Origin of the sequence: Natrialba hulunbeirensis JCM 10989 (genome assembly GCF_000337575.1) — an archaeon.
In the GTDB taxonomy this organism is placed as follows: domain Archaea; phylum Halobacteriota; class Halobacteria; order Halobacteriales; family Natrialbaceae; genus Natrialba; species Natrialba hulunbeirensis.
The window spans coordinates 346,030-401,826 of record NZ_AOIM01000041.1 but is presented as its reverse complement, the minus strand read 5'-3'; the positions used below and the strand labels follow the sequence as shown (position 1 = coordinate 401,826).

Here is a 55,797-nt window from a genome sequence, read left to right as displayed (position 1 = left end):
GACCATCTCGAGGGTGTGCATGTTGCCCTCCTGTGGCGCGTTCGCGCGAATCGCGTGCGCGCCGATGAGTGACCGCCCGACCTGCTCGAAGGAGGGCAGCATATCGCTAAAGTCCAGGCCCTGGCCGCCGTACTTTTCCGGCACCTGCGGAGCGAAGAGATCCCGCTCTTTCGCTTCCTCCCAGAGCCCCTCGATTTCGTGCATTGGAATCTGCTCGCCCGTTGCAAGCGCCTCCCGCTCGCGTGGGATGACGACCTCGTCCATGAAGGACTCTACCCGGCCCGCAACCGCCTTCGCCGTCTCGGAATCGTGGTATTCCATACGAACGCATTCTCACACACCACTGTAAAACTATACCCGAACACCAGAAACCAATGTAAAGTTCCTACCCGACGTGTCGGATCGGGATACGTTTTAATAGTGGTGTATGATATACAGGTGCATGGACATAGACGACATCAGTGACGCGGCCAGAGAGGGCAACGCCGCGCGGTTGCACGACGAGACGGCACGCCATCACGGCGACGCGGTCGCGATCGAGTACCACGGAATAGAGCACACACACGAAGAACTCCGCGCGGAGAGCGCCCGGTTCGCCGGCGGTCTCGCCGACCTGGGAATCGAACCCGGTGACGCCATGTTGCTCTACCTGCCGAACTGTCCTGCCTACCTGATCGGCTCGCTCGGCGCGTTCAAGGCGGGTGTCGCCGTCTCACCGGTCAACCCGCAGTACCGCCGGCGCGAACTCGCCTACCAACTCGAGGACACCGGCGCGACGGCGGTCCTGACCCACGCCGCGCTCCTGCCGCATCTCCAGGAGGGACTCGAGGACGCCGAAACCGACCCAACCGTCATCAGTGTCGCGAGCACCGACGACGACGTCCACGCCTTCGAATCCGTTCGCGGCGAGGAGCGGTTCGTCGAGCGGGCGGACGACGACGTCGCGCTATTGCCGTACACCTCGGGAACGACGGGGAAGCCGAAGGGTGTCGAGACGACCCACCGGAACTTCCGGGCACAGATGTTCGCGACGCTTTCACAGGAAAGCGCCCTCGAACCCGAGGAAACCCGCAGTCTCGTCTGGCTGCCGCTGTATCACATCACTGGTTTTACGCACACCGCCTGGCAGCCGCTGATTCAGGGCGGGCGTGTCTTCCTCCGGAGCGCCGCCAACTGGGACGGCGAGACGGCAATGGGACTGATAGAGGACGAGGCGATCACCCACTTCGTCGGCGTCACCGCGATGTACGTCGACATCGTCAACAGCGACGAGTTCGGCGACTACGATCTGACCACACTCGAGATGGCCGGTGAGGGCGGGGCAAAGATGTCCGTCGCGGTCCAGAAGGAGTTCGAATCGGTTGCAGGTGTCGACATGCAGGAGGGGTACGGGCTCACCGAGACCCACGGTGCGACCCACACGCAGTCGAACTCGACGTTCGGCCTGCGCCACGGGACGATCGGCCAGCCACTCCGAATGACCGACTGCAAGGTCGTCGACAGCAGCGGCGAGGAAGTCCCGCCGGGCGAGGAGGGAGAACTCCTCGTTCGCGGCCCGCAGGTCATGAAAGGGTATCACAACCGTCCGGAGGCGACCGAGGCCGCCTTCACCGACGACGGCTACTTCCGGACCGGTGATATCGCCCGCCGCGACGCGGAGAACTACTATGAGATCGTCGACCGGAAGAAACACGTCATCGTCACCGCGGGCTACAACGTCTATCCGAGCGAACTCGAGGAACTCCTCTCCGAACACGAGGCCGTCGCGGAGGGAGCCGTCGTCGGCATCCCGGACGAACGCCGTAACGAGGTTCCGAAGGCGTTCGTCGTTCCGACACCCGATGCGGAACCCGGCGTCGACGTCACCGAGGAGGAAATCACCGAGTTCTTCCTCGACAACGTCGCGGCCTACAAACACCCCCGTGAGGTCGAGTTCATCGACGAACTGCCGCGGACGACCTCGGGGAAGATTCAGAAGTACAAGCTAGAGGAACGATCTGACGAGCCCGAGAAACTGGAATAGCGTCACTACCGTTCCCGTCCCCGTCTCCGTCCCATCAGTAGAACACCTCTATTACTGATCCAGCGCAGCGGACCCATCCACCGCCCGATAGTATCGCACGCCATCGCACCAGTCGAACGCCACTTCACCTCGTTCCGCGAGCGTCCCGAGCGCGCCAAGCGTGTCGAGCAACTGCGCCGGATACTGCAGGTCGCCGTAGAGATGCTCCGTAATCTCGAGCGGTGTCGCCGGCCCGACGGCCGCGACGGCGTCCCGTCTGGATGCGAGTAGCGACTCGAGATCCGCCCGCGTGTCCGCGAGCGCTGCCGCGGCGTCGGTGAAGACCGGCCCGTGGCCCGGAAAGACCCGCTCGAACGACCGCGCGGCAGCCTCATTTTCGAGTCGCCCTAGTCCCGCACCGAACGCCTCGACCGCCTCGTACGCACCGTCGTCGAGTCCGACGTGCAGTGCACCCGCCCGAAACGGCTCGATGAGCGCATCGCCGCTGAACAGCACCCGCTTGCCGCCGATACTCGCCGCGAGACTCGCGTGATGCACCTGGTGGCCCGGCGTGTGAATCGGCTCGAACTCGAGTCCCCCCACACGAAACGAGTCCTCGAACGAAAAGCCAATCGCGTCGTCAGGGTCGAGCAGTCGTCGGTTCCGCTCGAGCGAGTGCCGTGCGCGCTCGACCTCGCGCTCGAGTGCGTCGTTCTCGTAGCCCGCGGAACGAGTCGTCTCGCGGACCCGCGCCGCGAGGTCGTCTGCGTCGCGTCGGACCTGCTCGAGTGCGGGTGCTGGCGCGTAGACAGTCACATCAGCCGTGCGCAGCGCCGGTACCTGTCCGATGTGGTCGCTGTGGGGATGCGTAATAACGACTGCATCGATCGCTTCGAGGGCGACGCCGAGTCCCTTCAGCTGGGTTCGCATCGTCTCCGTTGCCTGCTCGCCGGGTGGTCCCGCATCGACGAGCACCCGTTCTCCTGTTGGCCCATCGATGAGATACGCGGCGGCATGATTCGGCGGCCACTCGACGGTGAACTCGAGTCGCTCGACGCGCTCACCACGCTGAGGTGGCGAACGCTCGTCCGTCGTCTCCATCGTCGCAGACGACGGTGTCTCATTATTTAAAAGTCGGTCTTACGGCGAGTGTGAACAGCCATCATTAAAACTGACAAACTGTCTAGTAAAACGTCGAAACACCACTCATAGAGAGTGTTCGAGAAGGCCTGTACTGGTCTCCAAAAAGAATCCTATGCAAGACAGTCATGTACAACAGCGGTCTTCTCCCATCCAGAAAAGAGCAACTCAGATAATTCACGGTTGCGACAGTACTTTTCTGTCTCAGTAGTAACGTCAATACTCTCAGCCACTATACTCCTTCAGTATACTTCGACTTTTGAGGTATCATACACAGAGAACGATTCCCTCCTTCGTTCCAAAGTATAATCGGAGAAATTACAATCACTCCCCGTTAGTGAGATCTATGGGCGAAGCAGACGCTGTCGATCGCGTGCAGGAGCCGTGTACGGTCTCGTCGCTGACTGAAGATTTACGCTATCTGGGCGTAGAGCCGGGACAGACCCTTCTCGTTCACTCCTCGCTCTCGTCGCTGGGCTGGGTCGCAGGCGACGCCCAGGCCGCCGTCGAGGCGCTCCAGAACGCCGTGACTCCCGACGGAACGCTCGTGATGCCAACGCACACGTCACAGTACTCCGATCCATCCGTCTGGTCGAATCCACCCGTTCCGTCGGACTGGATCGAGACGATCCGGACGGAGCGACCCGCATTTCGGCCAGCCGCAACACCGACGCGAGGCATGGGCGCGATCCCGGAGTGTTTCCGAACCTACACCGATGTCGTCCGGAGTTCACACCCGATCTACTCGGTGGCAGCGTGGGGTGCGGAGGCCGAGGAGATCGTCGCCGACCACCCGCTCGACTACGGACTCGGCGAGGAGTCCCCGCTCGCGTCCGTCTACGAGCAAGACGGTGCCGTACTCATGCTCGGGACCGACTACAGCACCAACACGTCGCTGCATCTGGCCGAGTACCGCGCCGATCTCGATCTCGGAACCACGACGACAACCGTGCCGATCCTCGAGGACGGCGACCGAGTCCTGCGTGACATCGAGGAACTCGAGACGTCCACTGACGACTTCCCGGAAGTCGGCGCCGCGTTCGAAGCCCAGCACGACTCTCGCGAGGGTGTCGTTGGCGCTGCGACGGCAACCCTACTCGAGCAACCGGCGCTCGTCGACTTCGCGACGGAGTGGTTCGAAGCGAACCGGTGAGTCCTGTGAATTGATTTCGATCACGACTCGCCGTCCGTCTCGAGTGTCGGTGGGGTACTCGAGTACGCCGATTCTGAGTTGTCTTCGTGAACGGAGTCCCAGCCAGCTGGTGTGTTACGCTCGGTCCTGCTCCTGGGTTCGATCGGAGGCTGCCGGTGCATCGAGCCGCCCCTCGACGAACGCAGCGAAGTCGGCGGTGAACGCCTCGACCTCGTGCCAGTCCGTGTACTCGTAATCCTGGGACGTGTCGCTATCGCCGGTCGCTCCCTTCGCGATTCGTTTCATCACGAGCCGTTTGAGGAAGCCGTACTTCGAGTACCGAAGTGCGCCGCCGAAGAGTCCGATTCGATCCGGCTGCCAGTCGGTCTTCTCGAGGAACTCATCGACGTATTCCGCTGCGTCCGCCCGTGCTGACTCGTCGTCGACGGCTGACGCAAGCGAGAGTTGGAAAAACGCCGTCGGTCGCGACGCCAGCGCCTCGCGTTCGGTACGGACGAACTCACTCACCGCCGACTGATGCGTTCCCATGTGTACCGATGCTCCAACGAGGACGGCGTCGAACGACTCGAGATCACGACTTCCCGAATCTTCCGCGGCGTTGATCGCGGTCGCGTCGTGACCACGGTCACGAAGTACGTCGGCGATTCGGTCGGCAACAGTGGCCGTCTGGCCCTCCCCAGTGCCGTAGTAAATGAGGAACGATAGCATGAGTGATGATCGATTCTCATACAACGTCCACGCCGATAAAGGGCCGACGTATCTACCCCACCTTGTTCAAGCAGACAACAGGAAGAGCCCCATTCAAAAATCGGCTGCTGAACGCTATCGAAAAATCTCTGGCGAGTGTTACCGATTCTCGCGTTGCTCGACCTTGTTCAGGTAGATGAAATCCATGGTACGACTCACGGAAAATATGAGGTGTGGGTAATAGTGGGCAACATTTATCCAGCAGCGGAATATAGTTGGGAACATGACGAAAGTAGACGCACGAGACCTCCAGACCAACGAGACTGACGACCGGGGTCGAATCTATCTCGGGACGGAGTACGCGAACAAGCGCGTAACCGTCGCTGTCGTTGAGGTAGACTCCAACCATCCCGATGAGGACGAACTGGCCGCCGCCTATCGCGAGGCGTCTGAGAGTGCAGAAGAACTTGCCGAAGAGTGGGACGACACGTCGGACGAAGCGTGGAGCGGGCTGGATAAATGAGCAAGGAGACAGAGGTTCGTCGCGGTGACGTTGTTATCGTTCGGCTCGATCCTGCGGAAGGGCACGAGATGAAGAAAACTCGTCCTGCAGTAGTCGTCCAAAACGACGTTGGGAACAAAAATGCCAGTACGACTATTGTTGCCCCTGCGACAGGGACGTATCGAGGCTATCCATTCGAGGTTCTCGTCGAAGCAGCAGAGTCGCCCTTCGAGAAGGATTCGTCTGTTCGTCTCGACCAGATTCGTGCCGTTTCTATCGAAAAGCGGATTCACTCGGTACTTGGAGGCCTCGACACAGAAACGATGGAGGCAGTGGACGAAGCGTTAACACTGAGCCTCGGACTGGACTGACGTGTCTGCTGTGATCAGTATCGTCAAACAAGACACCACAGGTCAGAATTTCCACCGGTATGAATAATCTATTTATGTCCTTATAAGAAAAGTCGGATATAATACTCATGCAATCAAATTCCCCACCATCGAAAAACGTGCTTATGTTTGGTTCTGGTGTTATATTAGCAATATTTGGATATATTTTGGGTGGTGCATTTGGGTCAGCTCTCGGGTTCGTATCTGGATTAACTATAGGTGAACGTTACTTTCTGTATAAGAAGTCACAATTGGACATGTTGAACCGAATTGAGGAGTTAGAAGATAGGATGGAAAAAGGTCCATGAAACTGATTAAATACATGGCCTGTATGCACGTGTAGTGTCCGCTGGTTCTGGTGATCGGTCTACTGCTCAAACCATTCAACACGAACCAACTGAACAGCAATCGGAAAAATTCTAATCGCTTATCGGGCGGTACACGCATTCAGAAACCCGCTTAGTGCTATCTACTATCCCTTTGCTCGACCTTGTTCAACTCAATCAATAGTCGGAAGATCGCCTTCACGAGATTCGCATCCACGTCGAACTGCTCTGCGTTTCGACCCGCCCGGTCCATCACCTGCTCTTCCTGTTTCTCGTCGGTCGTCGGCAGATCCTTCTCATCTTTGACCGCCGCGATTGTATCCGCGACGTAGGTGCGCTGGGCGATCAACTCGACAATCTCTCGATCAATCGTCTGAATTTCCTCCCGGAGCTCTTCGAGGTCCATCTCCTCCGGTGTCCGTTTCTCCGTCTCAGATCCGCCGTCTGTGGCTGTGTTTCGAGTCATGATATCTCGTCTTTCAGTCGGTAAGTCTCGTTGCTACTCCTTCTCGCCAGTTCATATCTCCTCACCGCTCTGGGACGTGTCCTGCACACGTGTTCCATCCGTCCGCAACTGCAAAATCCGTGTCGTCCCGTCACGCTCGTTCCACCGTTCGCGGACAGTCTCGAGTGACTCCTGCTCACCAATCGCAACGTAACTCGGCCCCGTCCCCGACAGCGAAACGCCCTCCACATCCGGGAGTGCCTCGACCATCGGTCCCGTCGGGAACTCGAGTACCCCGCAGAACGCAAATCCGTTGACGGTCATCGCCTCGCCGTAGCGGCCGTCGAGTGCGAGTTCTTCGACCAGGCGTGCCATCGGCGCGACGCGCTTGCAGGCGTCGATGTCGGCGTCGGCGCTGAAGGCCTGCTCTGGTGGGGTGTAGACGAGTGCCTGCTGGTCTGTGTCGAACTCTTCGTGGGCGAGTAGTTCGTCGCTCGTGTTGTCGGTGATCGTCACGCCGCCGAGCATGCTGGCGCTGGCGTCGTCGAACGCGCCGGTGGCAGTGACGCCGGCTTCGCGGGCGGCGCGGACGCCGAGTCGACAGGCGTCGATTCGGTCGACGGTGTCGCGGACGCCGAGTGCGTCCAGTGTCGCGAGCACCGTCGCGTTGGCGGCGGCGCTCGAACTTTTCAGGCCGGCAGCCAGTGGGACCTCACTTTCAGTTCGGACGCGACCGTCGGTCGTCTCTGGGTCGAGTCCGGTGTCGGCGGCGAACTCCGAAATTACGAGTTCGACACAGCGTTCGATGAGGTCAGTGTCGGCGTCGGGGTGGCCCACAATGTGGCCATCGACGGTGCCGTTTTCGCGTTCTGCGAGTTCCTCGCGTTGCTCGAGTTCGACCGTCGCAGTCGTCTCGAGGTCGATCGCGAACGCCGAACCGGTGCCCGTTGCGAGCGCGTTGAGAACGGTTCCGGCAGCGGGTGCGACGGCGCGACCATCCATACGAACACACTCACAGAGAGTGTATTTACGGCTGGCGGTTCTGACAACTCTTCTCGGAGCAGTCAACCGGTGTCTAACGAACGGCCGAACACGTTCCGGACAGAGTCGCCATCGTCGAGAAGAGGTAGGGCTTAGTGGACACTCCCGAACTGGTACGTCGATGGGTGTCGGCCAGCGATCGATCGTCCAGTCGCCCGCTAGCAGGTTCGTTCCGATTCTCCTGGCGAACCTGCTTCCAGTTGTCGGCATCGTCTGGTTCGACTGGCACGCCAGCGAGGTAGTGGTGATCTACTGGCTCGAGGTCATCGTCATGCTGCTGGTATACGGCGTCGCAGCACTGTTTGCTCGTCAACGAATAATCCTGGAACACCGGCGTCTCTTCCTCCCTGGCGTCAGTGAGGAAACGGAACTGTGTGAATCGAAGTGAGGCGACGAGCCAGCCACGATTCGGTTGAGCGATCGGCTCCCGCCTATATATCCACGAAATGCAACGATCGTCGCTCTATCGCTCATCTGGGGACTTAGCTTTCTCCTCCTTCCAGTTGTCGTATTTGGATTACATACCACCGTGATATCGACGGTGTCGTCCTCACTGCTCGCCGTTACTGCCACGATCATCGGCTCACATCTTCTCGAGCTTCGCCGCAACTACTTCGGAACGAACCAGTACGAGGAACTGTCTGCACATATGGTACTCGAGATCCCCTGTCGAATCATCATCTTCGCGATTGGCTTTTTCTCGCTCCTTACGCTGGTCGGGTGGATCCTCTTTTCCTGGCGCTGAACCTCCTTCGGGAGTTCGTCGGCGTTGTGCCGGCGACGGATGCGACCGACCTGTACATTGTGTTGCTCGTCGTGTTCGGAAAACTCGTCGTCGAGTGGTCGCAGTTTCGGGCTGCACTCACAGACGATCCGAGCGGCTTCTCGAGTTGGTTCGTGCCGTTCGATCCGCGGGAGGTGTGACGGTGACCGCCGTCGCGTCGATGTCGATCCCCGCCCTGGTGTTTGCAACACACCGATAGCGACCACCGAGAACGCACCGCTTTTCCCACCGCCGACCGAACGGCCGACTAATGAGCGCGCGCAGCAACGTCGCCCCGAGTACGATCACCGTCGACCTCGTCGATGGTGGCATCGTCGTCCAGTATCTCGACGGCCGGGAGGTCTTCTATCACGGGCCGCCGGAACCCGTCGCGGAGTCGATCAAGACGCCGCCAGGAAAGGACGTCCACGTCCTCGTCACCGACCCCGACGGCGTCGAGGGCGTCATGACCTACGTCAACGACCGGGACACGCACGACGACATCCTCGAGGGAACTGGCGTCGGTCGCGTCATGCTCAGCGACGACGACGAGGAAGTGCTGTTCCCGGGCGTGACGGTCACGACCGAGGCCTACTCGATCCGGGTCGATGCGGACCTCTCGCTCGTCGACGGGCGAGTGTTCGTCTTCGCCGAGGACGAGATGAGCGAGCACGCCTACGAACTCGTCGCCGACTCGGAGACCGACAGCTAAGATGCCACTCCAGAAACCCTGGCGGTCGCTCGACCGCGACGCCGTCGCCAGCGCGCCGAACCGCCCCGGCGTCTACGAACTCGGCGACGAGTCAGGAACCGTGCTGGCGGTCGACCACGGCGTCCTACGCGACGAACTGAAGACCGCGCTCGCCTACGGCGACGGCGAGCGCGTCCGCTGGACCGAAGCACACACGCTGGATCAGGCTCGCGAACTCGCCAGCGAGCATCGGGACCGACTCGAGTAGGCTGTCAGTTGTAGTTGTAGTTGTAGCTGTAGTTGTAGTTGTACTGATAGTCTCTCGTTATCCTCACTGGATGTAGGACGGATCCGCTCCGTCACACCGTTTTTCGTGCTCTGCGGCGTCTTCCTTCTCGTCGAAGAGCAGCCCGCAGGTCTCACACTCGTACCAGGTGGCGTCGTCCCGTTCGGTCTGGACCACCATATCGGAGTTCCAACACCGACGCCCAAATGCGTTTCTCCGGCATACTTGGCTGCGGGCCGCTCTGTGTCGGGCGCAGGTTCGATCCGCCTCTCCTCGACCCGACTAACTCCAGTTGACCCTATTCAGTCTCACTCGAGTACGCCGCCAGAAGTGGGCAATTCTCAAGACCTCCCAGCGAAAAGAACTGGGTATGAGTGGGTCGGATTCCGACGGCGTCACGCTGTCGGTACGAGCAGCCGAGAAGCGCGACGCTGGCCGCGGCGTCGCCCGCATCCCCGAGATGGCCCGACGACAGTTAGGCGTCTTGAGCGGTGATACGATCGTCATCGAGGGCGAGAACGGCAAGTCGACCGTCGCGAAGATGTGGCCCGCCGACCCGTCGATTCCCGAGCGCGCGATCCAGATCGATGGTGACACCCGCGCCAACGCGGGCGTCCACGTCGGCGATACGGTCACCGTCCGCACGACCGACAAGTCCGCGATTCGCGACGCCGAGCGCGTGACGCTGACTGCGCCACCGGGGCTCACCGCCAGTCAGCGCCAGGTCGCAGAGCACGAAGCCGCCAAGACGCTGCGAAATCGCCCGGTTCGAACGGGCGAACAGATCCGCGTCGAAGGCGTCGACCAGGAGCCGTTCACCGTCGTCGACACGACGCCGGGCGGCGACGTTCGGATCACGAGTTCCACGACAGTCCGAATCGCCGGACAGTCCGGTGCTGCCAGCACGAGTCAGGCGGCTACCTCGACAGAAACAGGTGCAAGCGAGCGCGAGGACTCGTCGACCGACTCGAGTGCGCCGGCACCAGGAGGGACAGACGGACCCGTCGAGACGAACGCCGACTCGAGTTCCCCCTCTGGCGTCACCTACGAGGACATCGGTGGCTTAGACGAGGAACTCGAGTTGGTTCGCGAGATGATCGAGTTGCCCCTTTCAGAGCCGGAGTTGTTCCAGCGTCTCGGCGTCGAACCGCCTTCCGGCGTGCTCCTCTACGGCCCGCCCGGCACCGGGAAGACGCTGATCGCTCGCGCGGTCGCGAACGAGGTTGACGCCCACTTCGTGACGATCTCTGGGCCGGAGATCATGTCGAAGTACAAGGGCGAGTCGGAGGAACAACTTCGACAGACGTTCGAAACGGCGAAGGAGGACGCGCCGACGATTATCTTCTTCGACGAAATCGACTCCATCGCGGGAACGCGAGACGACGAGGGCGACGCTGAGAACCGGATCGTCGGCCAGCTACTGACGCTGATGGACGGACTCGACGCTCGCGGCGAAGTGATCGTCATCGGCGCGACGAACCGCGTCGACAGTATCGACCCTGCACTCCGGCGTGGCGGTCGCTTCGACCGCGAGATTCAGATCGGCGTTCCCGACGAGACGGGCCGGAAGGAGATTCTCGAGGTCCACACCCGCGGAATGCCGCTCGCGGAGGACGTCAGCGTGGACGCGCTTGCGCGACGAACGCACGGCTTCGTCGGGGCGGACCTCGACGCCGTCGCGAGCGAAGCTGCGATGGCCGCGATTCGCAACCGACCGGCCGACGAAGACGAACTTGCGACGTGGAACCAGAATCCGACGGTGAAGAAGCGCCACTTCGACGAGGCGCTCGCATCGGTCGAGCCCTCGGCGATGCGCGAGTACGTCGCCGAGTCGCCCGACACAGACTTTGGTAACGTTGGCGGCCTCGAGACCGCAAAGCAGACGCTTCGGGAATCCGTCGAGTGGCCGCTGACCTACGACAAACTGTTCGAGGAGACCAACACGGAGCCGCCCTCGGGCGTTCTGCTGCACGGCCCGCCCGGCACCGGGAAGACGTTGCTCGCCCGCGCGCTGGCCGGCGAGACGGATGTTAACTTCGTCCGCGTCGATGGCCCCGAAATCGTCGACCGCTACGTCGGCGAAAGCGAGAAGGCCATCCGCAAGGTGTTCGAGCGCGCCCGTCAGGCCGCCCCCTCCATCGTCTTCTTCGACGAAATCGACGCCATCACCGCTGCCCGTGGGGAGGGACACGAGGTGACCGAACGGGTCGTGAGCCAGCTGCTCACCGAACTCGATGGCATGCGCGAGAACCCGAACCTCGTCGTGCTCGCGGCGACCAACCGCAAGGACCAGATCGATCCTGCCCTGCTGCGACCAGGCCGGCTCGACACCCACGTCTATGTCGGCGAACCCGACCGCCCGGCCCGCGAGAAGATCCTTGAGGTCCACAGCCGCGGCAAGCCGCTTGGCGACGATGTGGATCTCGCGGAACTTGCGGGTGAACTCGAGGGCTACACCGGTGCGGATCTGGAGGCACTCGTTCGAGACGCCTCGATGAAGGCGATCCGCGAGGTGGCAGACGAGTACAGTCCCGAGGAAGCGAACGAGCGGGCGGACCAGGTCGTCGTCGAGCGTCGGCATCTCGAGTCGGCCCGCGAGGACGTGGACGTCTAGTACTGCTAGGGAGTCGCCTCCGACCACCACCGAGACGGAAATCGTGGTGACGGACACCTGCTCGACGCCTGGGGCCGCTATGTCTAGGCCGGAACTCCCTCTGGATCCCGATCCCAGTGGCGGTGCTGTGCGATCGCGTCGACGAACTCGTCGGCGAACTGGTCCAAATCGTCGTTGCGACAGGTGACGACGCCGGTGTCCGAGACGAGGTCGCCATCGTCGGCGATGTCGGTGTCCGGCAGATCGACCGTCTCGAGCAGTTCTGTTCCCTCGCCGACTGCGGCGATCGGCTTGTAGTGTTTGAACGCCTCGGCGACGAAGTGTTTCGGATCGCCCTGCTGGCTCATTGCGTCAACGCTCTCGCTGCCGCCGGGAACGAGGACCGCGTCGAACGAAACCGAGGCCGCCGCGACGTGGTGTTTGTCCGGTTCGACCGTCTCACCGTTGGCCCCCGACTTCTCGCCGAGGACCGTCGAGATGATCTTCACTCGAGCACCCTCGTCTTCCAGAGCAGATCGAAGCTCCGAGACGTGGTCGTCGTCGAAACCGTCGTCGATCAGCATCGCGATCTTGCGGGTCTCGATCGTGTCCGGGGTCCGGTTTTCCATGCTCAGCGACGGGTCCTCTCTGTCGTGGTCCGGCAGCTCGTCGCCAGGTGATTCGGGTGGCTCGACCCCGATCCCTTCGGCGACGCGTTTCGCGAATTCGTGGTCGACGTTGTTGAACAGGTCGTAGACCATCCGCTCGCGGATCTCCATGCGGTCGACCTTGCCGAGTTCGAAGTGGGCGGCGTCGACGATGTTCTGCTTCTCCGGCTCGGACATGCTGTTCCAGAACAGCCGTGCCTGCGTGAAGTGGTCCTCGAAGCTGTCGCTGCGGTTTCTGATCTTCTTACCATCGATCTTCTCGGCGTAGTGTTCATAGCCGCCTTCCTCGGCGGGGACCTCCTGTGGATCGTCGTCACCGATCGAGTTCGGCTTGTAGGAGACCTTCCCCTCGTTTATTTCCTGACGCATGAAGCCAGCGCGCTGGTTGTTGTGCCGTTCGGCGATCGGCCGGTTGATCGGGATCTCGTCCCAGTTGGCGCTGCCGAAGCGGTTGAGCTGGGTGTCCTGGTAGGAGAACAGCCGGCCCTGCAGGAGCGGATCGTTCGAGAAGTCGATACCAGGGACGACGTTGCCTGGGTGGAACGCGACCTGCTCGACTTCGGCGAAGAAATTGTCTGGCGTCTCGTTCAGCACCATCTTGCCGATCGGCCGAACAGGGACTTCTGTTTCGGGGACGATCTTCGTCGGATCGAGGACGTCGAAGTCGAACGCCTCGGCCTGTTCCTCGTCGAAGATCTGGACGCCGAGTTCCCACTCGGGATCGTACCCCTCCTCGATGACGTCGTAGAGGCCTTTTCGGTTGAAATCCGAGCTCTTCCCCCAGAGCTTCGTCGTCTCGTCCCAGACGAGCTGATGGGTGCCGAGTTTCGGCGTCCAGTGGAACTTGACGAACACCGACTCGCCGTCGTCGTTGACCAGCCGGAAGGTGTGGACGCCGAAGCCCTGCATCATCCGGTAGGCCCGCGGGAGGGCACGACCTGAGAGCACCCACATGATCATGTGCGTAATCTCCGGCTTGAGGGAGGCGAAGTCCCAGAACGTGTCGTGGGCCGCAGAAGCCTGTGGAATCCCGTCGTCGGGCTCGGGTTTGATCGCATGGACGAGATCGGGGAACTCCATCGCGTCCTGAATGAAAAAGGGCGGCATGTTGTTCCCGACGAGGTCCCAATTGCCCTCCTCGGTGTAGAACTTCGTCGCGAATCCCCGAACGTCCCGGACAGTGTCCGAGGACCCCCGCGAGCCGACGACCGTCGAGAAGCGCACGAAGACCGGCGTCTTCTGGTCGGAATTCGTGAGGACTTTGGCTTTCGTTACCTCCTCTATATCGTCGTACTCGTCACCGAGGTCTGGATCCTCGTAGGGCTGGAAGTACCCATGAGCACCCGTTCCGCGGGCGTGGACCACGCGCTCCGGGATCGACTCGTGGTCGAACTGCGTCATCTTCTCCCGGAAGTGGAAGTCCTCCATGATCGTCGGCCCGCGCTCGCCGGCCTTCAGGGAGTTATCCGTGTCGCTGATCTTGACGCCGTGGTCGCTCGTCAACTCCTCGCCCTCGGGATTCTCGCGAACCTCGTCGAGCTGGTCGTGTTTGCTGCTCTCGTCGACCTCGCCGTCGTGGCTGTCGCTGGTTCCGGGCGTACTCGAGTCGGAGCCGCCGTCGGCGACAGGGATGTCGTCGTCTGCAACGCCCTCGTGCTCGGCTGACTGGTCGTGGTCGGTTCCACCGTCCGGATCGTCGTGTGGTGTGTCGGACATGTGTGCTCGGTTTCGGGGACCCAGTCTCGCCTGGTACTGATTGCCGGCCGTCCGTCCGCCCGTTCGCTCGTTCGCTCGCCTGCCGTCTCTCACCAGTCCTCGTCCTCACGAGTCCGGCGAGAGTGTGCAGGATCACTGGGACTCGCCAGCAGGGTCGCGTCGCGACGATACCGGTATCGAACGGAACAGGCACACTGGATCTCATGGCTGCGAAGCGATACTGTCTCGGCTGGTCGCTCGCCTCCTGTCCATCGACCAGCAGGAGGAGAATAAAGTCGAGCCACTACGTTGCAAGCCGGCTTCGGATCGTGATTTGACTCGGCTACTCGAGTGGCCCGGACTCGAGGATCACCGTTTCACCGGCGGTCATCGAGTCGCCGGGTTCGACGGCGATGTCGTCGAGGTTGACTGCCGGCGGGAAGAGGACGTCGACGCGACTGCCGAAGGCGATGTGGCCGAGGCGGTCGCCGCGAGCGAGGTCGTCGCCGGGTTCGCGGTAGGGGTGGATGCGGCGGGCGAACGCGCCGGCGATGAAGGTGACGGTGGCTGGGCTGTTTGCAGGCAGCGGCGTCGAATCAGTATCGTCGGTGTTGCTGGTCTCGAACTCGACGTGCACCCGTTCGTTCCGATCGGATTCCTTGGAGAAGGCAGGGCGGTTCGCGCCGTCGATGTGTTCGACGTCGGTGACGGTACCGGCAAAGGGAGCACGGACGACGTGGACGTGCCAGACGTTCATGAAGGTGCCAAGACGGACGCGGTCGCCTTCCTCGCGGAGCACCGAGACGGTGCCGTCTGCGGGTGCGACGACACCCGATGCCGGCGGCGTCCGCTCGGGATCACGGAAGAACGCGAGCGTCCCGACACCGAGCGCGAGCGCGACGACACTCGCCGTCACGCTGAAAATGAACGCGAACGGTGCGGCGAGAAGGGGAACGAGCGCGTACTTCCACGCTCCTGGCGCGAAGTTCATACCCGTAGTGAGACCTGCGAGTTGTATGGTCGTTGCGGTGCTCAGTTGCCGTGAGCCTCGATCGCCAGCCGAATCCGGTTCGCGAAGACGTTCATCTCACCCGTCGCGTGCGTGCTCTTGCTCACGAACGCCGAGACGCCGGCCGATAGCGCCTCGTCGACAAGCGGCTCGAGTGGATTCCCCGTAAACAGTACGAACGGTACCGACTCCTCCTCCAGAGAGGCCGCCAGGTCGATCCCCGTCTCGTCTGGCAGTTCGTAACTTGAGACGATGCAGTCGAACGACTGGGCGTCGTCCGCGAGTGCCGTTCGCGTCGCCTCGCCGGTCGTCACGGCGTCGACCTCGAATCCGTGTGTCGACTCAAGCGCCGTGCTGACGTGTTCGGTGATGAACTCGCTGTCTTCGACGAGGAGAACGCTGTGAGATGGCATCTACTAGAGCCGTGACACAGGTTCGTCTAATAATTCTTCTTGCAGATTTAGTATTTCTTTCAGACAGTTCCGGCTCAGTCCCAGAACGCCTGCGTCCGAGCGTACTCTCGCTCCTTCGAGAGAATGTCCCGGTAGAACTCGGTTTCGTCCTCTCGAAGCTTGTTGATGATCTGGGCAGCGTTGTGCGGGCCGACGCCGCGGGCTGCCATCGCGATCACGGCCTGTTTGCCGTGGCTCTGGACGAGGCTCGCGGCCCGAAACGCGCGTTCGGTCATCTGCTCCTGTTCGTCGTCCTTCTCCGCAGCACGGACCGCCTGGACGACCTCGTCGGCCCACGGATTCAGCGAGGCGATGCGAGTCGAGCCACAGTCGGGGCATTTCGGCTGCTCCTGGACGCGCTTTACCTTCGTCCGGGCCTTCCACTCCGTGCAGTGGGTACACAGGAGGATGACGCGGTCGTCCTGCAGGCGCTCTTTGACCGTCTCGATCACGCCCGCATCGGCGTTTTCGGGGGCGAGCAGTTCCTTGCCGCCCGAGGAGCGACCTCCCTGTCCGACCGGCGTCCGGCCGCGGTGGGTGACGAGTTCGATCTCGCCCGACTGCAATCCCTCCAGTACTGCCGCCGCTCGTTCGACGTCCAGATCCTCGTGGAACACCTCCCGAATCGCCTCCTCGTACATCGGAGTGTCCTCGAGTGCGGCGAGCAGCCGGTTGTTCGAGAGCCGACCCGAGCCCTGGCCCTGCCAGCGCTTGAGCGCGCCGAACTTGGCCGAGACCTGCGCCAGACGGAACGCGAGCGCGTCGGAGTTCTTGAGGCCGAGTTCGATGATCGCCTGGACGTGGTCGGGATCCGTCTCCTCGATCACCTCGAGGACGTCGCTCGTCGCGACCGACGTGGGCACCTCGAGTTCGATCCGGTACGGGTCCGTCTCGAGGCCGACCGAGGAGCCAGCGCGCTGGCCGAGTAACGACGAGAGCAGGCGACCGAGCGTCTCGTTGGCCATGTGGCCGTAGCAGGCGTTGAGAACGATGGTTCGACCCTGTCGCTCGAGGACGATTCGGTCGGCGGTGGGCATGGGCATCGAGGACTCTGCGTTTTCGGCGTCGGCGTCACCGTCACCGTCAGCATCGACCTGCTGCTCGAGTTGCCTGCAGGCCTCGGTCAGGGTGTACTCGTCACCAGGATATCGACCCGAGAGTTCGCGGCCGACGGCGCGTGCGTCGGCACCCGTCTCGAGTTGTGGTTCGGCGACGGCACGGATTTCGCCGACCTCCTGTGCGACCGCCGCGGGGACCGGAATCTCCTGGCCGATCCAGGAGGGGACTTCGCCGGCGGGGTCCTCGATCGGACTGACCTTCACGCGGCCCTCGTCCTCGTCGATTTCGGCGATACGCCACATCTCGCCGCGCTGGATGAACACCTCGCCGGGCTGGGCGAAGTTGACGACGAACCGCTCGTCTAAGGTTCCAATCTGGGAACTCGAGGCGATGTCGTGGACCTCGTAGGTCTCCTCGTCGGGGATCATCGAGAGGTTGGCGTAGACGTACTGCCAGGTGCCGCCGGAGGTCTCGATGCGGTCTTCGCCCTCGTCGAACCAGACGATCCGGTTGCGGTGGAGTTCGCCGAGCACCTCGCGGAACGTCTCCGGCGTGAGGTCGCGGAACGGGTACGCCCGGTTGATCGTCTCGTAGGCGTCCCGGACGTGCACCGAACCGCGGCTGTGGACGAGTCCCGGAATCTGATTTGCGACCACGTCGAGGCTTCCCTCGTGGATTCGGGCCGGTTCGACCTCGCCGTCGCGGGCCCGGCGAGCGATCGACAGCGCCTCGAAGGTGTCGTCCGGCCGGGTCGTGACGACGGTCCCACTCGAGACTTCGTCCCGTCGGTGGCCCGCGCGGCCGATCCGCTGGAGCAGTCGGGCGACCTGCCGGGGGCTCTTGTACTGGATTACGTGATCGACCCGACCCACGTCGATCCCAAGTTCCATCGAGGACGTACAGAGCAGGCCGTCGAGGTCGCCCGCCTTGAACCGATCCTCGACGTCGATTCGGGCCTCCTTCGAGAGCGAGCCGTGGTGGACGCCGATGGGGAGGTCGAGTTCGGTGAACCGCGAGCCCAGTGCTTCTGCGGTCTGGCGCGTATTGACGAAGATGAGCGTGGACTCGTGTTCCTCGACGAGGTCCCGAATCAGTCGGACGTGACTCGCCGTATCGGCTTCGGTCATCAGCTGCCCGGCGAGTTGTTCGTCTTCTGGCCGGATCTCGGGCTGGCGGACGGTTACGTCCACGTTGCTCCCGACATCGATTTCGCGGATTTCACAGCGCCGGCCGCCGGTGAGGAACTGGCCGACCTCGCCCGGATCGCCAACCGTCGCGGAGAGCCCGATCCGCTGGAAGCCGCCGGACAGATCGCGGAGGCGCTCGAGTCCGATCGCAAGCTGTGCACCGCGCTTCGAGGCGGCGAGTTCGTGCACCTCGTCGATAACGACGTGTGAGAGGTCTGCGAGTGCGTCACGGAGGCGATCACCGGTGAGCATCGCCTGGACGGTTTCGGGCGTCGTGATGAGCACGTCAGGCGGGTCCTCGGCCTGCTTGCTGCGCTGGTAGTCCGTCGTGTCGCCGTGGCGAACGTCAACTTCGAGGTCGAGAAACTCGCCCCACCACTCGAGTCGGTCGAGCATGTCGCGGTTGAGCGCCCGCAACGGGGTGATGTAGAGCGCACCGAACCCTTCCGGGCGCTCGTCGACGAGGTCGTCGAAGACGGGGAGCATGGCCGTTTCGGTCTTGCCACTCCCGGTCGGGGCGATGACGAGCGTGTTCTCGCCGGCGGCGAGCGGCGGAATCGCCAGCCGTTGTGGTGCCGTCGGCGTCGAGAACCCGCGCTCGGAGAGCGCCCCGCGAACCATTGTTCCGAGCTGGGAAAAGGCCGCGACGTCCCCCTCAGTCATGACTCGTTCCTATGAGCGAGCGAGGCATAAGGGCCACGTTCTGCGCCGCTCAGCACTGTACGGACAGTTATAGGGACAGTCGTGGTTTCTTCGACATCGGTTCGACACTGCGTCGACACTAATCGCGCTCGCTGTATCGAATCGGTCACATTACCGACGGCAGATGAACCCGAACAACGCTGACCAAAGCGAACACGTCCGCTGGTATGCGGGTCCTACCCGGCGGTAGGGAGCTTATATCTACGGCCTCTGTTCCGGAACCCTCGGCAATGACACCTCCAGATCGAAGACAGTCATCGGTTCCAACTCGTTCGAGACGGTTCCTTGTCGTATCCACGTACTCGGTCGCGCTTGTCGGTCTCGTACTACTCGTCGGCGCCCTCGTCGCGTTGAGCGTCGGTGCAGTTGGCGGTGCGAGTGCGAGTGTGAGTGCAGATGCAGGCCAACAGGTCCCAGCGGTTCAAGAGAGCGACGACGAGACGGTGTACGTCTCCGAAGAAGCAGTCGTCGAGCCGGTTCCTGAAGAGGGTGACCTGTACTTCGAACAGGCGGACCCGGACGGTGAGTGGATCAGCTACACTAATCCGCGCGACGAGTACCGGATGCCCTACCTCGGTGACGGCTCCGGAAAGATGTGCGTCACGCTGCTGAACGAGGCTGGCCAGCCCGTCGAGGGGAGCTCTGTTCCCGGCACGACCGTCACGGTGCCGACCGGCGACTCGCTGTCCTGGCACGACGACATCGACCCGTTCGTCGTCGACTATCCACTGTCCGAAAACTACAACCGGCCGCTCGACTCCGACCAGTTCGGCACCACCGCCGACCTTCCACAGGGTGACGGCTACCTCGACTCCCACTGCTTCGAGTGGCACGGTCTCCCCGAGGACGAGACCGTCGAATACGGCGAGGCACAGATCGAGGGTCAACACGCGGACCAGATCAACCTCGTCGGTTACATCGAGCGCCCACACGAGGCCTGGGAGACTGACATCGACCCACTCGAGTCGGCCGTCTCCTATGAAGAGGCTGGCGGTGGCTGGACGTACCACCCTGACGGCTCGCACGGACAGTTGGTTGTCGTCCTCCAGCTCGATGGCGATGCCGACATTCCGGTCGATCCAGACGAAGAAATCGGTGACGAAGCCGCCGATGTTGGTGGTGATGCAGCCTCCGATGCTGGCGGTGATACAGACGAGAATACGGACGATAGTGGCGACGACTCGACCGACGACGATAGCGGTGCGTCGAACGGAACTGACGACGGTACAACCGATACTGTGCCTGGATTCGGTGTCTTGTCGGTGGTCGCCGCGCTCGGTGCGCTGTTGATCGCCGCCCTGCGACAGCCCTGAGAGCGCCAATCGAGCCTGCCCGCAACAGTGCCCTGTCTCGTGTTCACTGTTCGAACCAACGAACCTATGACAGTTGCCACGAGACTCCCGACAAATGACGACCGACGACACGGACGCCCCGCAGGTTCCGATCGTCTGTAGCGCCTGTGAGACGACCTCGCGCGTGCCGCTCTCGAGTGTCGCCGACGCAGTCGAGCGCCACAACGACCAGCTTCACGACGGCGAGGACATCGCACAGGTCGATCCAGATATTGCCGATCAGATCGCCGATCTGGTCGCGACCGAACTCGGCCTCCTCGAGGACACGTAGCGTCCTCGAACGGCCCGCCTGTCTCTTCACCGACGAACCAGTGTGTCGCGTAGCCGACGAGCCAGTGCGGACAGTCGTGCTCGGAGCCCCAACTCGCTGTCGGCGTCATCCGTCCGTGTCGTCGTCACGCGGCCCTCTTCGTCCGGCTGTTCGTCCACTCGTACGCCGGGACGTTTCGAGTCCATAGCGCGTCTCGTTGTCCTGCGGGGACGAGTCCACGGCTTGAGATCGAAACCCGTGCCGTCATTTCGGAGACGCACCTGTACTCGGCTACGAGCGGGGCCGGCGACCGACTGGCTGGCAGCACGATCACAGCGCGCTCGGTCCGGCTGTTTCCGCCTCGATAGCGTCTCAGTACGCCGCTTTCGATGTTCCCATGTCCCAAACGACGTACACATGTCAGTGCGGTGCTCGCCTACAGTACAGACAGGACCTCCAGAAGGAGTCGGGGACGGTCTCACGAAGCTGGAAGTGCACGGACTGCGGAACGCCGATTCCGAGTACAGTCGCCGAGCGAATCTCTCACCAGCACCCCTCGTGACCGCATCCGTGCCGGACGGTTTCGTGATCTCCCCTGTCTTTCGGTCACTCCCTCCTGTCTGTCGTCGTGCCCGGAGTATCCTCGCAGAGAACCAGTAAGACGAGGAAACCTTCACTCCCTTGTGGCGATAATTCAGTGGGAAGATTTATGAGCAATTACTCTGCTTTCGAAGGGTATGGCACAGGATGATGCTGATGTGGTACGAGATGAACACAGCCCGCTGGAACAGCCAGTACAGGGCAGCTACCCCGAAACGCCGGCGGCGACAACTGACCCATCGCCGGCGACCATCGTCGCAACAGGCGACCCTGACGGCTCCGGTCGAACACTGACGATCATCGGCCGCGGTGTCCCGACGAGTTTCGAAATTACGGTCGAAGGGCGTATCGAGGGCTGCGACGCAGCGGCGACGATCGACACCTCCGTACTTTCCGGATCGACAGTCGAAGGGACCATCGAAGACGGTACCGTCGAGTTCGAATTCACCGGCGACCTGACCGACGTGACGTTCGTCGACCGCGGTATCACCGGCCTCTCGCCGAGTGCGGCACCACACGTTCACGTCGACTACAACACCAGCTGAGCGAACCGCGAGCACACACGGTGTCAGCCCCGCCAGAAGCCGCCTCTGGCCACCTGTCACCGTCACACGCATCCAATCAATTCCTTCTTGGAGCACGAACGAGTACTGTCGATTATGACTGCAGCCGGAGACGGAGATGGCGATGGCGACGACGATGCGGATCGCACCGAAACCGAACCGACTGACGCAGCCAACGGTACCGGCGATATCCATGGCACCGACGACGCCCATGACACCGACGGCACCGACGACACCGACGGCACCGACGACACCGACGCAAACTGGACCGACCCAGTCGACGAAACCGTACTCGAGTACATGGGCCGCGAAGAGTATTTCTCCCCCGATCAGATTGCAGCCGAAGACGTTTGTCGTGGTCCCCACGCAGCCTATCGCTGTCGCGAACTCACAAAGCGCGGGCTTCTGACGAAACATATGCCGGGCGTCTATGATATCACAGACCTCGGCGAGCAGGTGCTTGCGGGCGAGGTCGAGTTGGCTGAACTCGGTGATGATAGTGTGGAGGGGAACGCTGACGACGATGCTGAGGGCGCGGATCGTGAAGATGGCTCAGAGACTAGCGGTGCTGACTCTGAGGAGTGAGTTGGCAGAAAGACGGATACTGACACTGTAGTCGGGGTTGGTGGTGCTGTTGTCGCTGTTGTGGGTATGGTTGTTGTCGCTGCTGTGGGTATGGTTGTTGTCGTTGCTGTTGCTGAGATTTTGCTGCTGCTGAATGGTTGCTGTCGCTGAGGTTGCTGATACCGTGCTGCTGGTGCTGTTCACCAGACCGTTGAATCAGCCGAGGCTGCCGATAGAACGAGCGGGCCGACGTGGACGAAGCTGCCGACAGCAGCACTGAAACCGACACTCGCGACGACTAACCCAACCAGTTCTCTCCGTTTGTTTCCAAGATGTTCCGCTGCGTGCAGGCGTTCCGCTACGCGCTCTCGTTCACCGCAGGTGCGTGCGTTTCGAGAAACGCAGTCACTTCGTCACCACCAAGGAATCCATCCGCACGGCTCGCTACTTGCTCTCCCTCGTGAAACACCACGAGCTTCGGCACCGACCGAACGTCGAACCGCTCGACCAGTTCGAGGTCGTCTCTCGGATTCAGCATCCCGACGGGTACTCCCGTCGACCGCGCGACGTTGCCGAGCACCGGCTCCATCGCCTGACACAGCGAGCACCCCTTCGTGTACAACTCGACGAGACACGTTTCGTGACTCGCGACGAAGGACTCGAGTGCGTCGCTGTCGTCGAGGTCGGCTGGGGTCGGTGTGTGGTCGTCCATACTGGGACGTGGGGCCGACGTGCGAAACAAGTGACGACTGGCTCGGATTGTCGGTGGTCCGCATCGGTGTTCGTGTGACACCAGTCTGAACCACCGCCTGACAATCATGTCTCTCCCACCCATGACACACGTTCTTCCACTCGGTGCGCAAGTGTTGCCTGTCCGGTATTGCTCTCTCTACTGAGGTAGAGATTGAGTGGACAATTGGTCACTATTCCATCGTTCTCAGTATATTCGCCCACAACAATAGAGTTTTAGTAGTGGAAGTGGTTGTCTGGATCGAGTAGAAGATGACAGATGGGAACCTGACCTCAGCGGAAGAATCGGTACTGGAGAAAATCGAGTCAGAGGATGTCGACTTCCTCCGACTGCAGTTTACGGACATTCTGGGAACGGTCAAAAACGTCTCCGTTCCGGCCCGTCAGGCCGAGAAGGCGTTCACAGAGGGTATTTACTTCGACGGCTCCTCGATCGAGGGCTTCGTCCGCATTCAGGAATCGGACATGCGCCTCAAACCGGACCCGGAGACGTTCGCAATCCTTCCGTGGCGTAACAACGAGGACAGCGCAGCGGCCCGGATGATCTGTGACGTCTACGACACCTCGACGGGTGAACCGTTCGAGGGCGACCCACGCTACGTGCTGAAGAACGCACTCGAGCGCGCCAAGGAGATGGGTTACACGGTCAACGCCGCGCCAGAACCGGAGTTCTTCCTCTTCGAGGAGGACGAAGACGGTCGCGCAACGACGGAGACCGGTGACCACGGCGGCTACTTCGACCTCGCACCGAAAGACCTCGCAAGCGACGTTCGCCGCGACATTATCTACGGCCTCGAGGATATGGGCTTCGAGATCGAAGCCAGCCACCACGAGGTCGCCCGCGGCCAGCACGAGATCAACTTCGAGTACGACGATGCGCTGACGACGGCGGACAACGTTGGGACGTTCCGCACGGTCGTTCGCGCGATTGCGGCCCAGCACGACCTCCACGCGACGTTCATGCCCAAGCCGATCCCGAAGATCAACGGCTCGGGGATGCACACGCACCTCTCGCTGTTCACCGAGGACGGTGAGAACGCGTTCCACGACGAGGACGACGAGTTCGATCTTTCGGACACTGCACACTCGTTCCTCGCTGGCGTGCTTGAGCACGCACCCGCGATTACGGCGGTCGCGAACCCGACGGTTAACAGTTACAAACGCCTCGTGCCAGGCTACGAAGCACCAGTGTACGTCGCCTGGTCCGACCGCAACCGCTCGGCGTTGATCCGCAAACCTGCTGCCCGCGTGCCCGCTGCTTCGCGTGTCGAACTGCGCTCGCCTGACCCGTCCTGTAACCCGTACCTCGCCATCGCCGTCATGATCCACGCCGGACTGAACGGTATCGAGAACGATCTCGAGTGTCCCGACCCGGTTCGTGAGAACATCTACGAGTTCGACGAGCAGAAGCGCGAGGAGTACGGCATCGACACGCTGCCGTCGAACCTCGGCGAGGCCGTCGACGCCTTAGAGGAGGACGAGGCGATCTACAGCGCGCTCGGCGAGCACGTCGGACCGAAGTTCGTCGAGGCGAAGCGCCAGGAGTTCGAGGAGTACCTGATCGACGTCTCCCAGTGGGAACTCGACCGCTACCTCGAGACGTTCTGAGCCGCTCCCGGTGGCTTGATTTCGAGGTGTCGTCTCTGATCTGTGGCGTTCGGCTCTGCGACGCTCGATCTGATTTTTCGTTTCGAACCAGAACCGTGCTGTGACCGAATCGAGACCGGAGACTGTTTTGGGCTCGTCCTCCCACTCGCCGGTGAGACCAAATCCGTGACTGAACGCGACCCCACTCCCCCACAGCCACCAGCCGCACTCGACGATGAACTCGTCGAGGCACTCGAGTCGCACGACAGCGAGACGTTGCTGTCGGCCGCAGAATATGCGCTGTCACTCGCCGAGTGGACGGAATCGGCACCTGCTGATGGGGAGTCTTCGTCCTCGTCTACGTCTCCATCCACGTCTCAGCACCCGTCGCCGGAGTCGTCCTCGGAGTCGCCGCCGTCCGTTCCGGATCGCGCAGCCGTCTCTGTGGTCGAGATTGCGGGCGACCGGTACCGCTACTACCAGTGGCGCGAGGACGACGAAATCAAGTCGGAAACCGAGCGACTGGCAGACGAGTAGCCGGATGAGTGGCTACGGCTGCGGACCGGGTGCCAACTCAGGCCCCGCCGTACACCGGCACCGCAGCCCCGCTCGTGGCTGTCGCGCCATCGCTACAGAGAAACGCCATCATGGACGCGATTTCGGCGGGATCGACCCACGAGTCGTGATCCGCGTCGGCCATCATCTCTCGATTCATCGGCGTATCGATCACGCTCGGGAGCACGCAGTTCGCCCGAACGGTGCCCCGATTCTCCGCCGCAAGCGTCTCGGTGAGCAACTTGATCCCCGCTTTCGTGATCCGATAGGGGCCGTCGCCCTCGCCGCCCTCGAGTGCCGCGCGAGCGCTGACGCTGACGATCGATCCCTCGCTGTCCTGTAGGTGTGAGAGTGCATATTTCGACATGAGGAACGCCGATTTCAGGTTCACGTCGAGCAGCAGTTCGAACTCGTCGAGATCGGTGTCCTCGATAGGGTCGCCGCCGCGCCAGGTGCCGGCGATGTTCAGCAGGTGATCGATTCGGCCGTGATCGTTGATAATCTGTGTGATCACGGCGGAGACGTCCGCCTCGTTGGTCAGGTCAGCCTCGTAGAACGCCAGATCCGCCGTTTCTGATGGGTCCTGCTCGAGTAGGCTGTCCTCGTCGTCGGGTGTGACGATATCGACTGCACAGACGGTTGCGCCGTCTGCACGGAATCGCTCGACGACGGCGCTTCCGAGCGCCCCACTCGCGCCGGTGACGATTGCGACGCTATCCGTGAAGTCGAAGTCTGCAGTGTGCTGTGGCGACATAGCACAGTCTCCAACGAGCGGCCGGATGAATCTATGTGCTGCTTCTCGTTTCGGTTCTCTTCTGGTGCTCCCTCCCCCTACTCTCTTTGCGCCCTGCTGCTCTCTCACTCTCACTCCCGTTCCTACTTCCGCTTCCGCTCCCGCTCCCGCTATCGCTACTTCGAACCGGAAGACGGCGGCAACAACACGTGTTCGAACCAGAACTCGGAGACCGCCTCCGCAAGCGAGTAAAACGCATCCGCCTCTACGGGCTTGGTCAGATAGGCGTTTGCGGCCAGTTCGTAGCTGCGCTGTACGTCCTCTTCGGTCTCCGAACTCGCCAGGACGATCACCGGTAGCCGAACGAGCGACGCATCATCCCGTATTGCCTCGAGGAACGCGTGACCGTCAACGCTTGGCAGATCAAGGTCGAGCAACACCAGCGCGGGTAGCTCGGCGGTCTCGTCGGCCTGTCGCTGGGACAGTTCCTCGAGTGCAGTCTCGCCGTCGGGGGGGACAGTAAACGTCACGTCGACGGGGAGCTGCTCGAAGGCATCACGTGCGAGGTCTCTGTCGTTCGGATCGTCCTCGACCAGCAGGATATCGAACGGTTCCGCTCGTCGATCACTCATCACAGCCACCGTTTCTCCGAGGACGTTGCTACTCGTCGACGACACATCACTGGTAACACTCGAACGAGAATTCTCAACGAATCCGTTTAAACATAGGTGCTAAACGGTTTGGGAAGTCGACCGTTTCGCTCCAGAAAAAATGGCTCTGTTCCCGTGGGAGTCACACGTTCGTACAATTTGTCGCGCCACCACGGTTACGGATCGGGTGTGCTCACCTCACCAGCACTCGACGTGACACTCAAGCCCCTGGCCCTCATCACAGTGAGCGAATGCGTCTGATCGCCCACCGCGGCTTCGCCGCAACGGCTCCCGAGAACACCATCGCCGCTGTCCAATCTGCCGCGGCGTACGCGGACGCCGTCGAGTTCGACGTCCGACGCTGTGGCTCGGGCGAACTCGTCGTCATCCACGACGAGACGATCGAGCGCGTCACCGGCGGCGTCGCCACCGTCGCAGAGAGCAGCCTCGACGACCTTCAAACACACACCGTACTCGAGTCCGGCGAGCAAATTCCGACACTCGAGGAGATGCTCGAGGCCGTCCCGCCCGGCGTTGAGATCAACCTCGAGATGAAGGAACTGGGAATTGCGGCGGACGTGCTCGATGCACTCGAGGGCGTCGAGAATCGCGTGGTGACGACGTCGTTTCTCGCGCCGGAATTGCGGACGATCCGCGAGTTGGATTCGAGCCAGCCGACGGGGTTGCTCGTCAGTCGGCGACTCGAGACGCCGGTGACGACGGCGGTCGAACTCGACTGTGACGTGATCGGGGCGAACTACTGGCGCTGTTTGACGACGCAGCTGGTGCCGCGAGCGAAGACGGTGGATCTCGAGGTCCACGCGTGGTCGATCGAGCGTCGATTGACGGCGCTATTGCTCGGGCTTCGCGGTGTTGATTGTATTTCGGCGGATCGGCCGATTCGCGTATAACAGTCGTTGGTAATAGAGTTTGACAGTCATTGGTAGTTGGCTTTCTTTATCCAGAATGAGCGGTGAGAAGCGCAGTAAATGCAGGGTACACAGTTATTGAAGCGGTTATCGGTCTTTCCGAATTATGCCAAACGTCGCCTGCGGAATATCGAGCATGTATACAGCAGATTCTTTTCAAGGTATAGTAACACTGCAACTATTTACACACTGATCGCACAGTAGTCGTGCGATCAGGTGTGCATTGACTTGCAGTGGCTACTATAGGTGTTGGCTCACCTCTCAGGAACGGGTTGGCGTTGTACAGGGTAGTAGCGCAACGAGAGGCCGGGCTATACGATTATTGTGTGGCAACTCGTGCCATTACCTATGGGTGCAACGCTCGATGACATCGAATTTCTCGTTAGTTCGCCCCATCGTGTCGGGGTGCTCGACGCACTGACCAGCGGTCCGTGTGACCGGGACGAGCTCCGTACCGCAACAGGAGCGTCTTCTCCGACCATGGGCCGAGTCCTCGCCGACTTCCAAGACCGCCACTGGATCGAACGAGATGGGAAAACGTACCAGCTAACTGAGCTGGGTGAGTTCGTGGCCGGTTGGCTCGAGGACTTTTCGGACGCGATAGCGTATCAGCGGCGACTTCGCGAGGTCTGGCCGTGGTTACCACACGAGATCGACGGGTTTACTATCGAGTTGTTCACCGACGTGGTGATCTCCCAGCCAGGGCCCGGGTACCCCTACAAGCCGGTCGAACGTCTCACGGAACTCATAACAGCGACGGGAACGATGCGCGGATTTGGCATGGCACTGCTCAAATCGGGGAATCTGGAGCCGTTCTTCGACCATGTCCTGGATGGCTTGCACTGTGAATACATCTATCCACCCGACGTTTTCGAAGACCTCCTCTCGTGGGACGAAGACACAGTCGTGGAGACGGCGACGCGCGCCAACTACACGATCTTGTTACACGATGATCTGCCCCTCGACGACCAGTGTGGAATCTGTCTCTTCGATGACCGAGTCAGCATCTGCTGTTACGACACGGAAACGGGGGCGTTACAGTCACTTGTCGACACTGAGAGCGACGAGATGCGTGCGTGGGCGGAGTCGTACTACGAACGGTTCCGAGATGAAGCTCGACCGCTCGCCGACGCAACTGACCTCCTCTCGGCCGAATCGGCCCGATGATCGACGCCCCCAACGCAGATCGTCCTCGCGAGGGGTGCTTTCACGCCATGAAAGATTTCACTAGACATTTATACATCCATTCGCGGCGTACCTGCATTCGTGGTGAGAGGCCATGAGTGATCAGACACGTCAATCGGCCGGCTGGCAGATCGAACAGAGCGCTTCCGAGGCCTACGAACAGTATCTCGTGCCAGCGATTTTTGCGTCATGGACAGATCGACTGATCGAGACCGGTGAGATAGGCGAGGGAGATCGAGTCCTGGACGTTGCCTGTGGGACCGGCATCGTGGCGCGCCGTGCCACATCTCGGGTCGGTACGACTGGATCCGTTGTAGGGCTTGATATCAACGACGGAATGCTCACAGTGGCGGAGGAAGTCGCTACCGAGGTCCGCCCGCAGATCGAGTGGCGGCAGGGCGACGCGACTGCGCTTCCGTTCTCTGACGAGGAGTTCGACGTCGTCTGCTGTCAACAAGCGCTCCAGTTCTTCGACGACCCTGTCGCTGCAATCGGGGAGATGCATCGGGTTCTTGCGCCGGATGGACGCGTGGCACTGAGCGTCTGGCGACCGCTCGACTACCAGCCTGCATACGTCGTGTTAGCCGACGCCGTAGAGCGGTACATCGGCGACGAAGCTGGGGAGATGATGCGCTCTCCGTTCCCAGCGTGGGACGGGGAAGATCTCCGGACACTCGTTCAAGATGGGGGATTCGACGAGGTCTCGGTTACCATCGAGATCGGTTCCGTGCGCTATCCGTCGCCCTCGGAGTTCGTTCGCCGCGAGGTGGCTAGCTCACCGCTCGCCGAATCGATCGCAGCCCTCGACCGATCGGTGCGAGACGAACTGATTCACAGGGTCACGGATGCGTTGCACGCGTACAGCGACGACGAAGGAGTAGCCTCACCAATGGAATCGTACGTCGTCACCGCGGGTAGGTAGCAGAGCGGACAACGTCTTCGTTCGAGAGAAGCGCGACGGACTCAGCACGACGACACCATTCGCTTCGCGCCGTTATCATCTCGATTCGCCATCGAACACTAAGCACGTGCATCTTGTACGGAGCGCATCGACAGGCGAAGTCGTTCCCTGGGTCCGTGGTCGCTCACCTCTCCGGACACCGCAACAGCACAGGTTCCGCACGTCCCCAGCCCGCGACAGTTTCGGGTGTCAACTGGCCGTTGTGCGGTGACTTGTCCGCACCTCGTCTACGGTTCTCGCTCACTTTGTTCGCTCACGGGTCACGCTGTTCCCCGTTCGCTTTTCCGCGGTTCTCGCTCACTTCGTTCGCTCCGAACCGCGCTCGCTCCGAACCGCGCACCCTCCGAACCGCGCTCGTTCTGACTCGCACTGTTGTCGTGCGATCTGGTGTGCAGTGGCTCCCATAACTGACGGCTACACGCTGCGGAGTGACATGCACCAGTGTGGTGACCACCGAACGGTTGAGGGCGATGGGCCACGAAGCGACTACTATTCGTGTCGAACACCGACCGGACATACGATCTCGTCGTCTGGGGTGCAACCGGCGTCGCTGGCCGTCTCGTCGCCGAGTACCTCACTGAACAGTACAGGTCAGACGACCTCTCACTCGCCCTCGGTGGTCGCGACGAGACGCGGCTTCGCGAACTGGAAACTGCACTCGTGGAGCAGCGCGCCGGATGGGAGGAACTCCCGATCGTCATCGGCGATGCAACGGAGCCGGAGAGCCTGCGCACCATCGCCGAGGATACCCGCGTCGTCTGTACGACTGTCGGCCCGTACACGAAGTATGGCACGCCGCTCGTCGAGGCGTGTATCTCGGCCGGAACGGACTACTGCGATCTCACCGGGGAAGTAAACTGGATCCGGGAGATGATCGACCGGTACCACGACGATGCGGTCGATGCAGGCGCTCGTATCGTCCACAGTTGCGGGTTCGATTCGATCCCAGCCGACCTCGCCACGTTGCTCGTCCAGTCGTTCGCCATCGACGAGTTCGGAACGCCCTGTGATCTGGTTCGGATCTACCTCGAGGACGGTCGCGGCGGGGTAAGCGGCGGAACGATGTCCAGCATCGTCGAAGTGTTCCAGGCCACGTCCACCGATCCGATCGCCCGCAAGACCCTTCAAAACCCATATTCGCTGGCACCGCCAGGCGAACGTGACGGCGTCGATCCAGGCGTACAGACCCTCCCGAGCAAAGATCCACTGCGAGGGGAGTGGACTGCCCCGTCGCCGATGGCGGTCATGAACGAGCGAGTGATTCGACGGAGCAACGCCCTACTCGAGTACCCGTGGGGTCGCGAGTTCGAGTGTACGGAGGTCGTCCCCGTCGGATCGGGTCCCGTCGGTCTGGTGGGTGCAAGCGCCGTCACGGTCGGCCTCGGGGTGGCGACTGCGGCGCTGACTTTCGGTCCGACGCGGGAAGCCCTCCGTCGCTTCGTGTTCCCCGATCCGGGCGAGGGACCGACGAAAGCAGAGATCGAGGACGGATACTTTACGATTCGTGTGCTCGGTCGTGGAACCGCCACCGACGGGCCGTTCGTCGTCGAGAGTCGGATCAGCGCCGATCAGGATCCGGGATACGGCGCGACCGCGAAGATGCTCGGCGAGGCGGCGATGTGTCTCGTCTCCGACGAAATCGACTCGCCGCTCGAGGGCGGTATCCTCACCCCGGCGGCAGCTATCGGTGATCCGCTCGCCGACGGGTTGCGTCGGGCGGGACTGGGTGTTGAAGTGGGTGAGTGGGACCCCGATCAGACGTAGCAGTGAGGGTATTCGATACGCACGTGTAGTGACCGAATTCCGATTCAGTTTCAGGAATAGACCTGATCAAAGAAATCCTGATCGTAACTACTGCCAACGCGTGGAGTGTGCGGAAGGTCCATCTACCGAGTTCAGGCGAGCCAGTCCTCCGGCTTCGTGTCGTAATCCACGTCGTCGGCCGAGAGGTGTTCGACCGTGTCCCAGCGCACGTCTTCTGTCGTCACTTCCTCGCCGTCGTAGCGGATGAGCTTGCCCTGCTCTTCGGCCTCGGGTTCGCGGTTCCGCCGCTTTGCGACCTCTATATCGTGCTCGTTGACCTCCTTGACGATCGTCAGCAGGTTCACCGGTCGCCCCCAGAGCTCGAAGATGCGCTTTAGTGTCTCCGTCGCCTTCCCGAGATCGAGCATTACGCCGTTGTACTGGTGGCCCAGCAGCAGTTCGTTCGCGTTGTTGTAGTTGCCGTCGTAGACCGCGATGGTCGGCTTCCCGAAGTTGGTGAACTGCAACAGGAGCTTCTTCTTGACGTCCTCGGCGGCGTCGCTGGCGACGTGGAACTGGCCCGTCGCCTTCGAGTGTTCGTAGGTGAAGTAGTTGTTCTCCGTGATGAACTCCTGCGTGAGGAACTCGTCTAAGAACGTCACGTCGTTGTGGCTCTCGCGCACGTCGAAGAGCCGATCCCAGCCCGCAGTGTAGTTGACCTCAGCGAGTGCCTCCTCGACCGAGGAGTAGCGGGCGTCGTCGAACAGATACCGCCCGATTCGCTCGAGTTCGTTCTGGTTGACCCGACGCAGGAACCCGCGGTTCTGGCGCTTGACAAGCGAGTAGTGGCGACGCGCGAGTCCCTCGTAGGTGAGCACCTTCCAGGGGTAGCGGTCGACGTCGATCTCGCCCTCGCGAGCCAACTCGAGTGCCTCGTGGTCGAGCCACTCGTCGGGCACGTCCGCAGTCGCGAGGTCGTCGATCGTCTCCGACGTGATCGAGTCGAGTTCGGCGGGCGGCTCGAGCTGGTCGCGTACGTCGTCGAAGTCGACGACATCGGTGAGGTTGCGCCAGGAGATGCCCTCGACGCGGAGCAAGTGCTCTAGGACCTCCTGGCGGTTCGTCGTGTTCTCGACGTACTCCCACAGCTCCATGCCGAGGCTGTAGGGGTTGAGTCCGCCGGAGGCGAGCACCTTCGCCATGTGGTCGGCGTAGTTCATGAACTCGTCCGCGCCGGCGAAGCCCTCGTCGGTCATCATCGTCGACTCCCAGTAGGCGGCCCAGCCCTCGTTCATCACCTTGGTCATCTTCTGGGCGGCGAAGTAGTACGCCTCGGCGCGCATCATGTCGAGCACGTCCCGTTGCCACTCTTCCATTTCGACGGCGCGCTCGGCATCGGGATCGTACTGCTTGCCGTGTTCGCGGACGAACGCGAGGAGGTCTTTCTGGGGCACCTCGGGGAACGTGATACCGCCGTCCTCCCCTTCGAGGCGCTCGAGCCACTCCTCGTCGAACACCTCACCCTTGATCTCGTCGGAGAGTTCGAGCTCGTCGAGTTTTTCGGCGAGGTCCTCGTCGAGATCGGCCGTCACTGCGGGGCCGTCGACGTCGAGCCGACGCTCGAATACCTGGTGCTGATCGATGTTGTCTTCCAGACTGAGACAGTGATCGATCCACTTCTCGACCTCGGCGCGGTCGATTTCGGGATCGGACATGTACTCGTCGATCGCGCGGGCGTGGCGTTCGAGCATGGCCGCCGCGTTGACCTGTTCTTCGTCAGCTCGGCCGCTGGTGAAGAGGCCGAACCACTCGTTTTTCGCGAAGAAATCCGAGTGGGCCTCGACGTGGGTGATGACGGCCTTCTGGTCGGCGATCGTGTTCGACTCCTGGAGGAACGCGTGAGCCGGGTTGTCGTTGTTGACGATTTCGAAGGCCTTGCCGCCGCCGTACTGGCCCTGCTTTTGCTGGCGGTCGTACTGCATCCCCCACCGCCAGTGTGGGTACCGCGACTGGAACCCGCCGTAGGCGATGAGCTCGTTCATCTCGTCGTAGTCGATGATCCAGTAGTTGACCGGGTACGGCTCGAGGCCAAGTTTTGTCGCCAAGTTGCGGGCTTCGGTGACCGGCTCCTCGAGTTCGGTCGCGATCGCCTGTTTGCGGAATCTGTCGGCGTTGGTGTTTCGTTTACTCATGGGAACCACCGGTGTTCGCGGAGTCGTTACTCATCTGACTCACTCTCCGTGCTGAGGATCTCGTAGATCGCGTCGGTCACGTCGTCGGCGTCGTTGACGTACGCGATTGCCACGTCGTCGGCGTCAGTGCCGAAGTGGCGCTCGAGTTCCTCGGCGTGGGTCGCGTTGATCGCGTTCCCGCTCGGCTGAGTTTCCACGTAGGCGTGGAGATTCGCGGGGATCTGTTCCATCATCGGGATCACGCGCTCTTCGGTGTCGTTGGAGGAGTTCTCGGAGTCACCCGCCGCGAAGACGTAGCGGTTCCAGTCGCTCCAGGGGTACTCCTCTAACAGTTCGGCGGCGAGTTCGTACGCACTCGAGATCTTCGTGCCGCCGCCGGAGCGGATGCCGAAGAAGTCGTCGCGTTCGACCGCCCAGGCCTCGGCGTCGTGGGCGATGTAGACGAACTCGGCGTTGTCGTACTTGCCCTGGAGGTACCAGTCCAGCGGGGTGAACGTCCGCTCGACGAGTTCGCGTTTCTTCTCGCGCATCGAGCCGGAGACGTCGCGGATGTTGACGACGACGACGTTCTTCTCTTTCTCCTCGATGATCTCGGGGTAGCGGTACCGTTCGTCTTCGCGCCGGAAGGGGACGTGTTTGATTCCCTCGCGCTGGATCTGCTGCTGGACGCTCTCGCGTTCGACGTTGGCCTCGACCTCCGAAATTGAACTCCACGTTCCCCGTTCGGACTCGGGAACGTCGCTGTAGGCTTCCTCGACCCAGGCCATCGAGACGGGGATGTTCTCGTTTCGCGCCCACTCGAAGACGTCTCGTGGCGTGATGCCCTCGACCTTGCAGAGTTCTTTGAGGAACTCCTCGTCGAAGTCCATCGCGAGCTTACGCTTGAGACCCTCCTTGAACATCCGCTCGAAGTCGAGCGTACTGTCCGGGCCGGTTCGGGTGAGGTCGGTGAACGGTCCTTCCTTTTCCTCGATGACGCGTTTCCCCTTCGGCTCGAGGTCGAGCCCGAGTTCCTCGTCGAGTTCTTCGGCGAACTCCTCGGGATCCATCTCGTAGTACTCGTGCTCGCCACCTTCCTCGCCGGGTTCGCCGTCCTCGTCGCCGTCACCCGGCTGGGGTTGTGGCTGGCCGACCGGCTGGCCTGGCTGTGGCGTGCCGTCTTCGCCCTGGCCGACGCCGCCCTGGTCGCGCTGGTCGTACTCGAACTCGGGCAAGGAGACGATTTTGACCGGGATGTTGATCTGGTCGGGTCGGCCGCTCCCGAGTTCGCCGTACTGGATGAAGTCGGCCAGATCCTCGCGGCGCTGTTCGCCAACCTCACGGAATCGTTCGAGGTCGTCTCTCAGTCCCATGATTGTACCTCGCGGTCAGTCGTCCTCGTCAGTCCCATCTGTAGCTCACCTGTCCCATGACGTGTCTGCTGGTCAGTTCGGCCGACGCCTCGGAGTAGTCGAACTCGGAGACCAAGGTGTCGATCGTCGACTCCTTGACGGACGCCGTCTCGGTCCCGCTCGGCGGGTCGTCCCACTGGCGCGGATCGAAGTCCTCGAAGGTCCGACTCACGTCGTCCCAGTCGTGGCTCTCCAGGACCGACTTGATAACGGGGATCGCCGTCAGGTCCACGTCGGCCACCGAGAAGTCCTCGTCGCGGTGCTCCCAGGCGTGACGATTGAGGGAGGTGATCACCTTCTCGCGGCGGAAGTTTCGGACACTCTCCCGGGGAAGGTTCCCCTGGTACTCGTCCTCGGAGAACCGACCGAGATGCTCGATTTCGAACAGCTTCATCTTCAGTGGATCCGGTTCGACCTGTTCGCCGCGGTCGTTGTACAGCGGTTCGTCGGTTTCCCAGGCGTAGACCTGTTCGACGTACTCGCCGACGGTCTCCTCGTCGACGCGTTTTTCGTGCATGATAGCCTCGATGACGTCTGACTCCTGGCGGTCGAAGATGTAGTTCTTGACCGGGACGACGCGGTTTTCGAACTCCGAGCGCTCGCCGGTCGAGAAGACGGGTGCGTTCGCCATCCCCTCGGCCATCGCGTTCAGCACGTCGCGGGGCATGACGACGTCCTCGACGGCCAGGTCGGCGTGGTGGCGGTCCCGTTCAGTTTGAAGCAACTCCGCGAGCGTATCGCGGGTGTAGGTGACCGGAATGCCGTGGTCGCCGTCGTGGCCGTCGTCGTCGAAGTCGAACTCGTCCTTTTCGCGACGGGTGTCGCCCTCCTGCAGGTAGCCCTGATCGTAGATCAATGCCTTGTCGACCAGGTCGAGCCCGTTCGGCAGGTCCTCCTCGTCGAGGCGGGTCACGACGGCGTACAGGGCCGCTGCCTCGATAGCGTGCGGGGCGAACTCGCGCATTCGCGTCTCGCCGTCCTGGCCCTTGATCGTCGCCCGCACCGGCTCGCGAATGCGCTCCTCGAGTTCGTCGTAGCTGTCGGCCTCCCAGACCTCGGTCTCGTTGGTCAGCTCGCGGCGGATAAGTTCTGACTCGAGGCTCAGGTTGGTCAGATAGCCAAAGCGGTGCTTGTCGAGCCGACGTTTGAGCGCCTTCAGTGGATCCATGCCGTTACGGTCGGCGTGCTGATTCAGCTGGGCTTCGAGGTCGGGGTTCGAGATGATGAGTAGTTGGGTGTCGACGTCCATCCCGATGCCCTTGTCCAGTTTGACGGACTGTTCGTCGGGAACGTTTAGCAGCTTCTGCAGCAGATCGGCGTGCTGGGCGGCATCCTCGACGATCGTGAGGACGCCGTTACCCTGCGACAGCACGCCGTCGTAGCTGAACGCCTGCGGGTTCTTCCGTCCGCGCGAGTCGAGTTCCTGGAGCATGCCGTGCATCCAGGAGCCGACGAGACGCTCCTTCGGCCGCCCCTCGTCCTCCGAGTGCAGGACGCCGACGCCCTGCCCGATGTCGACGACGTAGTTCTTCACCCGAAGGTGCTCGCTGTCTGCAATCGCCGAGAACAGTTCCTCGCTTCCCTCCCGGCGGTAGCGCTCTTCGAGGAAGTCATAGGCCTCCCGCGAGAACGGATCGAGTTCGGTGTCGACCCGAACCGGAACGTGGTCCTCGAGTTGCTCGTTCAGATCGGCAAGCACCTGCGAGCGAACTTGCTCCGGAAAGACCGACAACGGGTGGGACTGGACCGGGCTCTGGTACCAGTTCTGGTCGTCTCCCGCCGTCGGGTCGACGCCGTAGCTCAGGCTCCGGTCGCTCGTCTCGGCGGTCGCGACGTTCCACTCGATGGTGTACCGACGCCCCTCTGGCGTCTTCGAGTACTCCCGGAGCCCGTTGACGAGACAGCGCTTGAGTTCGGACTTGCCCGTCGCGGTCGGCCCCTCGAACCAGATGATCTTCTCGTCTTTCGCCCGGCCGGCGGCGATCGAGCGGAGATCGTCGACGAAGCCGTTCAACACCTCCGTGTTGCCCAGGATGGCGTGCTCGCCGTCGTTGTGCGGATCGTCGAAGAAGCGGTAGCGCTCCTTCTCCTCACCTTCCTCGACTACCGTGCGGGTACCGGCCGCTTCGATCGCCTCGAGCAGGTACTTCGAAGCGTGAGAGGCGATCGTCGGATTCTCGAAGATTCGGTCGACGTACGCCGCGAGCGCCATCGGCTCCTCGTAGGTCTCCTCGAGTTCCCGGTCGGCCTCGGTGACGTAGTCGTGTCCGGTCATATTAGTCTTCCATCTCTGCCTTGGCGACCTCCGCGCCGGCGAACTCGAGTACCTCCTTGGCGCCGTCCTCGGAGTAGCCCTGTTCCATCAGCGCGTCGATCCAGGCGGAGCGTTCGTCGTCGTCGAACTCGTTGGCCGACACCAGCGCGGAGAAGTTGATGTTGTGCTTCTTGTCCTCCCAGAGTTTGCGTTCCAAGGCACGGCGCAGGCGCTCGTTGTCCTGTGGGTTGAACGCTTCGCCCTCGCGAGCACGGCGGCTGACCCAGTTCGAGACCTCCTGTCGGAAGTCCTCCTTGCGGTCTTCGGGGATGTCGAGTTTCTCCTCGACCGAGCGGAGGAAGGTCTCGTCGGGTTCCTGTTCGCGGCCGGTGAGTTCGTCCTCGATCGTGTCGTCGTCGATGTAGGCCATTACGTGGTCCATGTACTTCTCGCCCTGGCGCTGGATCTCGTCCAGATCGTAGGCAAGTGCGTGGCGCACGTCCTCGATGGCGCGTTCTTTGTACTCCTCGCGGACTGTCTCTAAGTAGCGGTAGTACGTCTCGAAGTTGTCCTCGGGGATGGAGCCGTGGTGCTCTAAGTTCTCCTCGAAGAAGTTGAACACCGTCAGCGGCGAGAGGAAGCCCCGGGAGCGGTGTTTGGAGTCCATGATCGCCTCCGCGATCTCGTCGCCGATAAACCGGGGCGAGACGCCGACCATGCCCTCACCGATCTCCGCCTTCTGCTCGGCTTCGTCGCGGAGCTTTTTGATGTCGATATCGTCGCCCTCGTCGATCTCGCCGTTGTACGCTTTCGCCTTCGAGAGGAGGTCGACAGTCTCCGCGTCGGGTTCCTCGATCCGGGTGAGGACGCCAAAGAGGCCAGCCATCTCGAGCGTGTGGGGTTCGACGTTGATGTCCGGTACGTCGGCGTTGTTCAGCATCTTCTCGTAGATCATCGACTCGTCCTCGTAGGAGAGGACGTACGGGAAGTCGATCCGCTTCGTGCGGTCGTTGAACGCCTCCATCTTCTCGTCGCCCTTCTTGTCCTTGTACTCGGGCATGTTCGTCCGGCCGACGATCACCTGGTCGATGTCGATGCGGGGGTTGTTCTTCGGCTTGATCGTCTGCTCCTGGGTGGCGTGCAGGAAGTCGTAGAGGAACTCCCGCTGGAGTTTGAGCAGTTCTTCCCCGCTGAAGATCCCACGGTTCGCGTTACAGAACGCCCCTGAATAGTCGAACGCCCGCGGGTCGGACTCGCCGTAGATGGCGATCTTCGAGTAGTTGACGTCGCCAGTGAGTTCGGTCTCGTCCTGATTCTTCTTGTCCTTGGGCTCGAACGTCTCCAGGCCCTGGCGCTTGTTCTCGTCGGCGACGAAGCGGATGATCTCGACGTGGTTCTCCAGCACCTGCTGGAGGTCGTCGTCGTAGTAGGCGAGCAGCCTGTCCATATAGAACTCGCTCTCGGGGTCGAGCGATTGCTCGTTCTGGATCGTATAGGGTGCGTCGAGGCGCTCGTTGATGTCGTCGATCACGCGCTGGCGCTGCTCGCGTGGCAGGAGGACGAGCGGATCCTGATTCATCGGCGAGCGAACGGTGTCGTCGGCTGGATCCTGGTCTTTGATGACGTCACAGAGGTTCGTCCAGCGGAAGGTGTACATCCGGCCCTCCTCGCGGAGCGTGTAGTCCTCGAAGTACTCCCGCACCTGCTTGTCGAAGTGGGATTTGCCCGAACCGACCGGGCCGAGCAGGAGTTTGATACGCCGCTCGGGACCCAGACGGCGAGCACCCGATTTCACCTTGTTCACAAATTCGTGAATCGATTGATGAATGACTTTCCCGTAGAAGGTGTTCTCACCGTCGTTTAGCGGGTCTTCACTCGCTAGCTGGTACTCGACGACACCCTCTGTTTCGTCGTAGGTGGTGCCGTAGTAGTCGAACATATCCGCAACGCGCTGGTGGGCGTTGCGGGTCACCTTGGGGTCTGCGTACACCTCCTCTAGATACCAGTCGAAGGATTTGGTCTCCCGCAGGTCTGCGGGCATCGATTCCTTGTACTCCGCGCTGAGGTCCTCGAGCGTCTCGATGTCACCAGTCATGTTATCTTGCCAGTTGTGGATCCCCGTCGATTGGGTCGCGTTCGTCGGTCGTCAGTGTCGGTGTCGGTGTCGATCCGTGATCGCACCTGTGAGCGCTCTCGCAAACGCACGAGGCGACGAAACAGCGTGGGTCCTGCATCGGAGGCTCATCGACGGCTCGACTGCCAGTCACAGCCGATCCGCGGGTGACTCTCGTGGGTTCCCTCCAGACCGAGACGGGGTCTCTCGGCGAGGGCGCGTTCGGACGAGCGTCGGCGACGACGGTCTGTTGTGTCATGTGCGAACACCCACCACGCACCAGTGCGAGACGACTGTGTCTGGAGTCTCGCACGACGGCGTTCCACGGTCGGGCGTGGGGTAAATCGGTCCAGTGGACGGATACCGATAGTATTTAATGAGTGAGTAATCCAGGTACTTAACGTTGGCCCCAAAAGATATTTGTCAGGAGTGGATTAGCGGCAATTTGTACCGATACGCGGCGCTGCCAACTGATACCACGGCACTCATTTCGTGAGTATCGATGTAAATTCCCGGCCTGCATTACCGTGGTTTGCTCGCGCGCGCTCTCCTAGAAACGGTGATACGTTCGCCACTATGTGTTTCTGGATCTATCGCACCGGCTGAGAATTCCAGTCGACAGCCCCCGCTTTGCCCCACATCCTCGAGGATCACGACGAGCCTTTAGGGACGCTTCACCAACCTGCAGCCATGACCGCACTCGAGTCCCTGCCGGAGTCCTGGACCGTCTGGTCCGAGGGCGAGGACGGTCGGCTCGTTCTCGCCTACCGACCCGACGTGTTCAACGGCGACGACTTCCCTGCCCCCTGTTTGCCGACGCTGTACCTTACGCACGGCAAGCGAACCCGTCGTCCGGGACAGAACCCGAGTGATACGACGGGTCGGACCGACTGGTACGTCACGTTCTATCTCGAACCCGAGGTGACACTCGAGGGCGGCACTAACTTTCCGACCCGGACCGAGGCACTCACGGCGGCGATCGACCTCGCCGAGCAGTTCGACGCCGGTGAGGTCGACTACCGTGCATGCTACCAGGTGCCGCGAGAGCACTACTTCGAGCGGTTAGACGAGCTTACCGGCCGTGGATCGTCCACGCCAGATGATCCGGAATAGGGGTCTCCCCAGTGACGTGAGGCTTAACCGCGAGTGGTGAGTACTCCACGGTATGACCACCGTCACGCTTATCGGCTCCCGCCTCGCCGAGCCGGGAACCGAATTCGTCTACGAAGGCGAGGCCGACGGCTGCGCGGGTTGTCCCTACCGGAGCCAGTGTCTCAACCTCGATATCGGCACCAAATACCGCGTTACTGCTGTCCGCGAAAACGCACAGACACTTGAGTGTGCCATGCACGACGGCGGCGTCCGCGCTGTCGAGGTCGAACCGGCGTCCGTGCGCGCGAATATCCCGAGCAAGGGCTCGTTCGCCGGGAGCAAGACGACCCTCTCGGGGCCGTGTCCGTATGTCGAGTGTCCGAGCCACGAGTTCTGCGAGCCCGATGGCGTAGCGTTCGACGAGGAACACCGGATTAGCGAGATTCTCGGCGATCCGCCACACGAGGTCTGTCATCTCGACCGGTCGCTGCAGCTTGTGGAACTGGATCTGGACGACTAATCGGATCGGATCAGATCGGATGAGCGGTGTCTCCTGACTGTTTCACGCAGTCAAAAACGTACGTTCGACTCTCTCGTTCGTTCCCGACAACCTTACTCCCGGGTCAACACGTCCTCATCGAGCCAGCTCCCCGCCCAGCACTCGATTTCGTCGAACACCGGCTCGAGTGACTCGCCCTTGTCGGTGAGGCTGTAGTAAGTCGCGATGGGGGCGTCTTCCTCGATGCGGCGCTCGACGAACCCCATCTCGCCGAGGTCGTCCAGGACGCGCGAGAGCGTCCGCGCGTTCGCGCCAGTCGAGCGCTTGAGCTCGTTGAAACGCTGTTCGCCGACGAGTAGCTCGTGGAGGACGGCCAGTCGCCACTGCGAGCCGATCTGTTCGAGTGACTGGATAACGGGGCACGCATTGGCGTCTACGTCGCGGGTCTTCGTTTGGGGCGATGACATCGTTCGACTGTTCGTACACACTGGCCCCCCATAGCAGTTCGGAAACGAACCAGCTAACGTTGTGTTATTCTCCCGTCGTGTTCGCCCCGCTATCGAGCAGCACCTGACGCACGACACAGCACACAGCGGGGCGACAACAACAGGACGGTTTATGTGTTCCGGGGAACAGGTGTCGGCTAGTGACGAACGATACCACACGGCGAACCGTTCTCGCCGGGGTGCTCGCCGCCGGTGTCGGTGGGCTGGCGCTGACCGACGCCCACGACCTCCTCGACCAGTTCGCCCCGCTGTCGGGCGACGCCTGGGACGCGGCCGACCGCACGCTCCCAGAAACCGTCAAGAGTCCCCACGGCGAGGCCAGCATCCGCTACGACGAGTATGGCGTGCCGACGATCAGCGCCGACGACGAGGAAGCGGCTTACTTCGCCGTCGGCTACGCGCAGGCCTTCGACCGCCTCTTCCAGCTCGACCTGCAGCGACGAGTCATGCGCGGGCAGGTCTCCGAACTCGTCGGCGAAGCCATGCTCGCAGACGACGAGTTCCACGTCGCCATGGACTTTGCCGGCGCAGCCGAGGCCACCTGGGAGCACGTCGCCGACACGCCCGCCGGCCCGCTGGTCGAGGCCTACGCCGACGGCGTCAACGCGGTGATCGAAAACGAGCAGCTGCCACTCGAGTTCGAACTGCTCGGCGCTGAGCCCGAGCCGTGGACGCCGGTGGACTCGATGCTGATGGAGAAGCAGATTTCGTGGGATCTGACGGGCAATTTCGGCGAGCTCCGCGAGGCGCTGATTGCGGAGCGCCTCGGTGACGATGTTGTGGCTGCACTGTATCCGGATCGATTGGATCACGACGTGCCGATTCTCCGGGAGGAGATCGACGCAGATCGGCTGGACGAGAACGGTGAGGGAGACACTGGCGAGGACGAATCCGCTGGGATCGGTTCTGTGTCGACGGCGACTGCGCCGCAGTCTGGTTCTGCCGGTTCTACTGATTTCGCTGATTCCGTTGATTCCACAGATTCCACAGATTCCACTGATTCCGCTGGTTCTGCTGGTGACACCGCACACGGGGACAGCGAAACCGACACGAACACTACCGCCAGCATCGGTCCAGCACTAACCGGTTGGCTCTCGCAGTTCGAGTCACCGCCCGGCGTCGGCTCGAACAGCTGGGTCGTCTCCGGCGACCACACCGAAAGCGGGCTCCCGATCGTCGCCTACGACCCCCATCTCACGCTGATGACGCCGCCGCTGTGGTACGAACAGCACGTCGAGACGCCCGACACGTCGGTTCGGGGGGCAACCTTCCCCGGCGTCCCGTTCGTCATCACCGGCGCGAACGACAGCGGCACGTGGTCGTTCACCAACGTCGGCGCGGACGTACTCGACTGCTACGAGTACGAGATCGACGAGGACGGCGAGCGCTACCGCTACCAGGGCGAGTGGCGCGAGTTCGACACCGAGGAGCGCGAAATCGCCGTTGCAGGCGGCGAGAATCGAACGCTGACACTCCGGAAAACCGTTCACGGCCCCGTCCTCGAGCGCGAGGGCCAGACCGTCGGCGTCGCCTGGACCGGCCACACGGCCACGCGGACGACCGAAGCGATCTACGAGTTCGAGCGCAGTGACGGACTGGACGAGGTACTCGAGTCCACCCGGAAGTTCGACCTGCCCACGCAGAATCTCGTCTACGCGGACGCGGCGGGACGGACGATGTACTACGCGACCGGCAAACTCCCGATTCGGGAGGTTGACGGCGAGCCGGTGGCCGGAAACCGGATCTTCGACGGCTCCGCGGGCGAGGGCGAGTGGGAGGGCTTTACGCCGTTCGGCGACTCGTCGTGGGACGGCTTCGTCCCCTTCGAGGAGAAGCCGCACGCGATCGATCCGGACGTGCTCGCGACGGCCAACCAGCGCGTGGCTGATGACCCGGAACACTACGTTGGCGTCGCCTATGCGAGTCCCTACCGCGGCGAACGGATTTACGACCGCCTCGACGAGCAACTCGAGCGCGGCGAGCCGACGGACCTCGACTTCCATCGCGAGCTGCAGAACGATACGTACGACGGGCGCGCTGAACAGCTCGTGCCGGAGCTGCTCGACGCGCTCGCAGAGAACGAGACGGACGAGTTCGACGACACAGCAGCTGTGCTCGCAGACTGGGACTTCCGGATGGACCGCGACTCTCGCGGCGCGCTCGTGTTCGCCCGCTGGTTCGACCACTACCGCCGGCAGCTTTTCGAGGCCGAGTTCGAGGATGCGGGGCTCGACGAGTCGTACTATCCGAACGACTGGATCGTCGCGACGTTGCCCGAGGACAGCGAGCTCTNCGCGCCATCAGAGATGTGTATAAGAGACAGCTCGGAGATCGATGCCGAGGGGTGGGAGAGCTACGGTGACTGGAACTCGACGCGGACGATCGAGCACCCCTTCGCGGTCGAAGCGCCGTTTCTGGACTACGAGACGGCACCGACGGACGGCTCGCGGGCGACGGTCAAGAACTACCGCGTCGAGTCTGCAGTTGGCGCAAGCTGGCGGATGGTCGTCGAACCTGGCGGCGACGCGACGGCGATTCTGCCCGGCGGGAACTCGGGTGACTACTTCTCGCCGCACTACGACGATCAGTTCGATCAGTGGCGAAACGGCGAGCAGAAGCCGATGGACCGTACGACTGGCGACGGCGAGCCGGATGTCTCGTTCGTCGCGGAGGGCGACCAATGACGTCACACGCTGACGGTGACGACAGCGGGAGCGAGAACGAGGACCGGAATCAGAACTCGGGATCGGGCCCGACCCTCGAGTCCGAGTCCGAGTCCGAGTCCGAATCAGAACCCGGGCCCGACTCAGAACCGGACTCAAAGGACGGCCCACGTCCGGAATCAGACCCCACACTGGACCGAACGACCAGCACACTCGGCGGCGACGGCATCCCCGCCGCAGTGGAACAGGAACTCAAGTCGGTCCGATCTGAGCCGCGCCGCCGAGCTGTCGCGCTCGTCCTCGCCGCTGGGCTCGGCGTCGTGTTCGCGTGGCTTCACTGGATCGGCCTCGTCATTGGCGGTGCGCTCGTCGGACTCGTCTCGACGACGTTCCGGCGAGCCCTCGTCACCGCGGTTGGCTTCGGCCTCGTCGTCCTCGGCCTGTTCGTGATCAGCCTCGGTGGGGCGACAGCGCAGGTACTCGAGATGGCACCGATCGTCTATCTCACCGTGGGTGCGGCGATTGGGTTGCCAGTGCTCGGGTCGCTGGTACGTGGAATCGTGTAGCTGGTGCTGTCGGGGTTTGCGTTGGTCCAAGTAAGCGGGGATGACGGAAGAACGGCCGATCGACTGTCTGTCGTGTCCGTATCCGTGTCCGCGTCTGTGGCGCTAGTCGCGGTCGAACACGTTCTTGATGCGCGAGACGATGCCACTGTCCTCGTCGGTGCGCTGGGTCTCTCGGTCAGTGTGTTCGTCCGTCATATGCGCGTGAATGTATGCCCATTCGACACTAAAATCTGGTGGAGCCAGCCAGGCTCTCCGATACCGGCGGTCGGCGGACAATACTGTTTTCACCCCTCTCGTCGACGCACGCGTATGGAGTACACGACACTCGGTACCACTGGCATGGAGGTCAGCCGCCTCTGTCTCGGCTGCATGAGCTTCGGCTCCTCTGACTGGCGTGAGTGGGTGCTCGAGGACGAAGAGAGCAAGGAAATACTCGAGCGCGCGATCGACCTCGGGATCAACTTCTTCGATACGGCGAATATGTACTCGCGGGGCGAGTCCGAGCGGATCCTCGGCGATGCCCTGGCGGAGTTCGACTACCAGCAGGAGGCCGTCGTCGCGACCAAGGTCTACCATCCGATGCGCGACGACGATCCCAATTCGGGAGGGCTCTCTCGGAAGACGATCGAGCAGGAACTCGCGGCCAGCCGTGAGCGCCTGGGCGTGGATACGATTGATCTGTACCAGATCCATCGCTGGGACGACGAGACGCCGATCGAGACGACCATGCGGGCCCTGGACGACGCTGTTCGCCGGGGTCACGTGCGGTACGTGGGGGCTTCCTCGATGTGGGCTCACCAGTTTGCCGAGGCGTTGCACACGAGCGACAAGCTTGGGTTGGACCGGTTCGTCACGATGCAGAACCACTACAACCTCGTCTACCGGGAGGAGGAACGCGAAATGCTGCCCCTCTGCGAAAAGGAAGATATCGGGGTTCTTCCCTGGTCGCCCCTGGCTCGCGGCTACCTCACGCGCCCGCACGAGGACATCGATGCGACGACCCGCGGGGAAGCAGAGGAACACATGTACAATCATCCCTACCGCGAGGGCGGGGGCACGGAGATCAACGAACGCGTGGCCGAACTCGCGGCCGAGAAGGGCGTCACGATGGCCCAGATCGCCCTCGCCTGGCTCTTGCACAAAGAGTGGGTCGATGCGCCGATCATCGGAACGACGAGCGTCGAACACCTGGAACAGGCCGTCGAGGCGCTCGACATCTCGCTGTCTGCGTCGGATATGGCGTATCTCGAAGAGCCCTACGAGCCGGTTCCGGTGTCTGGGCACACCTGAGCCAGCCGGCGTGTACGCACGCGGACAGTGAGTGCCGCTCTCTGTCAGGGAAGGGCCTCCGCAGCTTCGGCGAGCTCCGGCTCCGTCTCCCAGCGGTGGAGTCGCCCCTCGGACTCGAGTAGCTCGAAGACGCCGTCCTGCATCCAGCCGAAGGGGTGGTCCTCCTCGGTGTCGGGATACTCGCGCTTCAGGACGTAGCTCTTCTCGAAGAACTCGGTGGTGCCCGCGAGTAGGCCCTGCTCGACGAGGAAGTCACTCGGCTCTTTCTCGGCGATGCCGACGACGTGGGTGACGAGGTCCGCGATGAGACAGAACTTCTGGATGCCGTTTTCCCACTCGCCGCGGACGTCGACCATGCGGAAGGCGTAGGCGTCGGGACGGCGGTTGAGCCGGTCGACGACAAGGTTGAGTCGGCGGATCGGATCGCGGTCGTAGCTCCCGAGGACGAAGTAGGAGCGTTCGTTCTCGTAGACCGGCGTGAGTTCGCTCAGCGAGTGGAGGATCGCCTCGTTGTCGGCGAGGGTGAGCTCTTCCTGTTCGAGGCGCTCGCGAGCGCTCGTCAGGACCGACTCGGGGACGGGTGGCTCGGTGTTGGTCATATCCAATGCGTATCGGCACGCCATTATAGTCGTTTCCGGGCCGTTTCCGATTCTTCCGATTCTTCCGATACTGGGTACAGGCCCTGAAACGCCAGATATTGGCCAATTCCTCCCTTTCCGATTCTTTTGTAGGATGTCTTCAGGACCAATTTACCATGGAGCAAATCACCCCAGAGTAGTTCACTCCAGGGTAAACTACTTGGTGATACAGTCCGTAGGCCGCTGTATGAGTACCCGGCTTGGGACCACCGAGGGGTCGAACGCGCGCGAGCTCCTCCACTTCGTCACCCAACAGACCCGGTTCGCACTGCTCACGAACATCGTTCAACACCCGGAACAACTGCCCTCGATGTACGAACTCGAACAGTTGAACCCCAGCGTGAGCGAGGCAACCGTCTACAAACACGTCCAGAAACTGATCGACGTCGGCGTCGTCCGCGAGGTTTCGCTCCCCGAAGACGAGCGCCAGCAAGGTTACCCCTGGAAGTTCTACGCGCTCACCGACGACGGCCGGCAGTTCCTCGACGAGCACAACGTCCTCGCTGCGGAGGAAACCCTCCAGCAACTGTACGAGACCATCTCCGACAAACCGGAGAAGATGATCCGCTACGAAAACGCGCCCCGACCTGCACTCGAGTAGACGGTAGCCGGCCGGGTGACCTTCCACAGCGCCCAAACGTCCAAGCGTGAAACTTTCGAGCGCGCAAGCTCTGGGGAGCGCAGCATCGCCGGTGCTCAGGAGAATCGCGACGCGACGTCTGCCTCGGTGATGATCCCAACCGTTTCGCCCGCTTCCGTAATCATCACGGCCTTGTAGTGCTCTAGCAGGTTACTGATCTCGTCCAGGGTCGCATCCTTCGACACCGTCGGGAAACTCTCGCTCATGTGATCCGCGATCGGTTCGTCGCGGGCCGCCGAGTCGAGATGAACCAGATCACTCTGGCTAATCGAGCCGACCGGAATCCCGTCCTGAATCACGGCGAGTTGCGAGTAGGCCTCCTCTTCCATCTTTCGCGCCGCTTCCTTGACTGGATCGTCCGGCGTCACGTTCACGACAGCCTCGTTCATCAGGTCGTCCGCGCGAACCACGTCGCTCTCGGCCTTCTCGAGTGCGTTGACGATTCGACGCAGCGTCGAGAGACGCGGATCGACGTCGCCGCCCTCAATGCGGGCGATTAGCGGCTGGGAGACGTCCGCCGTCTCGGCGAGTTCGCTCTGGGTCAACCCGAGGTCGGTCCGTCGCTGGCGCAGGTCCGCAGGGGTTGGCAGTTCCATAGCAGCCAATAACCAGGGGTTATAGAAAGACCTTTGGGTGGGTGTGAATCTTCCGGGTCGACGAGTGTCCACCCGACAGCACCCGTCCTCATATTCCGCAATGCGGTCTCGAGGGATACTGCGGACGCTGTGGCCGTTTTCGTTCGTTACTCGTCCTCTGGCGTTTCCATAATCTCGACGACCGACAGCGGCACGTCACGCAGTGCGCCGCCGACTTCGCTCTTTGCGATGCGGGAGGCGTGTTCCTCGCTGTCGGCGTTGAACACTTCCATCTCGAGTCCCAGGCCGACGAGTGCGGTCTGGGCCGCGACGAACGCGGAGTCGAACGGCTCGCCACAGGCCGGACAGCCCGTCGCGCCGACTTCGACCTCGACGTAGTCCATATTCTCGCTGTTGAGTCGCTTTCCGGCTTCGCTCACTGCGACACCGATCGCGTCGTCAATTGAATCGACGTCACGAACGAGCCACGCTGCTTCCATCGCGACGAGATAGTTGCCCATACATCGTGGTCGGTCCGGGGGGTTTCTTGTCTTGCGGTTCGTCCGCGCCTCCACCGCGAGAATCTCGACGCGAATCGTCACGCACACTCCCATGCGAGTGCTAAACACGATACAGGCGCGCCGACGAGCGCGCACGGGAACGAAATGGCCTCCATAAGTTATGCAAATTCAGTGTGTCGATTGCCACCCGCTTAGCCAGATTCCGACTCGAGTACACCCTGAGTTTGCCCGAGCGCAACCTCCCTTGAATCGCATGACTGCGCCGACCCAATCGAACAGGTACAATCATTATGAATACTGGCAATAACGAACTTTTATATATCACCCTCGTCTGAGCCACGGCTGAACGCTGATGATTTCCCGCGTGTACCACGCAACGCTGTTCGCGCTGTACCAACTGTGCATCATGGTCGGCATCGTTGCCATGCCACTCGCCATCGCCGCCCGCCAGGCCGGGATTACGCTCCCGGTCCACCGCCTCATCGACACCGTCGAGAACGCCTACGAGGGCGCACAGCACTGATCAGGTACTACCACTGCACTCGTTTTGCGGCGCACGCAACTCCACCTGGAGCGGCGTCGCCGAGTTCGCGGCCGAGAAGGCGTCAGGACGCCTCATCTCAGGTCTCGTCGCCTGCAGTCGACGCTAAAACGAGCGCCAAACGGGCGGTGAACAAACCGGAAACAAGGACGATGACCGCCGATGTTTTATATCGTGCCGGTCGTAACGTTCGGTCAATGCGAGCACCACAGCATAATTCGGACTTCTCCCGGACGGTCGATCAGCTGGCCGACGACCCGAACCCATACGAGCCAGAAGTCGGCTCGATGCCCCAGAACGAGTTCTCGCGCGCGGACCTCGATAACGTGAACAAGACGGGGACGACGACGATCGGTATCTCAACTGCCGACGGCGTCGTCATCGCGACGGACATGCGCGCAAGCCTCGGCGGACGCTTCGTCTCGAACAAGAACGTCCAGAAGGTCGAACAGATCCACCCAACTGGCGCACTGACGATGGTCGGCAGCGTCGGCGGTGCCCAGTCGTTCATCGGCAGCCTCCGCGCCGAAGTCAACCTCTACGAGGCACGCCGCGGCGAGCCGATCAGCATGGACGCGCTCGCGACCCTCGCCGGCAACTTCGCCCGCGGCGGTCCGTTCTTCGCCATCCACCCGATCCTGGGCGGCGTCGACGAGGAAGGTAGCCACGTCTACAGTATCGACCCGGCGGGCGGCGTCATGGAAGACGACTACACCGTCACTGGCTCCGGTATGCAACTCGCCTACGGCCTGCTCGAGCAGGAGTTCGAAGAGGATCTCTCGAACGACGAGGCGACCACGATCGCCGCACGCGCGATCAAGTCCGCCGCAGAGCGTGACACCGGCTCCGGTAACGGTGTCTTCCTCTGTGAGATTACGGACGAAGGCGTCGACATCCATGGCCACCACGACTTCGACGAAGTCGTCTAAACTGACGGCAGCATCTCTCCGTCTGGTCGCTGGTCGACCGCCTGCCGCTTGAGCGGGCGACTCAATTGAACGCGGCGCTTTTCGAACCGCACGTCAAAAGGGACAGTCTACACGTTCTCTTTCTCGGCCCGCTGTCCATGCTCATAACACGCAGCGTACAGCATGCAAAGCGGAGAACAAACGGGGACGGGTCAGCAGGTCAGGGCAGCGCCAGAACGATACTACCAGTGACGACAACAGGAACAAGAACAATAACAGGAACAGGAGCAGGAGCAGGCATACCCACTCAGAAATCCGCTTCCGCCTCTGCCTCGAGTTCACCGGTCTCGCCAGGCTCCCCTGCCCCGTTCGCTCCGCTCGTTTTACTCGTTTCGCTTGGACTCGAGTGCACACCAGCGACAGACTCGACTGGCACAGAGCGACCGGTCTCACTCGAGCGGTAGACAGCGTCGATGACGCGCTGGACGACGAGCGCTTCGTCGATCGTGTTCGTCGCCGGTTCGGAGCCGGTTGCGACGGCGGTGAGGAACCGTTCGTCCTGTTCCGTGTAGCCGGTCAGGGTCGAATCGCCGGTGAACTGGGTATCGGTGTAGTGGTCACAGCCGGCGGAACTGGCACCGAGGAGTTGGATGTTGGTGTCTCCGATATCGAACTGGGCACCGGCCTCGGTGCCGCGGATGCGAAAGTCCATACTCTCCTCGCGGTTAGTCGCCCAGGCGGCTTCGAGCGAGATCGTCTGGCCGTCGGCACAGCGGATGAAGGCGCTGACGGAGTCGTCGACCTCGTACGTGTCGGCGCTTGCATCCCAGTTGTCGCCGAACCCGTCAGGGTCTGCGTACTCCTCCTGTGCGCCGAAGGTCGTCCGTGCGACGCCGGAGACCTCGGTAATGTCGGGGAAGCCGAGCGCATAGAGGGCAAGATCGAGTGCGTGGACACCGATATCGAGCAGTGCCCCGCCGCCGGAGAGATCCTCGTTGGTGAACCACGAGCCGGGACCAGGGACGCCGCGTCGGCGGATGTAGTTGGCCTCGATGTGGGTTAGTTCGCCAAAGCGGCCGCGGGCGTGGTGTTCTTCGAACATCGCCATCGAGGCTGCGTGACGGTTGTGGAAGCCGACCATACAGAAACCGTCTGCCTCGGCTTCGGCCTCGACGATCCGTTCTGCGCTCTCGAGGGTGTGTGCGAGCGGTTTCTCGACGAGTACGTCACAGCCCGCCTCGAGTGCGTCGATCGTAATCGGCTCGTGAAACCGGTTCGGCGTCGTGACGATGACAGCATCGACTGCGTCGTCGTCGACGAGTTCTTCGTGCGTTTCGTAGGTGTCCGCACCGAACTCCGCGGCGAAGCGGTCGCGTTGCTCGGGAACGAGGTCAGCACCTGCGACGACTGTTGCGCCGAGTTCCGTGACGTTCCGTGCGTGGTGGTTGCCCATGCCACCGAGACCGACGATGCCGACACCGACATCGGTGCCGATCACCGGCGATCACCTCGACGGATTCGACACGCCCGTGATCGGCGGTGTGTGGAGGATGTAGAGGTCATACAGCGAGAAGCCAGCGGCAGTGATGATGTTTGTGGCCCGTCCCAGTCCATAGAGGGACGCAGTCAGCGATCAAAATAAGGGTTGTGACCGATTAATTTCTCGGGTTGTGCTGTGAGTCAGCCACTGTGACAGGTCCTCTGGAGGCCGTTATCCCCCCATCACGTGAGCTAAGGGACTCGATACTGAAGGAGTAGCTATGCGAACGATTACGATCTGGAACGAGTTCCGACACGAGCGCGAGGACGACGAGGTCGCGGCCATCTATCCAGACGGGATCCACGAAGCCCTTGCCGAACTGTTCCGAACGGGGGCGACAGGCGACCAGTACGAGGTCCAGACTGCGACGCTCGACGAACCCGAGCACGGTCTCACTGAGGACGTGCTCGACGAGACGGACGTCCTGCTGTGGTGGGGCCACGAAGCACACGACGAGGTCGCCGACGAAATCGTCGACCGCGTTCAGGAGCGGGTACTCGAGGGCATGGGATTACTCGTCCTCCACTCGGCACATTACTCGAAGATTTTCAAGCGGCTCATGGGGACGACCTGCAGCCTCCAGTGGCGCGAGGACGGCGCGACCGAGCGGCTGTGGGTGGTTGACCCCGGGCATCCGATCACGGACGGCCTCGGCGAGTGCATCGAGCTACCGGAGACGGAGATGTACGGCGAGCCGTTCGATGTCCCGGAACCGGACCAGCTGGTCTTTACAAGCTGGTTCGAGGGCGGGGAGGTCTTCCGCAGCGGCTGTTGCTACCGGCGTGGGAGCGGGCGAATTTTCTACTTCCGGCCGGGCCACGAGACGTATCCGATCTACGAGAACGAGGAGATTCAGCAAGTCCTGCAAAACGCCGTCGAGTGGGCGAGCCCGCGCGAGGGGGCACCGCGGTCGTTCGGCGAGCGCGCGTAACGAGCAGGAGCGAAACTAGCCGCTTCGCTGGGTGTCTACCAGTTCGGTGGCGACCTCGAGTTGGGTTCCTGTCGCCGACTCGAGTCGCTCGCGCACGATGTCGGCGAAGTTGGGTGATTCTGTCTCGCCGGGCGGTCGCTCGACGAGCACGGTAACTGCAGGCTGGCCGCCGGTGTAGACGTCGATCAGTTCGTACTGGACGGAGACCTCCTGAAACTCGAGGTCGCCGAATTCGGGGTCGTCGCTCATTGCGGCGAGTTCGGTCTGGACGTCGTGTTCGACGGCGGCAGTCTGGTACGTGCCGTAGGTGACGCCACCGAGGACGAGCGAGAGGACGGCGATGACGACGACGATAACGGCAACACGCGCTCGTAGACGGCCGTAGACGCGGTCGATACTGCCGATCTTCTGTGGCCGGTAGCCGGAGAACCAGAGCAACAGTAAGGCGGTCAGGTTGATCGAGAGCAGGTTGATGAGAACGAGCGTGCCGGCGGTGACGACCACTTCGGGGTGTCCCCAGGCGATTCCAAGGCCCGCTGTCGCGGCCGGCGGGATGAGTGCGACGGCAATCGCGACGCCGACTAGGACCGACCCAACGTCCCGGATGAGGCTGATGACACCCGCGATTCCGGAACCGAGCGCGAGAAAGAGTGCGAGTACGTTCGGTGTGATCCGTTCTTGAATCTGCGGGACAGTCGTGATATCGAAGCCGGGCGGGAGCAACACCGAGCCCCGGAGCAGCCAGCCGAGTATCGCGGCGGTCGCGACGGCGGCGAGCAGGCCGACGACCTGCAGGATGACCCCCCGCTGTGCGAGGTCGTCGTCGTCGACGACCACGCCGACGCTCGCCGCGAGCGCGGGACCCATGAGCGGGGCGACCACCATCGCACCGATAATCGTCGCGGCGGAGTCAAGCAGCAGGCCGGCCGTCGCGATAATCGTGCTGACGATCAACAGGACGTAGTAGGTAGAGGCCGCCGGCGCGAGGTCGACCGCCTGTGCCTGTAACTCCTCACGAGAGATTCGCGTCCCGGTGAACCGCCCGTACAGGTCGTCGGTACGATCCGAGACGACGGTCTCTGCAGCCGTTACGACAGTGTAGGAGGCGTCGGCCAGGCCCGCCTCTCTGAACTCGGCAACGAGCGGTTCGACACCGGCCGGCGGGACCGGAATCGAGACGAGTGCCTCGAACTCGTCGTGACTCGTCTCCGCCGACACGGCGTAATCGACCCCGGCCGCGTCGGCCGTCTCGAGTACGAGGTCCAACTCCCCCTCTGGAACGAACACCTGAACGAGGCGCATACTACCAGTACGACGGACAGTGGCATAGGCTGTCGTCACGGGATCGTGACTGTCAGCCGCGAAGAACGGAGTGTCCGGCGATCAGAACGTCTGTCGTCCCTCGTCCGTAATCACGCTCTCGAGTAGCGACACCGGCGTCGCGTCGTAGGCCGGATTCCGAACGTCGAAGCCCTCCGCGGGTTCGGGCATGACCTCGCTGCCAGAGCGGAACTCGTTCTCGAAGACGAACCCTTCCGTAATCAGCTTCGAGGACGAGCCAAGCACCGTCACCGGTACGTCGAGTTCGTTCGCCGTCGCCGCAATCGGGAACGTTCCGACGCGGTTGTAGAGCGTGTCGTCGACGATGCAGTCCATCCCGACGATTACGCGGTCACACTCCCCAAGGTAGTAGCCGTTCGCGCTATCCGTGATCAGCGTCGGCTCGACGCCGTCGAGGGCCGCGAGCTGACGGACCGTCTTGCGACCGATGTAGCGTGGTCGAGCCTCGGTGACGTAGACCTCGAACGTCTTGCCTGCGGCCGTCGCCTGCTCTAACGCCTCGAGAACGGTCGAGGAGTAGTCGTGGGTCAGCAGTGTTGCACCGTCCGCGAGGTGTTCGACTGCGTTCTCTGCGGCGCGGTCCTTGGCGGACTCGACCCGCGAAACGACCACGTCGATCTGCTCTTGGGTCAGTTCCTTGGCTTCTTCGACGCTCTCGGGATCGGCGTCGGTGACGCTCGTGACGACTTCCCGAACCGCGTTCTGGAGCGAGGCGTGCGATGGGTTCGCCCGCCGGAGCACCGAGCCGTTGCGCTCGAGCGCCCGGATGTACTCCTCGGCAGTTGCGAACTCGCGATCGAGCAGGTCCTCGAGTGCACGTGTCGCGTTCACCGCGACTACCGAGGAGCTGTGCGTCTGCATGTCCTGAATCTCCTCGACCGTCTCGTCGATCATACCTGCAAGAATTCTCGTAAGCGCAAAAGGTGTTCCGGGTCGAGCGGTTGGCAAGCTCTATTCTGCGGAGTCGAATCCAAAGAGTCGCCGCAGCTCACCTTCGATCCGCTCGGTGAACTCGGAGAGGACGGCCTCGAACTGCTCGTCACCAGCGCCGACGGCACCGACCCGTCCTTTCGGGTCGTCGGGGAGTTCGACGCTGAACTCGCCGTCTCCCTCGTAGAGCGGTTCGCTCTCGCTCAACACCTGCCGGTCGATCGCGCGCAGGACTTCGGAGTCCACCCGTCCGTGCAGTTGCTGGTAGGCGTTCGAGTAGGCCGTCTCGAGTTCTTCGAAGTAGTAGACGTACTTCTCCTCGAACTTTTCGGGGTCGAACTCGGTTTCGGTCCCGGGTTCGGCGTCTGCTCCAATTTCGTCCTCGCGCTCGGTCATAGCCGATTTTGGGATCGCCAGCCGGTAAACGGTTCGGCTCCGCCATCGTGGTGCACAACGACAACGGCGACCGCACGCTTACGGTGCATGGCATCCTAGCATCGCTAATGACGTCTTCATCTTCGATCACCGTCCGGTACACCTGCCCCCACTGCGACGCCGTCCACAGTATCGAACGCGGACCCGACCTCGCGGATCGCTCGGTCACGAAACACTCACAGCCGGGCTGGGAGTACGCGACGCCGGACGACGGCTTCGAGGCTCGCGAGGCCGCCGACGGTATCGCGTTCATCTGCGGCGAAGACGGCCCCGTCACCGACCTCGCCGAGGAGCCGATCGAGGGCTGTGGCCGGCCGTTCTACCTTAACTTCGTGCGCTTCGAGCAGGGGGTCGAACTGGATCCGGATCCGCCGACGTACGGCGGTCCGCGGTTCGATTTCAGCCCGTGACCATACCGGGTCCGAGGCGAACACAACACCCAGTCCGAAGCGAACACAACCCTTTTCGACGCCCGCAAGTACCTTCCCACATGGACGAAGCCGCCGTTCGCGACCGTCTCCGATCGGTCGAGGATCCCGAACTCGGCGAGGACATCGTCTCCCTCGGGCTGGTCAACGAGCTCACCGTCGAGGGCGACACCGTCGACATCGATCTCGCGCTTGGCGCACCTTACTCGCCAACCGAATCCGATATCGCCGCCGAGATTCGCCGCCTGCTCGAAGGCGAGGGACTCGAGCCGGAGCTCTCCGCGAGCATCCCCGACCGAGACGACTTCGAAACCGACGAACAGGTACTGCCGAACGTCAAGAACATCATCGCCGTCGCCTCCGGAAAGGGCGGCGTCGGCAAGTCGACCGTCGCGGTCAACCTCGCGGCCGGCCTCTCCCAGCTCGGCGCGCGCGTCGGCCTCTTCGACGCCGACATCTACGGACCGAACGTGCCGCGGATGGTCGACGCCGACGAGCCGCCGATGGCGACCGAGGACGAGACGCTCGTCCCGCCGGAGAAGTACGGCGTGAAGCTGATGAGCATGGCCTTCCTCACCGGGAAGGACGATC

At 62.2% G+C, this 55,797-nt stretch carries 57 protein-coding genes and 1 pseudogene (2 of these 58 cut by a window edge); 31 read left to right on the top strand and 27 right to left on the bottom strand.

The genetic code is table 11. From position 1 onward, the window contains the following. A protein-coding gene (locus tag C483_RS17990; protein ID WP_006654793.1) for an acyl-CoA dehydrogenase family protein crosses the window boundary here: on the bottom strand, positions 1-321 show its beginning. The gene continues 930 nt to the left of window position 1, outside the view; the window shows 321 of its 1,251 coding nt (coding positions 1-321); it begins with the start codon at positions 319-321; the stop codon falls past the left edge of the window. A gap of 121 nt (positions 322-442) precedes the next feature. Between C483_RS17990 and C483_RS17985 the strand changes: the two genes are divergently transcribed. Beyond that, positions 443-2,023 carry a class I adenylate-forming enzyme family protein gene (locus C483_RS17985; protein ID WP_006654792.1) on the top strand — a complete coding sequence of 527 codons (1,581 nt, stop codon included), beginning with the start codon at positions 443-445 and terminating at the stop codon, positions 2,021-2,023. Between the two features lie 51 nt (positions 2,024-2,074). On the opposite strand, the gene C483_RS17980 is transcribed toward C483_RS17985, so the two are convergent. After that, positions 2,075-3,103 (bottom strand): MBL fold metallo-hydrolase, encoded by a 1,029-nt coding sequence (locus C483_RS17980; RefSeq protein ID WP_006654791.1) that lies wholly within the window; start codon positions 3,101-3,103, stop codon positions 2,075-2,077. A 385-nt stretch (positions 3,104-3,488) separates the two neighbouring features. Between C483_RS17980 and C483_RS17975 the strand changes: the two genes are divergently transcribed. Continuing rightward, on the top strand, positions 3,489-4,295 hold the full coding sequence (locus C483_RS17975) for an aminoglycoside N(3)-acetyltransferase (RefSeq protein ID WP_006654790.1): 807 nt from the start codon (positions 3,489-3,491) through the stop codon (positions 4,293-4,295). Positions 4,296-4,409: 114 nt separating this feature from the next. Here the strand turns inward: C483_RS17975 and C483_RS17970 are convergent, their stop codons facing one another. Continuing rightward, positions 4,410-5,003, bottom strand: coding sequence for a flavodoxin domain-containing protein (locus tag C483_RS17970; protein WP_006654789.1), 594 nt, complete (start codon positions 5,001-5,003; stop codon positions 4,410-4,412). Between the two features lie 262 nt (positions 5,004-5,265). Here C483_RS17970 and C483_RS17965 point away from each other — a divergent pair, with 262 nt between their 5' ends. Both C483_RS17965 and C483_RS17960 read left to right on the top strand, forming a co-directional pair. Continuing rightward, positions 5,266-5,505: a hypothetical protein gene (locus C483_RS17965; RefSeq protein WP_006654788.1), complete on the top strand. Its 240-nt coding sequence runs from the start codon at positions 5,266-5,268 to the stop codon at positions 5,503-5,505. Further along, positions 5,502-5,855, top strand: a complete 354-nt coding sequence (locus C483_RS17960) for a type II toxin-antitoxin system PemK/MazF family toxin (RefSeq protein ID WP_006654787.1) — start codon at positions 5,502-5,504, stop codon at positions 5,853-5,855. The genes C483_RS17965 and C483_RS17960 overlap by 4 nt, the downstream gene beginning before the upstream one ends. 483 nt (positions 5,856-6,338) lie before the next feature. Here C483_RS17960 and C483_RS17955 read toward each other — a convergent pair whose 3' ends face one another. Both C483_RS17955 and C483_RS17950 read right to left on the bottom strand, forming a co-directional pair. Further along, on the bottom strand, positions 6,339-6,665 hold the full coding sequence (locus C483_RS17955) for a chorismate mutase (protein WP_006654786.1): 327 nt from the start codon (positions 6,663-6,665) through the stop codon (positions 6,339-6,341). A 51-nt stretch (positions 6,666-6,716) separates the two neighbouring features. Next, positions 6,717-7,646, bottom strand: a complete 930-nt coding sequence (locus tag C483_RS17950) for a shikimate kinase (RefSeq protein ID WP_006654785.1) — start codon at positions 7,644-7,646, stop codon at positions 6,717-6,719. A gap of 160 nt (positions 7,647-7,806) precedes the next feature. Here C483_RS17950 and C483_RS21000 point away from each other — a divergent pair, with 160 nt between their 5' ends. From C483_RS21000 to C483_RS17935, 5 genes are all read left to right on the top strand, one after another. Then, complete coding sequence (locus C483_RS21000; protein WP_006654784.1) at positions 7,807-8,073, top strand: DUF6498-containing protein; 267 nt, start codon at positions 7,807-7,809, stop codon at positions 8,071-8,073. A gap of 153 nt (positions 8,074-8,226) precedes the next feature. Beyond that, on the top strand, positions 8,227-8,430 hold the full coding sequence (locus C483_RS20995) for a hypothetical protein (protein WP_006654783.1): 204 nt from the start codon (positions 8,227-8,229) through the stop codon (positions 8,428-8,430). Further along, positions 8,406-8,609: a hypothetical protein gene (locus tag C483_RS20990; protein ID WP_241431534.1), complete on the top strand. Its 204-nt coding sequence runs from the start codon at positions 8,406-8,408 to the stop codon at positions 8,607-8,609. The genes C483_RS20995 and C483_RS20990 overlap by 25 nt, the downstream gene beginning before the upstream one ends. A 110-nt stretch (positions 8,610-8,719) precedes the next feature. Beyond that, positions 8,720-9,160, top strand: a complete 441-nt coding sequence (locus C483_RS17940; RefSeq protein WP_006654781.1) for a DUF5796 family protein — start codon at positions 8,720-8,722, stop codon at positions 9,158-9,160. 1 nt (position 9,161) lies between these two features. Beyond that, on the top strand, positions 9,162-9,407 hold the full coding sequence (locus tag C483_RS17935; protein ID WP_006654780.1) for a DUF7508 domain-containing protein: 246 nt from the start codon (positions 9,162-9,164) through the stop codon (positions 9,405-9,407). A gap of 63 nt (positions 9,408-9,470) precedes the next feature. Here C483_RS17935 and C483_RS21110 read toward each other — a convergent pair whose 3' ends face one another. Then, on the bottom strand, positions 9,471-9,605 hold the full coding sequence (locus C483_RS21110; protein ID WP_006654779.1) for a DUF7128 family protein: 135 nt from the start codon (positions 9,603-9,605) through the stop codon (positions 9,471-9,473). Positions 9,606-9,795: 190 nt separating this feature from the next. On the opposite strand from C483_RS21110, the gene C483_RS17925 reads away from it, so the two are divergent. Beyond that, positions 9,796-12,039, top strand: a complete 2,244-nt coding sequence (locus tag C483_RS17925; RefSeq protein WP_006654778.1) for an AAA family ATPase — start codon at positions 9,796-9,798, stop codon at positions 12,037-12,039. A gap of 83 nt (positions 12,040-12,122) precedes the next feature. On the opposite strand, the gene C483_RS17920 is transcribed toward C483_RS17925, so the two are convergent. From C483_RS17920 to C483_RS17905, 4 genes are all read right to left on the bottom strand, one after another. Beyond that, positions 12,123-14,402, bottom strand: coding sequence for a catalase (locus C483_RS17920; RefSeq protein ID WP_006654777.1), 2,280 nt, complete (start codon positions 14,400-14,402; stop codon positions 12,123-12,125). A gap of 322 nt (positions 14,403-14,724) precedes the next feature. Next, positions 14,725-15,372, bottom strand: a complete 648-nt coding sequence (locus C483_RS17915; protein ID WP_006654776.1) for a protein sorting system archaetidylserine decarboxylase — start codon at positions 15,370-15,372, stop codon at positions 14,725-14,727. A 41-nt stretch (positions 15,373-15,413) separates the two neighbouring features. Next, positions 15,414-15,803 carry a response regulator gene (locus C483_RS17910; protein WP_006654775.1) on the bottom strand — a complete coding sequence of 130 codons (390 nt, stop codon included), beginning with the start codon at positions 15,801-15,803 and terminating at the stop codon, positions 15,414-15,416. Positions 15,804-15,877: 74 nt separating this feature from the next. Then, positions 15,878-18,751 carry a DEAD/DEAH box helicase gene (locus C483_RS17905; protein WP_006654774.1) on the bottom strand — a complete coding sequence of 958 codons (2,874 nt, stop codon included), beginning with the start codon at positions 18,749-18,751 and terminating at the stop codon, positions 15,878-15,880. Positions 18,752-19,020: 269 nt separating this feature from the next. Here C483_RS17905 and C483_RS17900 point away from each other — a divergent pair, with 269 nt between their 5' ends. Further along, positions 19,021-20,103: a hypothetical protein gene (locus tag C483_RS17900; RefSeq protein ID WP_006654773.1), complete on the top strand. Its 1,083-nt coding sequence runs from the start codon at positions 19,021-19,023 to the stop codon at positions 20,101-20,103. Between the two features lie 94 nt (positions 20,104-20,197). Beyond that, positions 20,198-20,413, top strand: coding sequence for a hypothetical protein (locus C483_RS17895; RefSeq protein WP_006654772.1), 216 nt, complete (start codon positions 20,198-20,200; stop codon positions 20,411-20,413). A gap of 26 nt (positions 20,414-20,439) precedes the next feature. On the opposite strand, the gene C483_RS20275 is transcribed toward C483_RS17895, so the two are convergent. After that, positions 20,440-20,598 (bottom strand): hypothetical protein, encoded by a 159-nt coding sequence (locus C483_RS20275; protein ID WP_160166265.1) that lies wholly within the window; start codon positions 20,596-20,598, stop codon positions 20,440-20,442. A gap of 531 nt (positions 20,599-21,129) precedes the next feature. On the opposite strand from C483_RS20275, the gene C483_RS17890 reads away from it, so the two are divergent. Both C483_RS17890 and C483_RS17885 read left to right on the top strand, forming a co-directional pair. Further along, positions 21,130-21,537 carry a hypothetical protein gene (locus C483_RS17890; protein WP_006654771.1) on the top strand — a complete coding sequence of 136 codons (408 nt, stop codon included), beginning with the start codon at positions 21,130-21,132 and terminating at the stop codon, positions 21,535-21,537. A 114-nt stretch (positions 21,538-21,651) separates the two neighbouring features. After that, on the top strand, positions 21,652-22,140 hold the full coding sequence (locus C483_RS17885; RefSeq protein WP_006654770.1) for a hypothetical protein: 489 nt from the start codon (positions 21,652-21,654) through the stop codon (positions 22,138-22,140). Positions 22,141-22,477: 337 nt separating this feature from the next. Here C483_RS17885 and C483_RS17880 read toward each other — a convergent pair whose 3' ends face one another. Further along, entirely contained in the window at positions 22,478-22,831 is a 354-nt protein-coding gene (locus C483_RS17880; protein ID WP_006654769.1) for a thioredoxin family protein, read from the bottom strand. A gap of 290 nt (positions 22,832-23,121) precedes the next feature. Here C483_RS17880 and glnA point away from each other — a divergent pair, with 290 nt between their 5' ends. Next, a complete protein-coding gene (gene glnA / locus C483_RS17875) occupies positions 23,122-24,477 on the top strand; it encodes a type I glutamate--ammonia ligase (protein ID WP_006654768.1) in 1,356 nt (451 codons plus the stop codon). A gap of 165 nt (positions 24,478-24,642) precedes the next feature. Further along, on the top strand, positions 24,643-24,993 hold the full coding sequence (locus C483_RS17870) for a hypothetical protein (RefSeq protein WP_049912909.1): 351 nt from the start codon (positions 24,643-24,645) through the stop codon (positions 24,991-24,993). Between the two features lie 37 nt (positions 24,994-25,030). Here C483_RS17870 and C483_RS17865 read toward each other — a convergent pair whose 3' ends face one another. Further along, positions 25,031-25,765, bottom strand: a complete 735-nt coding sequence (locus tag C483_RS17865) for an SDR family oxidoreductase (RefSeq protein WP_006654766.1) — start codon at positions 25,763-25,765, stop codon at positions 25,031-25,033. Between the two features lie 155 nt (positions 25,766-25,920). Further along, entirely contained in the window at positions 25,921-26,376 is a 456-nt protein-coding gene (locus C483_RS17860; RefSeq protein ID WP_049912908.1) for a response regulator, read from the bottom strand. Positions 26,377-26,645: 269 nt separating this feature from the next. Between C483_RS17860 and C483_RS17855 the strand changes: the two genes are divergently transcribed. From C483_RS17855 to C483_RS17845, 3 genes are all read left to right on the top strand, one after another. Beyond that, entirely contained in the window at positions 26,646-27,305 is a 660-nt protein-coding gene (locus tag C483_RS17855) for a glycerophosphodiester phosphodiesterase (RefSeq protein WP_006654764.1), read from the top strand. A gap of 366 nt (positions 27,306-27,671) precedes the next feature. After that, on the top strand, positions 27,672-28,490 hold the full coding sequence (locus C483_RS17850; protein ID WP_006654763.1) for a helix-turn-helix transcriptional regulator: 819 nt from the start codon (positions 27,672-27,674) through the stop codon (positions 28,488-28,490). Between the two features lie 112 nt (positions 28,491-28,602). Further along, the gene (locus tag C483_RS17845) at positions 28,603-29,430 is read left to right on the top strand and encodes a class I SAM-dependent methyltransferase (RefSeq protein WP_006654762.1); all 828 of its coding nucleotides are present in this window, start codon (positions 28,603-28,605) and stop codon (positions 29,428-29,430) included. Positions 29,431-29,558: 128 nt separating this feature from the next. Here C483_RS17845 and C483_RS21200 read toward each other — a convergent pair. Continuing rightward, positions 29,559-29,713, bottom strand: a pseudogene (locus tag C483_RS21200) (2Fe-2S iron-sulfur cluster-binding protein); the annotation flags it as partial. 251 nt (positions 29,714-29,964) lie between these two features. Between C483_RS21200 and C483_RS17840 the strand changes: the two are divergent. Beyond that, a complete protein-coding gene (locus tag C483_RS17840) occupies positions 29,965-31,233 on the top strand; it encodes a saccharopine dehydrogenase family protein (protein WP_006654761.1) in 1,269 nt (422 codons plus the stop codon). A 131-nt stretch (positions 31,234-31,364) separates the two neighbouring features. Here the strand turns inward: C483_RS17840 and C483_RS17835 are convergent, their stop codons facing one another. The 4 genes from C483_RS17835 to C483_RS17820 are packed head-to-tail and all read right to left on the bottom strand — an operon-like array spanning position 31,365 to position 39,144. Beyond that, a complete protein-coding gene (locus C483_RS17835; protein WP_006654760.1) occupies positions 31,365-33,404 on the bottom strand; it encodes a SpoVR family protein in 2,040 nt (679 codons plus the stop codon). A 26-nt stretch (positions 33,405-33,430) separates the two neighbouring features. Further along, entirely contained in the window at positions 33,431-34,756 is a 1,326-nt protein-coding gene (locus C483_RS17830) for a YeaH/YhbH family protein (protein ID WP_006654759.1), read from the bottom strand. Positions 34,757-34,784: 28 nt separating this feature from the next. Beyond that, complete coding sequence (locus tag C483_RS17825) at positions 34,785-37,070, bottom strand: PrkA family serine protein kinase (protein ID WP_006654758.1); 2,286 nt, start codon at positions 37,068-37,070, stop codon at positions 34,785-34,787. Between the two features lies 1 nt (position 37,071). Then, the gene (locus C483_RS17820) at positions 37,072-39,144 is read right to left on the bottom strand and encodes a PrkA family serine protein kinase (protein ID WP_006654757.1); all 2,073 of its coding nucleotides are present in this window, start codon (positions 39,142-39,144) and stop codon (positions 37,072-37,074) included. A 708-nt stretch (positions 39,145-39,852) separates the two neighbouring features. Between C483_RS17820 and C483_RS17815 the strand changes: the two genes are divergently transcribed. Both C483_RS17815 and C483_RS17810 read left to right on the top strand, forming a co-directional pair. Further along, a complete protein-coding gene (locus tag C483_RS17815; RefSeq protein WP_006654756.1) occupies positions 39,853-40,275 on the top strand; it encodes a DUF5820 family protein in 423 nt (140 codons plus the stop codon). Between the two features lie 52 nt (positions 40,276-40,327). Then, complete coding sequence (locus C483_RS17810; protein ID WP_006654755.1) at positions 40,328-40,774, top strand: UPF0179 family protein; 447 nt, start codon at positions 40,328-40,330, stop codon at positions 40,772-40,774. Between the two features lie 92 nt (positions 40,775-40,866). On the opposite strand, the gene C483_RS17805 is transcribed toward C483_RS17810, so the two are convergent. Further along, positions 40,867-41,220, bottom strand: coding sequence for a winged helix-turn-helix transcriptional regulator (locus C483_RS17805; RefSeq protein WP_006654754.1), 354 nt, complete (start codon positions 41,218-41,220; stop codon positions 40,867-40,869). 179 nt (positions 41,221-41,399) lie between these two features. Between C483_RS17805 and C483_RS17800 the strand changes: the two genes are divergently transcribed. The 3 genes from C483_RS17800 to C483_RS17790 all read left to right on the top strand — a co-directional run bounded on the left by C483_RS17800 (position 41,400) and on the right by C483_RS17790 (position 45,778). After that, positions 41,400-43,943: a penicillin acylase family protein gene (locus C483_RS17800; RefSeq protein ID WP_006654753.1), complete on the top strand. Its 2,544-nt coding sequence runs from the start codon at positions 41,400-41,402 to the stop codon at positions 43,941-43,943. Further along, a complete protein-coding gene (locus C483_RS17795) occupies positions 43,940-44,488 on the top strand; it encodes a hypothetical protein (RefSeq protein WP_006654752.1) in 549 nt (182 codons plus the stop codon). The genes C483_RS17800 and C483_RS17795 overlap by 4 nt, the downstream gene beginning before the upstream one ends. Before the next feature lie 309 nt (positions 44,489-44,797). Then, on the top strand, positions 44,798-45,778 hold the full coding sequence (locus tag C483_RS17790; protein WP_006654751.1) for an aldo/keto reductase: 981 nt from the start codon (positions 44,798-44,800) through the stop codon (positions 45,776-45,778). Between the two features lie 44 nt (positions 45,779-45,822). On the opposite strand, the gene C483_RS17785 is transcribed toward C483_RS17790, so the two are convergent. Further along, positions 45,823-46,377, bottom strand: a complete 555-nt coding sequence (locus tag C483_RS17785; protein WP_006654750.1) for a hypothetical protein — start codon at positions 46,375-46,377, stop codon at positions 45,823-45,825. 226 nt (positions 46,378-46,603) lie between these two features. Here C483_RS17785 and C483_RS17780 point away from each other — a divergent pair, with 226 nt between their 5' ends. Further along, entirely contained in the window at positions 46,604-47,017 is a 414-nt protein-coding gene (locus tag C483_RS17780) for a helix-turn-helix transcriptional regulator (protein WP_006654749.1), read from the top strand. A gap of 95 nt (positions 47,018-47,112) precedes the next feature. Here C483_RS17780 and C483_RS17775 read toward each other — a convergent pair whose 3' ends face one another. Further along, on the bottom strand, positions 47,113-47,652 hold the full coding sequence (locus C483_RS17775) for a CBS domain-containing protein (RefSeq protein ID WP_006167411.1): 540 nt from the start codon (positions 47,650-47,652) through the stop codon (positions 47,113-47,115). A 146-nt stretch (positions 47,653-47,798) separates the two neighbouring features. Beyond that, positions 47,799-48,152 carry a DUF555 domain-containing protein gene (locus tag C483_RS17770; RefSeq protein WP_006654748.1) on the bottom strand — a complete coding sequence of 118 codons (354 nt, stop codon included), beginning with the start codon at positions 48,150-48,152 and terminating at the stop codon, positions 47,799-47,801. A gap of 352 nt (positions 48,153-48,504) precedes the next feature. Here C483_RS17770 and C483_RS20560 point away from each other — a divergent pair, with 352 nt between their 5' ends. After that, positions 48,505-48,675 (top strand): hypothetical protein, encoded by a 171-nt coding sequence (locus C483_RS20560; RefSeq protein ID WP_006167408.1) that lies wholly within the window; start codon positions 48,505-48,507, stop codon positions 48,673-48,675. 215 nt (positions 48,676-48,890) lie between these two features. Continuing rightward, entirely contained in the window at positions 48,891-49,622 is a 732-nt protein-coding gene (gene psmB, locus C483_RS17765; RefSeq protein WP_006654747.1) for an archaeal proteasome endopeptidase complex subunit beta, read from the top strand. 286 nt (positions 49,623-49,908) lie between these two features. Here the strand turns inward: psmB and C483_RS17760 are convergent, their stop codons facing one another. Continuing rightward, positions 49,909-51,099 carry a Gfo/Idh/MocA family protein gene (locus tag C483_RS17760; RefSeq protein ID WP_006654746.1) on the bottom strand — a complete coding sequence of 397 codons (1,191 nt, stop codon included), beginning with the start codon at positions 51,097-51,099 and terminating at the stop codon, positions 49,909-49,911. A gap of 262 nt (positions 51,100-51,361) precedes the next feature. On the opposite strand from C483_RS17760, the gene C483_RS17755 reads away from it, so the two are divergent. Next, positions 51,362-52,072 (top strand): ThuA domain-containing protein, encoded by a 711-nt coding sequence (locus C483_RS17755; RefSeq protein ID WP_006654745.1) that lies wholly within the window; start codon positions 51,362-51,364, stop codon positions 52,070-52,072. A gap of 15 nt (positions 52,073-52,087) precedes the next feature. On the opposite strand, the gene C483_RS17750 is transcribed toward C483_RS17755, so the two are convergent. From C483_RS17750 to C483_RS17740, 3 genes are all read right to left on the bottom strand, one after another. Then, a complete protein-coding gene (locus tag C483_RS17750; RefSeq protein WP_006654744.1) occupies positions 52,088-53,374 on the bottom strand; it encodes a TIGR00341 family protein in 1,287 nt (428 codons plus the stop codon). An 81-nt stretch (positions 53,375-53,455) separates the two neighbouring features. Next, a complete protein-coding gene (locus C483_RS17745) occupies positions 53,456-54,307 on the bottom strand; it encodes a translation initiation factor eIF-2B (RefSeq protein ID WP_006654743.1) in 852 nt (283 codons plus the stop codon). A gap of 57 nt (positions 54,308-54,364) precedes the next feature. Next, on the bottom strand, positions 54,365-54,739 hold the full coding sequence (locus C483_RS17740; protein ID WP_006654742.1) for a DUF5783 family protein: 375 nt from the start codon (positions 54,737-54,739) through the stop codon (positions 54,365-54,367). A 107-nt stretch (positions 54,740-54,846) separates the two neighbouring features. Between C483_RS17740 and C483_RS17735 the strand changes: the two genes are divergently transcribed. After that, the gene (locus C483_RS17735) at positions 54,847-55,188 is read left to right on the top strand and encodes a hypothetical protein (RefSeq protein ID WP_006654741.1); all 342 of its coding nucleotides are present in this window, start codon (positions 54,847-54,849) and stop codon (positions 55,186-55,188) included. Between the two features lie 80 nt (positions 55,189-55,268). Next, positions 55,269-55,797, top strand: the start of a protein-coding gene (locus C483_RS17730) for an Mrp/NBP35 family ATP-binding protein (protein WP_006654740.1). Its footprint extends 548 nt past the window's final position; 529 of the gene's 1,077 nt are visible here — the first part of the coding sequence; it begins with the start codon at positions 55,269-55,271; its stop codon lies off the right edge, out of view.

What these genes read in the sequence shown, in the direction of transcription:
- C483_RS17985 (WP_006654792.1), top strand. Translation starts at nt 443, where the DNA reads ATGGACATAGACGACATCAGTGACGCGGCCAGAGAGGGCAACGCCGCG.
- C483_RS17980 (WP_006654791.1), bottom strand. Translation starts at nt 3,103, where the DNA reads ATGGAGACGACGGACGAGCGTTCGCCACCTCAGCGTGGTGAGCGCGTC.
- C483_RS17975 (WP_006654790.1), top strand. Translation starts at nt 3,489, where the DNA reads ATGGGCGAAGCAGACGCTGTCGATCGCGTGCAGGAGCCGTGTACGGTC.
- C483_RS17970 (WP_006654789.1), bottom strand. Translation starts at nt 5,003, where the DNA reads ATGCTATCGTTCCTCATTTACTACGGCACTGGGGAGGGCCAGACGGCC.
- C483_RS17965 (WP_006654788.1), top strand. Translation starts at nt 5,266, where the DNA reads ATGACGAAAGTAGACGCACGAGACCTCCAGACCAACGAGACTGACGAC.
- C483_RS17960 (WP_006654787.1), top strand. Translation starts at nt 5,502, where the DNA reads ATGAGCAAGGAGACAGAGGTTCGTCGCGGTGACGTTGTTATCGTTCGG.
- C483_RS17955 (WP_006654786.1), bottom strand. Translation starts at nt 6,665, where the DNA reads ATGACTCGAAACACAGCCACAGACGGCGGATCTGAGACGGAGAAACGG.
- C483_RS17950 (WP_006654785.1), bottom strand. Translation starts at nt 7,646, where the DNA reads ATGGATGGTCGCGCCGTCGCACCCGCTGCCGGAACCGTTCTCAACGCG.
- C483_RS21000 (WP_006654784.1), top strand. Translation starts at nt 7,807, where the DNA reads ATGGGTGTCGGCCAGCGATCGATCGTCCAGTCGCCCGCTAGCAGGTTC.
- C483_RS17940 (WP_006654781.1), top strand. Translation starts at nt 8,720, where the DNA reads ATGAGCGCGCGCAGCAACGTCGCCCCGAGTACGATCACCGTCGACCTC.
- C483_RS17935 (WP_006654780.1), top strand. Translation starts at nt 9,162, where the DNA reads ATGCCACTCCAGAAACCCTGGCGGTCGCTCGACCGCGACGCCGTCGCC.
- C483_RS21110 (WP_006654779.1), bottom strand. Translation starts at nt 9,605, where the DNA reads ATGGTGGTCCAGACCGAACGGGACGACGCCACCTGGTACGAGTGTGAG.
- C483_RS17925 (WP_006654778.1), top strand. Translation starts at nt 9,796, where the DNA reads ATGAGTGGGTCGGATTCCGACGGCGTCACGCTGTCGGTACGAGCAGCC.
- C483_RS17920 (WP_006654777.1), bottom strand. Translation starts at nt 14,402, where the DNA reads ATGTCCGACACACCACACGACGATCCGGACGGTGGAACCGACCACGAC.
- C483_RS17915 (WP_006654776.1), bottom strand. Translation starts at nt 15,372, where the DNA reads ATGAACTTCGCGCCAGGAGCGTGGAAGTACGCGCTCGTTCCCCTTCTC.
- C483_RS17910 (WP_006654775.1), bottom strand. Translation starts at nt 15,803, where the DNA reads ATGCCATCTCACAGCGTTCTCCTCGTCGAAGACAGCGAGTTCATCACC.
- C483_RS17905 (WP_006654774.1), bottom strand. Translation starts at nt 18,751, where the DNA reads ATGACTGAGGGGGACGTCGCGGCCTTTTCCCAGCTCGGAACAATGGTT.
- C483_RS17900 (WP_006654773.1), top strand. Translation starts at nt 19,021, where the DNA reads ATGACACCTCCAGATCGAAGACAGTCATCGGTTCCAACTCGTTCGAGA.
- C483_RS17895 (WP_006654772.1), top strand. Translation starts at nt 20,198, where the DNA reads ATGACGACCGACGACACGGACGCCCCGCAGGTTCCGATCGTCTGTAGC.
- C483_RS20275 (WP_160166265.1), bottom strand. Translation starts at nt 20,598, where the DNA reads ATGGACTCGAAACGTCCCGGCGTACGAGTGGACGAACAGCCGGACGAA.
- C483_RS17890 (WP_006654771.1), top strand. Translation starts at nt 21,130, where the DNA reads ATGGCACAGGATGATGCTGATGTGGTACGAGATGAACACAGCCCGCTG.
- C483_RS17885 (WP_006654770.1), top strand. Translation starts at nt 21,652, where the DNA reads ATGACTGCAGCCGGAGACGGAGATGGCGATGGCGACGACGATGCGGAT.
- C483_RS17880 (WP_006654769.1), bottom strand. Translation starts at nt 22,831, where the DNA reads ATGGACGACCACACACCGACCCCAGCCGACCTCGACGACAGCGACGCA.
- glnA (WP_006654768.1), top strand. Translation starts at nt 23,122, where the DNA reads ATGACAGATGGGAACCTGACCTCAGCGGAAGAATCGGTACTGGAGAAA.
- C483_RS17865 (WP_006654766.1), bottom strand. Translation starts at nt 25,765, where the DNA reads ATGTCGCCACAGCACACTGCAGACTTCGACTTCACGGATAGCGTCGCA.
- C483_RS17860 (WP_049912908.1), bottom strand. Translation starts at nt 26,376, where the DNA reads ATGAGTGATCGACGAGCGGAACCGTTCGATATCCTGCTGGTCGAGGAC.
- C483_RS17855 (WP_006654764.1), top strand. Translation starts at nt 26,646, where the DNA reads ATGCGTCTGATCGCCCACCGCGGCTTCGCCGCAACGGCTCCCGAGAAC.
- C483_RS17850 (WP_006654763.1), top strand. Translation starts at nt 27,672, where the DNA reads ATGGGTGCAACGCTCGATGACATCGAATTTCTCGTTAGTTCGCCCCAT.
- C483_RS17845 (WP_006654762.1), top strand. Translation starts at nt 28,603, where the DNA reads ATGAGTGATCAGACACGTCAATCGGCCGGCTGGCAGATCGAACAGAGC.
- C483_RS17835 (WP_006654760.1), bottom strand. Translation starts at nt 33,404, where the DNA reads ATGAGTAAACGAAACACCAACGCCGACAGATTCCGCAAACAGGCGATC.
- C483_RS17830 (WP_006654759.1), bottom strand. Translation starts at nt 34,756, where the DNA reads ATGGGACTGAGAGACGACCTCGAACGATTCCGTGAGGTTGGCGAACAG.
- C483_RS17825 (WP_006654758.1), bottom strand. Translation starts at nt 37,070, where the DNA reads ATGACCGGACACGACTACGTCACCGAGGCCGACCGGGAACTCGAGGAG.
- C483_RS17820 (WP_006654757.1), bottom strand. Translation starts at nt 39,144, where the DNA reads ATGACTGGTGACATCGAGACGCTCGAGGACCTCAGCGCGGAGTACAAG.
- C483_RS17815 (WP_006654756.1), top strand. Translation starts at nt 39,853, where the DNA reads ATGACCGCACTCGAGTCCCTGCCGGAGTCCTGGACCGTCTGGTCCGAG.
- C483_RS17810 (WP_006654755.1), top strand. Translation starts at nt 40,328, where the DNA reads ATGACCACCGTCACGCTTATCGGCTCCCGCCTCGCCGAGCCGGGAACC.
- C483_RS17805 (WP_006654754.1), bottom strand. Translation starts at nt 41,220, where the DNA reads ATGTCATCGCCCCAAACGAAGACCCGCGACGTAGACGCCAATGCGTGC.
- C483_RS17795 (WP_006654752.1), top strand. Translation starts at nt 43,940, where the DNA reads ATGACGTCACACGCTGACGGTGACGACAGCGGGAGCGAGAACGAGGAC.
- C483_RS17790 (WP_006654751.1), top strand. Translation starts at nt 44,798, where the DNA reads ATGGAGTACACGACACTCGGTACCACTGGCATGGAGGTCAGCCGCCTC.
- C483_RS17785 (WP_006654750.1), bottom strand. Translation starts at nt 46,377, where the DNA reads ATGACCAACACCGAGCCACCCGTCCCCGAGTCGGTCCTGACGAGCGCT.
- C483_RS17780 (WP_006654749.1), top strand. Translation starts at nt 46,604, where the DNA reads ATGAGTACCCGGCTTGGGACCACCGAGGGGTCGAACGCGCGCGAGCTC.
- C483_RS17775 (WP_006167411.1), bottom strand. Translation starts at nt 47,652, where the DNA reads ATGGAACTGCCAACCCCTGCGGACCTGCGCCAGCGACGGACCGACCTC.
- C483_RS17770 (WP_006654748.1), bottom strand. Translation starts at nt 48,152, where the DNA reads ATGGGCAACTATCTCGTCGCGATGGAAGCAGCGTGGCTCGTTCGTGAC.
- C483_RS20560 (WP_006167408.1), top strand. Translation starts at nt 48,505, where the DNA reads ATGATTTCCCGCGTGTACCACGCAACGCTGTTCGCGCTGTACCAACTG.
- psmB (WP_006654747.1), top strand. Translation starts at nt 48,891, where the DNA reads ATGCGAGCACCACAGCATAATTCGGACTTCTCCCGGACGGTCGATCAG.
- C483_RS17755 (WP_006654745.1), top strand. Translation starts at nt 51,362, where the DNA reads ATGCGAACGATTACGATCTGGAACGAGTTCCGACACGAGCGCGAGGAC.
- C483_RS17750 (WP_006654744.1), bottom strand. Translation starts at nt 53,374, where the DNA reads ATGCGCCTCGTTCAGGTGTTCGTTCCAGAGGGGGAGTTGGACCTCGTA.
- C483_RS17745 (WP_006654743.1), bottom strand. Translation starts at nt 54,307, where the DNA reads ATGATCGACGAGACGGTCGAGGAGATTCAGGACATGCAGACGCACAGC.
- C483_RS17740 (WP_006654742.1), bottom strand. Translation starts at nt 54,739, where the DNA reads ATGACCGAGCGCGAGGACGAAATTGGAGCAGACGCCGAACCCGGGACC.
- C483_RS17735 (WP_006654741.1), top strand. Translation starts at nt 54,847, where the DNA reads ATGACGTCTTCATCTTCGATCACCGTCCGGTACACCTGCCCCCACTGC.